The 56,062-nt window shown below is 71.5% G+C and carries 42 protein-coding genes and 1 pseudogene (1 of these 43 running past the window's edge); 27 read left to right on the top strand and 16 right to left on the bottom strand.

The features are described 5' to 3' along the window. Nucleotides 1-443 precede the first annotated feature (443 nt). Complete coding sequence (locus ACIBEA_RS31155) at nucleotides 444-2,009, bottom strand: amidase (RefSeq protein WP_399266532.1); 1,566 nt, start codon at nucleotides 2,007-2,009, stop codon at nucleotides 444-446. Nucleotides 2,010-2,827: 818 nt separating this feature from the next. Here ACIBEA_RS31155 and ACIBEA_RS31150 point away from each other — a divergent pair. From ACIBEA_RS31150 to ACIBEA_RS31100, 11 genes are all read left to right on the top strand, one after another. Beyond that, nucleotides 2,828-3,898 carry a phenazine antibiotic biosynthesis protein gene (locus ACIBEA_RS31150; protein ID WP_399266531.1) on the top strand — a complete coding sequence of 357 codons (1,071 nt, stop codon included), beginning with the start codon at nucleotides 2,828-2,830 and terminating at the stop codon, nucleotides 3,896-3,898. Continuing rightward, entirely contained in the window at nucleotides 3,898-5,268 is a 1,371-nt protein-coding gene (locus ACIBEA_RS31145) for an aldehyde dehydrogenase family protein (protein ID WP_399266530.1), read from the top strand. The genes ACIBEA_RS31150 and ACIBEA_RS31145 overlap by 1 nt, the downstream gene beginning before the upstream one ends. A 62-nt stretch (nucleotides 5,269-5,330) precedes the next feature. Then, nucleotides 5,331-6,308: a UDP-N-acetylglucosamine 4,6-dehydratase (inverting) gene (gene pseB, locus ACIBEA_RS31140; RefSeq protein ID WP_399266529.1), complete on the top strand. Its 978-nt coding sequence runs from the start codon at nucleotides 5,331-5,333 to the stop codon at nucleotides 6,306-6,308. Between the two features lie 115 nt (nucleotides 6,309-6,423). Continuing rightward, entirely contained in the window at nucleotides 6,424-7,458 is a 1,035-nt protein-coding gene (locus ACIBEA_RS31135) for a beta-L-arabinofuranosidase domain-containing protein (protein ID WP_399266528.1), read from the top strand. Next, the gene (locus ACIBEA_RS31130) at nucleotides 7,451-8,416 is read left to right on the top strand and encodes an NAD-dependent epimerase/dehydratase family protein (RefSeq protein ID WP_399266527.1); all 966 of its coding nucleotides are present in this window, start codon (nucleotides 7,451-7,453) and stop codon (nucleotides 8,414-8,416) included. Before ACIBEA_RS31135 ends, ACIBEA_RS31130 begins: the two co-directional genes overlap by 8 nt. Then, the gene (locus tag ACIBEA_RS31125) at nucleotides 8,413-9,483 is read left to right on the top strand and encodes a PseG/SpsG family protein (protein ID WP_399266526.1); all 1,071 of its coding nucleotides are present in this window, start codon (nucleotides 8,413-8,415) and stop codon (nucleotides 9,481-9,483) included. The genes ACIBEA_RS31130 and ACIBEA_RS31125 overlap by 4 nt, the downstream gene beginning before the upstream one ends. Beyond that, the gene (locus ACIBEA_RS31120; protein WP_399266525.1) at nucleotides 9,480-9,950 is read left to right on the top strand and encodes a YybH family protein; all 471 of its coding nucleotides are present in this window, start codon (nucleotides 9,480-9,482) and stop codon (nucleotides 9,948-9,950) included. Before ACIBEA_RS31125 ends, ACIBEA_RS31120 begins: the two co-directional genes overlap by 4 nt. After that, nucleotides 9,950-11,131, top strand: coding sequence for a prephenate dehydrogenase (locus ACIBEA_RS31115; RefSeq protein WP_399266537.1), 1,182 nt, complete (start codon nucleotides 9,950-9,952; stop codon nucleotides 11,129-11,131). The genes ACIBEA_RS31120 and ACIBEA_RS31115 overlap by 1 nt, the downstream gene beginning before the upstream one ends. Further along, entirely contained in the window at nucleotides 11,128-11,988 is an 861-nt protein-coding gene (locus tag ACIBEA_RS31110) for a GNAT family N-acetyltransferase (RefSeq protein WP_399266524.1), read from the top strand. The genes ACIBEA_RS31115 and ACIBEA_RS31110 overlap by 4 nt, the downstream gene beginning before the upstream one ends. Nucleotides 11,989-12,079: 91 nt before the next feature. After that, nucleotides 12,080-13,900 (top strand): fatty acyl-AMP ligase, encoded by a 1,821-nt coding sequence (locus ACIBEA_RS31105; protein ID WP_399266523.1) that lies wholly within the window; start codon nucleotides 12,080-12,082, stop codon nucleotides 13,898-13,900. After that, the gene (locus ACIBEA_RS31100) at nucleotides 13,897-14,904 is read left to right on the top strand and encodes a beta-ketoacyl-ACP synthase III (protein WP_399266522.1); all 1,008 of its coding nucleotides are present in this window, start codon (nucleotides 13,897-13,899) and stop codon (nucleotides 14,902-14,904) included. Before ACIBEA_RS31105 ends, ACIBEA_RS31100 begins: the two co-directional genes overlap by 4 nt. A gap of 86 nt (nucleotides 14,905-14,990) precedes the next feature. Here the strand turns inward: ACIBEA_RS31100 and ACIBEA_RS31095 are convergent, their stop codons facing one another. Then, on the bottom strand, nucleotides 14,991-15,842 hold the full coding sequence (locus ACIBEA_RS31095) for a PRD domain-containing protein (RefSeq protein ID WP_399266521.1): 852 nt from the start codon (nucleotides 15,840-15,842) through the stop codon (nucleotides 14,991-14,993). A gap of 162 nt (nucleotides 15,843-16,004) precedes the next feature. Next, nucleotides 16,005-18,134: a glucose PTS transporter subunit IIA gene (locus tag ACIBEA_RS31090; RefSeq protein WP_399266520.1), complete on the bottom strand. Its 2,130-nt coding sequence runs from the start codon at nucleotides 18,132-18,134 to the stop codon at nucleotides 16,005-16,007. Nucleotides 18,135-18,494: 360 nt separating this feature from the next. Here ACIBEA_RS31090 and ACIBEA_RS31085 point away from each other — a divergent pair, with 360 nt between their 5' ends. Then, nucleotides 18,495-19,061 carry a hypothetical protein gene (locus ACIBEA_RS31085; protein ID WP_399266519.1) on the top strand — a complete coding sequence of 189 codons (567 nt, stop codon included), beginning with the start codon at nucleotides 18,495-18,497 and terminating at the stop codon, nucleotides 19,059-19,061. A gap of 104 nt (nucleotides 19,062-19,165) precedes the next feature. Then, nucleotides 19,166-20,356, top strand: coding sequence for a barstar family protein (locus ACIBEA_RS31080; protein WP_399266518.1), 1,191 nt, complete (start codon nucleotides 19,166-19,168; stop codon nucleotides 20,354-20,356). A gap of 89 nt (nucleotides 20,357-20,445) precedes the next feature. On the opposite strand, the gene ACIBEA_RS31075 is transcribed toward ACIBEA_RS31080, so the two are convergent. After that, nucleotides 20,446-21,075: a class I SAM-dependent methyltransferase gene (locus tag ACIBEA_RS31075; protein ID WP_399266517.1), complete on the bottom strand. Its 630-nt coding sequence runs from the start codon at nucleotides 21,073-21,075 to the stop codon at nucleotides 20,446-20,448. A 41-nt stretch (nucleotides 21,076-21,116) separates the two neighbouring features. After that, entirely contained in the window at nucleotides 21,117-21,776 is a 660-nt protein-coding gene (locus ACIBEA_RS31070; protein WP_399266516.1) for an MSMEG_1061 family FMN-dependent PPOX-type flavoprotein, read from the bottom strand. 358 nt (nucleotides 21,777-22,134) lie between these two features. On the opposite strand from ACIBEA_RS31070, the gene ACIBEA_RS31065 reads away from it, so the two are divergent. After that, a complete protein-coding gene (locus tag ACIBEA_RS31065) occupies nucleotides 22,135-22,665 on the top strand; it encodes a hypothetical protein (protein ID WP_399266515.1) in 531 nt (176 codons plus the stop codon). Nucleotides 22,666-22,687: 22 nt separating this feature from the next. Here ACIBEA_RS31065 and ACIBEA_RS31060 read toward each other — a convergent pair whose 3' ends face one another. Then, nucleotides 22,688-23,719 carry a sulfotransferase gene (locus ACIBEA_RS31060; protein WP_399266514.1) on the bottom strand — a complete coding sequence of 344 codons (1,032 nt, stop codon included), beginning with the start codon at nucleotides 23,717-23,719 and terminating at the stop codon, nucleotides 22,688-22,690. Between the two features lie 51 nt (nucleotides 23,720-23,770). Further along, nucleotides 23,771-24,193: a MarR family winged helix-turn-helix transcriptional regulator gene (locus ACIBEA_RS31055; RefSeq protein ID WP_399266513.1), complete on the bottom strand. Its 423-nt coding sequence runs from the start codon at nucleotides 24,191-24,193 to the stop codon at nucleotides 23,771-23,773. A gap of 175 nt (nucleotides 24,194-24,368) precedes the next feature. Between ACIBEA_RS31055 and eno the strand changes: the two genes are divergently transcribed. Further along, nucleotides 24,369-25,676 (top strand): phosphopyruvate hydratase, encoded by a 1,308-nt coding sequence (gene eno, locus ACIBEA_RS31050; RefSeq protein ID WP_399266512.1) that lies wholly within the window; start codon nucleotides 24,369-24,371, stop codon nucleotides 25,674-25,676. A 119-nt stretch (nucleotides 25,677-25,795) separates the two neighbouring features. Here the strand turns inward: eno and ACIBEA_RS31045 are convergent, their stop codons facing one another. After that, nucleotides 25,796-26,479 (bottom strand): TetR/AcrR family transcriptional regulator C-terminal domain-containing protein, encoded by a 684-nt coding sequence (locus tag ACIBEA_RS31045; RefSeq protein WP_399266511.1) that lies wholly within the window; start codon nucleotides 26,477-26,479, stop codon nucleotides 25,796-25,798. A 118-nt stretch (nucleotides 26,480-26,597) separates the two neighbouring features. On the opposite strand from ACIBEA_RS31045, the gene ACIBEA_RS31040 reads away from it, so the two are divergent. The 3 genes from ACIBEA_RS31040 to ACIBEA_RS31030 all read left to right on the top strand — a co-directional run bounded on the left by ACIBEA_RS31040 (nucleotide 26,598) and on the right by ACIBEA_RS31030 (nucleotide 29,516). After that, the gene (locus tag ACIBEA_RS31040; protein ID WP_399266510.1) at nucleotides 26,598-27,278 is read left to right on the top strand and encodes a DUF4386 domain-containing protein; all 681 of its coding nucleotides are present in this window, start codon (nucleotides 26,598-26,600) and stop codon (nucleotides 27,276-27,278) included. 153 nt (nucleotides 27,279-27,431) lie between these two features. Continuing rightward, on the top strand, nucleotides 27,432-27,956 hold the full coding sequence (locus ACIBEA_RS31035; protein WP_354382079.1) for a SigE family RNA polymerase sigma factor: 525 nt from the start codon (nucleotides 27,432-27,434) through the stop codon (nucleotides 27,954-27,956). Between the two features lie 105 nt (nucleotides 27,957-28,061). Next, nucleotides 28,062-29,516 carry a hypothetical protein gene (locus tag ACIBEA_RS31030; RefSeq protein WP_399266509.1) on the top strand — a complete coding sequence of 485 codons (1,455 nt, stop codon included), beginning with the start codon at nucleotides 28,062-28,064 and terminating at the stop codon, nucleotides 29,514-29,516. A 126-nt stretch (nucleotides 29,517-29,642) separates the two neighbouring features. Here the strand turns inward: ACIBEA_RS31030 and ACIBEA_RS31025 are convergent, their stop codons facing one another. Continuing rightward, the gene (locus ACIBEA_RS31025; RefSeq protein ID WP_399266508.1) at nucleotides 29,643-30,185 is read right to left on the bottom strand and encodes a GNAT family N-acetyltransferase; all 543 of its coding nucleotides are present in this window, start codon (nucleotides 30,183-30,185) and stop codon (nucleotides 29,643-29,645) included. A 101-nt stretch (nucleotides 30,186-30,286) separates the two neighbouring features. Then, nucleotides 30,287-30,907 carry a TetR/AcrR family transcriptional regulator gene (locus tag ACIBEA_RS31020; protein ID WP_399266507.1) on the bottom strand — a complete coding sequence of 207 codons (621 nt, stop codon included), beginning with the start codon at nucleotides 30,905-30,907 and terminating at the stop codon, nucleotides 30,287-30,289. A 163-nt stretch (nucleotides 30,908-31,070) separates the two neighbouring features. Here ACIBEA_RS31020 and ACIBEA_RS31015 point away from each other — a divergent pair, with 163 nt between their 5' ends. From ACIBEA_RS31015 to ACIBEA_RS30995, 5 genes are all read left to right on the top strand, one after another. After that, the gene (locus ACIBEA_RS31015) at nucleotides 31,071-32,051 is read left to right on the top strand and encodes an alpha/beta hydrolase family protein (protein WP_399266506.1); all 981 of its coding nucleotides are present in this window, start codon (nucleotides 31,071-31,073) and stop codon (nucleotides 32,049-32,051) included. A gap of 70 nt (nucleotides 32,052-32,121) precedes the next feature. Beyond that, nucleotides 32,122-32,481 carry a hypothetical protein gene (locus ACIBEA_RS31010; RefSeq protein ID WP_399266505.1) on the top strand — a complete coding sequence of 120 codons (360 nt, stop codon included), beginning with the start codon at nucleotides 32,122-32,124 and terminating at the stop codon, nucleotides 32,479-32,481. A gap of 331 nt (nucleotides 32,482-32,812) precedes the next feature. Further along, nucleotides 32,813-34,264, top strand: a complete 1,452-nt coding sequence (locus ACIBEA_RS31005) for an amidase family protein (protein ID WP_399266536.1) — start codon at nucleotides 32,813-32,815, stop codon at nucleotides 34,262-34,264. 125 nt (nucleotides 34,265-34,389) lie between these two features. Then, nucleotides 34,390-42,930 carry a type I polyketide synthase gene (locus tag ACIBEA_RS31000; protein ID WP_399266504.1) on the top strand — a complete coding sequence of 2,847 codons (8,541 nt, stop codon included), beginning with the start codon at nucleotides 34,390-34,392 and terminating at the stop codon, nucleotides 42,928-42,930. 164 nt (nucleotides 42,931-43,094) lie between these two features. Next, nucleotides 43,095-44,660: an MFS transporter gene (locus ACIBEA_RS30995; protein WP_399266503.1), complete on the top strand. Its 1,566-nt coding sequence runs from the start codon at nucleotides 43,095-43,097 to the stop codon at nucleotides 44,658-44,660. 124 nt (nucleotides 44,661-44,784) lie between these two features. Here the strand turns inward: ACIBEA_RS30995 and ACIBEA_RS30990 are convergent, their stop codons facing one another. Beyond that, entirely contained in the window at nucleotides 44,785-45,834 is a 1,050-nt protein-coding gene (locus ACIBEA_RS30990) for an amidohydrolase family protein (protein WP_399266502.1), read from the bottom strand. A 66-nt stretch (nucleotides 45,835-45,900) separates the two neighbouring features. Then, nucleotides 45,901-47,205: a cytochrome P450 gene (locus ACIBEA_RS30985; RefSeq protein ID WP_399266501.1), complete on the bottom strand. Its 1,305-nt coding sequence runs from the start codon at nucleotides 47,203-47,205 to the stop codon at nucleotides 45,901-45,903. Between the two features lie 540 nt (nucleotides 47,206-47,745). Between ACIBEA_RS30985 and ACIBEA_RS30980 the strand changes: the two genes are divergently transcribed. The 4 genes and pseudogenes from ACIBEA_RS30980 to ACIBEA_RS30965 form a co-directional block, all read left to right on the top strand. Next, nucleotides 47,746-48,105, top strand: coding sequence for a hypothetical protein (locus tag ACIBEA_RS30980; protein ID WP_399266500.1), 360 nt, complete (start codon nucleotides 47,746-47,748; stop codon nucleotides 48,103-48,105). 2 nt (nucleotides 48,106-48,107) lie between these two features. Continuing rightward, on the top strand, nucleotides 48,108-48,269 hold the full coding sequence (locus ACIBEA_RS30975; RefSeq protein ID WP_399266499.1) for a hypothetical protein: 162 nt from the start codon (nucleotides 48,108-48,110) through the stop codon (nucleotides 48,267-48,269). Next, nucleotides 48,259-49,152 (top strand): YihY/virulence factor BrkB family protein, encoded by an 894-nt coding sequence (locus tag ACIBEA_RS30970; RefSeq protein ID WP_399266498.1) that lies wholly within the window; start codon nucleotides 48,259-48,261, stop codon nucleotides 49,150-49,152. The genes ACIBEA_RS30975 and ACIBEA_RS30970 overlap by 11 nt, the downstream gene beginning before the upstream one ends. Before the next feature lie 369 nt (nucleotides 49,153-49,521). Then, nucleotides 49,522-49,737, top strand: a pseudogene (locus ACIBEA_RS30965) (pyridoxamine 5'-phosphate oxidase family protein); the annotation flags it as partial. 208 nt (nucleotides 49,738-49,945) lie between these two features. Here ACIBEA_RS30965 and ACIBEA_RS30960 read toward each other — a convergent pair. The 4 genes from ACIBEA_RS30960 to ACIBEA_RS30945 all read right to left on the bottom strand — a co-directional run. Then, nucleotides 49,946-51,595 carry a bifunctional aspartate transaminase/aspartate 4-decarboxylase gene (locus ACIBEA_RS30960; protein WP_399266497.1) on the bottom strand — a complete coding sequence of 550 codons (1,650 nt, stop codon included), beginning with the start codon at nucleotides 51,593-51,595 and terminating at the stop codon, nucleotides 49,946-49,948. Between the two features lie 77 nt (nucleotides 51,596-51,672). Continuing rightward, nucleotides 51,673-53,376 carry an aspartate-alanine antiporter gene (aspT, locus tag ACIBEA_RS30955; RefSeq protein WP_399266496.1) on the bottom strand — a complete coding sequence of 568 codons (1,704 nt, stop codon included), beginning with the start codon at nucleotides 53,374-53,376 and terminating at the stop codon, nucleotides 51,673-51,675. A gap of 45 nt (nucleotides 53,377-53,421) precedes the next feature. Then, on the bottom strand, nucleotides 53,422-55,104 hold the full coding sequence (gene aspT / locus ACIBEA_RS30950) for an aspartate-alanine antiporter (protein ID WP_399266495.1): 1,683 nt from the start codon (nucleotides 55,102-55,104) through the stop codon (nucleotides 53,422-53,424). Nucleotides 55,105-55,246: 142 nt separating this feature from the next. Further along, nucleotides 55,247-56,062 carry the end of an FUSC family protein gene (locus ACIBEA_RS30945; protein ID WP_399266494.1) on the bottom strand. It continues 1,032 nt past the right edge of the window, so the window shows 816 of its 1,848 coding nt (coding positions 1,033-1,848); its start codon lies beyond the right edge, outside the window — the gene reads right to left on this strand; the stop codon is at nucleotides 55,247-55,249.

Below are 56,062 nucleotides of genomic sequence, written 5' to 3'. Positions count from 1 at the left end.
GCCGTCCTCGTCCTCATGCTCTTCGACGACGACGCACGCCCCCAGCTCCTGTGGTCGGGCGGTGCGGCCCTCGCCGTCCTCCTCGTCGCGGGGGCGCGCGAGCTGCGAGCCGCCCGCTCCTGAGGCGTGGGGAGGCGCCGCATCGGGGCCGCGCCCGACGCGCACGCGCTGTTCAACGGGCCGGTCGACGCCCAGCTGGGAAAGTCGCCGATCCGCCGGCCGGGCGGGACGGAGGGAGCGCCCGTCCGTTGTGCCGCCCGGCCGCGGATGCAGGCGCGTCGTCCGCCCCCGGCCCCTGGAACCGGGTACGGGTGTGTCCGCCTCCCGGTTCGACAAGAGGTCCACGGGTGGCGGGTCCCGACGTCGACGAGCACGGTTGCGTAGATCCGTCCCTTGCGCCGAGCCCACAAGAAGTGGACCGGATCCGGAACTCAGGAACAGAGTCAGCGGGCGGCTTCGAGCTCGCGCGGGTAGCGGACGTACCACGGGCGGAGCCGCTCGAAAACGGCCGCCGCGGCGATGACGCGCTCGTCCGCCCAGCGCGGGCCGACGATCTGCATGCCGACGGGGAGACCGTCGAGGAAGCCGGCCGGGACCGAGGCGACGGGCTCGCCCGAGTAGTTGAAGGGCACGGTCATGGACCAGCCGATCGTCTCTTCCACCGGGACGCCGCCGATCTGTGACGGTCCGACGGTGGTTCCGTCGCCGGCGTTGCGCAGCGCACCCGGTGTGCAGGCGAGCGTGGGGGTGATCAGCAGGTCGTACTCGCGCTCGGTCCAGAGCCGGTAGAACACCTGCATGATCGTGGCCTGGATGGCCTCGATGTTGCGTACGCGTCGTCCGCTGACGGTGTCACCGAGGTCGAGCAGCGCTCGGAATTCGGGCGTCATCTTCTCGCTGTGGCGCATCAGGTCGATACCGTGTCCGGCGAAGTTGTCGACGACGGACCCCACGTACATCACGGCCATCAATTCCCGCCACATGCCCGACAGATCGCCCTGCGTCAGCGGGCGCAGCGATTCGGGGGCGGGGCCGATCATGATGTCGTCCAGGCCGATGGAGACCTCTTCGACCTCCGCCCCGGCTTCGCGGAAGGCGCCCGCGGCGTCGCGGACGAGGTCGGCCACGTCCTGGTCGGTGGGATAGAGGTCCAGGTCGGGGCTGTAGGCGATGCGCAGGCCTCCGACGCCGCGGCGCAGGGATGCGGTCAGGCGGGTCTGCTTGGGGACGCTGGTGGGGTCCCCGATCCAGGGCTGTGCCATCACGTCGCCGAGCAGGGCGGCGTCTTCGACGGTACGGGCGATGGGACCGGTGTGCAGGTAGGGGTTGATGGACACCGGCCCGACATCGGTGGGGATCTGACCGTACGAGAGCTTCAGACCGACCGTCGCGGTCTGGGCGGCGGGGATGCGGAGGGAGCCTCCGGCGTCGGAACCCTCGGCGGCGGCCACCATGAAGCCGGCGGTGGCGGCCGCGGCTCCGCCGGAGGATCCGCCGGCGTTGATGCCGATGCGGAAGGGGGTGGAGGTGTCGCCCCAGGCGGGTGAGGCGGTGATGCCCTTGTGCCCGAACTCGGGGGTGGCGGTCTTCCCCAGGGAGATCACCCCGGCTTCGAGGAGTGTGAGAACGTGCCGGGACGCAGCTTCCGGTACGAAGTCGATGTCCTCGGCGAAGATGCGCGAGCCGAAGGTGTTGCGCACGCCGGGCTCGAAGGAGACCAGGTCCTTCGTGGCGATCGGCAGGCCTTCCAGGGGACGGGCGGTGCCGTCGGCGTAGCGGCGTGCCGCCTCGCTCGCGGCCCGTCGGGCGTGGTCGAACCGGGTGAGGACGAACGCCCCCACGTGCTGGTCCGTCGTCTCGATGCGGGCTATGCAGTCCTCGACCACGTCCACGGGGGAGAGCGTTCCCGCGCGGAACCGCCGCAGGAGCTCGGCCGCCGGGAGGAAGACGCTCTCGCCCACCGCCACATCGCGCTCGACTCGGGAGTCATTGCCGTGCGTACCGGACATGCCAGTTCTCCGATGGGTCGTCGAAAGCCGGATCCGTGCACCGGATGGCGATCTGAGGGGTGAGGTGTGGTGGGAGGTGGGGGCAGGGCCTCCCGGCAGGTACCGATGCCGGGGCCTCGGCCGTACCCACTGGCGCCGTCACAATGCGGCCGCCCCACTGACGGGTGCGGACGCGGGGTCCACGCATCCGCAGTGGCGCCATAACCATACCTTCCGGGGCCGCTCCACTTTCGCCTCCGAGGGGATTTGGTCCTTTCGGTCTCGGGCCCCTAGGGACCTTTCGGCCCTCGGCGGTGTCCATCTGTTCGGAGCTTTGGGTTCTAGGTGATTTGTAGGTTCGGTGGTCTCGAATACTCAGACGTTTGTAGGTTTCGTTCCCCGCTGCTTGGGAGGTCTCTAGTCCTTCCGGTCCGACGATCCATGGGCCTTTCGGGCGAGGGCCCATCGTCCTTTCCGGGGCTTATGGCCCAGGGAAGTTCAGAGCTTCCCACCCCTTTTGCTGAGGTGTATCCGGGCTTCTGCGAGTAGGGCCCTTCACCTACTCCGTCGACGGGACCTTCGACCCTTCCGCGTCCTGTCGGATCCAGTACATTCATTTCGACACCGCCAGTTCGACGTGGCGGCTCGTAGGATTCGTTCCCTGTTCGATATTGAACCATTTCTCCTACGGCATCGCGCCCGGCGCGGCCTTCTGCTCCGCCTTTTCCTGCCCTTTCATCCACTGCTTCCCCGCATAGGCGTCCCACAGTTCTGTCACGCCATGTCGAAGCAAGATCCCAGTCGATTAAGGTCCCATGTCTGCCTCAATCCTCGATGTCGTGACGGACCCGTCCCGGGTCGATCCCGACGAATACGTGCGCGAGCTCATGCAGTGGCACTTCCGTGCGGAGACCGGCTGTCCCTTCTGGTTGCGGCGCGCGGCTCAGCTCGACTTCGATCCACTGACCGATGTGAACGGCGTAGCCGATCTCGCAAGATTTCCCCATGTCATCGACGAGTTCCGCGACACCCCGATCGAGGACTTGATCCCCCGCGGTCTCGGACCGAACCCGAAGATCGCCGGCATCTACGAAACCAGCGGTACCACCGGAGCTCCCAAACGGTTCGTCATGTTCGAGGAGTGGCTGGAGGCCTACCTCTCCTGGGACAGCCGGCTGGACCGCGTCATTTCCGAGACGGGGCCGCTAAACTCACTGGCCGTCGTACCGTCCGGTCCGCACATGTTCGGTGAGGTCACGACCCGCTGGGCCCGTCGTTGCGGGGGAGTGAAGTTCACCGTGGACCTCGATCCCCGGTGGGTGAAGGCCCTCATCGCCCAAGGGCGGACGGACGACGCGGATGCCTACGCGGAGCACATCGTCGATCAGGCCGCGCACATCCTGCGCACCCAGAACGTCGGCTCGTTGGCCACCACCCCCGCCCTGCTGGAGCGCATCGCCCGCCGCCCGGAGCTCGTGGAACTCATCAACAAGTCCGTGCGCGCCATCACTTGGTCCGGTGCCCAGATGGACGCCGATACCAGGGACCTGCTCACCGGCCAGATCTTCCCCGGCATCCCGCTCCTGGGCATCTACGGGAGCACGACCGTCCTCGGCGGTGCGAAGGAGCGCGATGACGAGGAGTTCGAGGGAAACCCCATCAACGATTCCTTCTCGCCGTACATCTCGCTGCGCGTCATCGATCCGGAGACGGGCGAGGAGGTGGGATTCGGGGAGCGCGGCCAGGTCGTGATGAGCCACCTCACCAAGTACGCCCTGCTGCCCAACAACCTGGAGCGCGACATGGCGACCAGGGTCGCACCTCCGGAAGGCGCGATCGGATCGTCGGTGGCCGGCGTGGGCCCGGTGGCCGTGTTCGGGGGCAACCCGGTGATCGAGGGCGTCTACTGATGGCGGAACTGCTGCATGTGGACGCGCTCGGCGCGGAAGGTGCCTACCGCACGCGCCGCCGCACGGACCTGACCGGCGTGTCCGGTGAGAAGATCGGCGAGATCAGCCTCGTCTCCCCGCTGTACGTGCGGCGCACGATCGCGGCCATGCGCGCCGCTCGGGTGCCGAGTGCGGCCGACCGCATCACCATGCTGGACGAGGCCGCCGACCTCTACCTCACCGGCACGGTCGGGGGGCTGGACCCGGACCGGTACGCCCACCTGGTCTCGATCGCCTCCGGGGTGCCGCTGCCCGTCGTCCGGGGATCGATGGCCGGGGTCGCCGACTCCCTACGAGCCCTGCGCCACACCTCCGGGCTCGCGATGCCGACGGGCGCGGTCGCCGACTGGGACGACCCGAGGACGGAGAACGGCTCGGCGGTATGGACCCGCAAGGGCGACGTGTTCGCGGTTCACGCTTCGGGCAACACCCCGGGCGTGCACGGCCTGTGGCCGGAAGCGCTGGCGTTGGGCTACAAGGTGGCGGTGCGGCCCTCGAACCGCGAGCCCTTCACCGCGTTCCGCCTCATCTCGGCCTTGCGCCGGGCGGGGTTCGGCGACGACGTGGTGGCGCTCCTGCCCTGCGACTACGTGACCGCCGACGTGATCATCGCCGAAGCGGACTACTCCATGGTCTACGGGGGCCAGGACGTGGTCGAGAAGTACGCCGCCAATCCGCGGGTGCTGCCCCAGGGACCGGGGCGGTCGAAGGTCCTGGTGACGAAGGACGTCGACTGGCGCGACAAGGTGGACCTGATCGCCGACGCGGTGAGCCATCTCGGCGGCACCGCATGCGTATGCACCACGTCCGTACTGGTCGAGGGCGACCCCGCGCCGCTCGCGGAGGCACTGGCGGCCAGGCTCTCCCGCATACCGAGCCTCGCGGCCGAAGATCCGTCGGCGGTCCTGACCGTGCAGCCGCGCGAACAGGCCGCGAAGGTCGACGAGTACCTGCACAGGGTCGCCGAGGGGACCCGGGCGTGGCTGGGCGGGGACACCGTCGTCGACGAACTGCCCGGCGGCGGAGCCGTTCTACGCCCCGCCGTCCACGAAGTGCGGACCTCCGGCGCCTCTCAACTCAACGTCGAGCTGCCGTTCCCCTGCGTCTGGGTGGGCCCGTGGGCACCCGAAGACGGGATCGCACCACTGAAGGGATCGCTGGTCGTGACGGCGATGACCGAGGACCGCCGACTGATCGGGGAACTGCTGCGGGAGCCGAGCATCACCAACGTGTACCTCGGCGACACCCCGACGACCTTGATGCTGCCCGGCGTCCCCCACGACGGGTACCTCGGCGAATTCCTCATGCGGACCAAGGCGGTGATCCGGTAACCCGCCCAACCACCCTTTCGGTCGCGCCAGTTCAGAACCATCGTTTTCAAGCTGAGGTAAAGATGTCAACGAACGAATTCGCCAATAGCGTCATCCTGATCACCGGAGGGACCGGATCCCTCGGGAAGAAGTTCATCGAACACGCGCTGGAGCATCTGGGGCCGAGCACGATCATCGTGTACTCCCGCGATGAGCTGAAGCAGTTCGAGCTCCGCGAGTACTTCAACCGGGATCCGCGGATCCGCTGGGTCATCGGCGACATCCGTGACCGCGAACGGCTCAGCAGCGCCATGCACGGAGTCGATTTCGTGGTCCACGCCGCGGCGCTCAAGCAGGTCGACACCGCGGAGGTCAACGCGTACGAGTACGTGCGCACCAACGTGACCGGTTCGCAGAACGTGATCGACGCGGCCGTCGCCGCCAAGGTGCGCAAGGTGGTCGCCCTGTCCACGGACAAGGCGTCGAGCCCGGTCAACCTCTACGGCGCCAGCAAGCTCTGCGCGGACAAGCTCTTCACCTCCGCCAACATGGACCCGCACAACCAGCACACCAAATTCAGTGTGGTGCGCTACGGGAACGTCCTGGGCAGCCGCGGGTCGGTGGTTCCGCTCTTCCGCCGGTTGGCGGCCGAAGGCAAGCCGCTGCCGATCACGGACAAGCGCATGACCCGGTTCTGGATCACGTTGGACCAGGCGGTGGACTTCATCGTCAACGCCTTCGTCCACATGCAGGGATCCGAGCTCTTCGTCCCGAGGATCCCCAGCATGCGCGTCGTCGACCTGGTCGAAGCCATCGCGCCCGGCGCGATCACCCACGAAGTCGGCCTGCGGCCCGGTGAAAAGCTGCACGAGGAGATGATCTCCGAGGTCGATGCCGTCCGGACGTACAAGCGCGGCGACCGCTACATCATGCTCCCGCAGTCCGGCCGGCTCGACGAGGACATGCCGATGGTCGGCCGGCTGCCGGACGGATTCAACTACCGCTCCGACACCAACGACCAGTGGCTCTCGGTGGCGGAGATCCAGGAACTCATCGCCTGACCGCGCCCGATCCGACCGCTCTGTCCGGACTGCCCTGTCCGACCCTACCGAACCGCCTGCATCCCCATCCAGGCATCCATCGCGCCGACCACCGGCCGTATGAGGAGACCCACTCATGAACCACCCCGAGATCGACCTTGAGCAGCGCGTCGACACCTACAAGGCCGCTTCCTCCCGCGGAGCCCAGCAGCTCGCGTCGAGTCAGCGCCCCGACGGCAGCCTGCCCTCCTCCCACGACGTGATCGAGTCCTCCTACAAGGGGATCTGGGCACTCCAGTGCGCGGGCAGGACGGTGGAGGCGGCTCGCCTCGCCTCCTACGTACGGGCCCACCTGGGCGCCGACGGCAGCGTCCCGTCGCCGCGCGAGGAGGCGTACTTCCTCGACGTCCACTACCTGTACGCCAACGGATACCTCGCCATCGGCACCCACCTGCTCGGCCAGTTCGACCTCTCCGACCGGCTGATGTCCTTCATCGCCTCCATGCAGAACCCGCAGCACGGCGGCTTCCGCTCGACGGGCCCGCTGCCCGGCGACGGCCGTTGCGACACCGTCTCCACCAGCATCAGCGGCATCGCGGCGCTGTTCCACGGGCGTCAGGACGTGGCCCTGCGCGCAGCCGGATTCCTGGCCGCCGTGTGGAAGGCCCAGCCCGAGCGCGCCTCGGTGTTCTTCAGCACGACGTCGGCCGACGGCGAACTCCGCACCGGCGCCGGCGTGCACCAGCTGAAGGTCCAGGAGCCCGGGCAGGACTGGTGGTTCCTCGGCGCCCCGGCCGTCTTCCTGACCGCGCTCCACGAGAAGACCGGCGACGCCCAGCACCTGGAGTTGGCACGCGAGCTGATGGACTACATGGCGCAGTCCTGCCACCGGGACGTCGCCCTGCACCCCTCCTGCGGCAAGCTCGGAGTGAGCGCCGCGATGTTGTACCGCCTCACGGGCGAGCGGCAGTACGCGGACCTCGCTGTCCGGATCGCCGACCTCATCGTGGGCAACCAGGACCCCAAGGGGGTGTGGACCCGGGACATGTGGTTCCACGACACCGCATGGGACGGCACGGCCGACCTGCTGTGGTCCGACCTGGATATGTCGCTCGAATACGTGCTGTGGCTCGACCTCATCGCCCGTGAGCTGACGAGCGCCGGTGCGTGACGGCCACATGAAGGTCGTGGTGACCGGGGCAACCGGCTATCTGGGCCTTGGCGTCGTCAAGGCGCTGGCGTCCGCGGGACACGAGGTCGTGGCGCTGGCCAGGACCGGCCGAAGTGACTGGCCGGTCGGCGTGCACGCCCGGAAGATGGACCTGGCCGACGGCGACGGACTCCGGAGCGCGCTGCGGGGGGCGGACGCGGTGTGCCACCTGGCCGCCCTCATGAGGGTGCGCACGCCGCACGCCGTGGGCGACTACTACCGGACGAACGTCACGGGCACCGTCGACCTGCTCGACGCGATGGTCGCGGAGCGTGCCGGCACCGGCCGTCCGATGCGGATCGTGTTCCTGTCCAGTGCCGCCGTCTACGGCCCCGGACAGGGGCGGCCGCTCCGCGAATCCGATGCGACCCGGCCCACCGGCGTGTACGGGCGCACCAAGCTGGCCGCGGAGCACGCGATCACGAGCTACGCCGAGGTCGGCGCCGTCGACGCCGTCACGCTGCGTCTGTTCAACGCTGCCGGAGTCACCCCCGCGGGCAGGGCTCCGGACGGCGGTTCGCTGATCGCCCGGGCACTGGACTGCGCCGCTCACGCGGGCACCGTACGCGTCCACGGCGACGGCAGCGCGATCCGGGACTTCGTCCACGTCGCCGACGTCGTCGACGCGGTCGGCCTCGCCTTGGGCGCGGTGGCCGAAGGGCCGGTGCGGACGTACAACATCGGCGCCGTCCCGGCCAGCGTCACGGAGATCATCGACACCGCTCAGCGGGTCTCCGGACGCACCATCGCGGTCGATCACCACCCGGCGCACCCGAACGAGACGCCGTACTCCGTCGCGGACACGACGGCGGCGCGCGAGCGGCTGGGCTGGGCTCCCCGGTACACGGAGCTGGAGCCCATGATCGGTGATCACTGGCGGAGGGTTCATGCCGAGCGGACCACGGAGGCCGGAGCATGACGGCCGAACGCGTACTGGTGCTCCGGGCCGACGCCACGGCGAGCATGGGGACGGGGCACGTCGTACGCTGCGTCGCCCTGGCCGAGGAGGCCGCCGCGCGCGGAATGCGTCCGGTCCTGCTCGGAACGTGCGAAGTGCCGTGGCTGTCGGAGATCCTGGCCGCCGCACCCCTCACGGTGGCGCGGGCCCCGGACACCGCCGAGGGCTTGCGCGAGCGCCTGCGCGAGCTGGCACCGGAAGCCGTCGTCATCGACGCCTACCACCTGCCGCGGGCGCACTACCACGCGGCCGCTGCGATCGCCCCGGTCCTGGCGGCCTACGACGGACGGCCGCACCACGCCCGCGGCGACGTGCTGTACGACCAGAACATCGGCGCGGACCGAACGGGTCCACCGGCAGCCGACGGGGCACTGCTGCTGCGAGGGCCCTCCTTCGCCGTCGTCCGTGACGACATCAAGGGGCGGCGCCCCGTCGACCCGGCGCTGCGGGTGCGCACGCGCGCGGCGGCCGCGACGCCACCGAAGGTGCTGCTGGTCCTCGGCGGCACCGACGCGCTGGGCGGCACCCTGGAGCTGACCAAGGCCCTGCTGTCCCAGGTCCCGGAGCTGCACCTGCATGTGGTGACCGCGGACGCGGCGGGCGTGCGGGCCTTGCCGTCCGGCCCCCGGCAACGCGTGCAGGTCGTCACCCCCACACCCGAGTTGCCGGCCCTGATGACCGAGATGGACCTGGTGGTGAGCGCGGCCGGGACCACCACGATCGAGCTGTGCTGCCTGGGCGTGCCCGCGGCGCTGATCCAGGTCGTCGACAACCAAGTACCCGTCTACGAAGGCGCCGTCTCCCACGGATGCGCGGAAGGGCTCGGAACCCTGGCCCACGTGGTCGCCGAACCGGCCGCGATGGCGCGGCGGATCCGAGCCCTGCTCGCCGAACCGGACAGGCGCGCCCAACTCGCCGAGCGCGCCTGGCAGACCGTGGACGGCCGTGGCCGACAGCGGATCCTCGACGCCGTGGGCGCGGTCGTCGTCGGCCGCCGGAACCCATTTACAGGAGATTCGATCCAGTGACCACCCGTTCTTCCTCCTCTCCTTCCTCCGGTCCGACCGGTCGCGCGACAACACCGATCACCGATCCGCAGGTGATCGGCCGCAGCTTCAACGAGCGGTGCAACGCCGGCGACCTCGACGGGCTGCTCGCCTTGTACGAACCCGATGCGGTCATGGTCGACGAGACCGGCCGCCCGCACCGCGGCACCACTGAACTCCGCTCGTTCTTCACCGCGATGCTGTCGGTGGAGCCCACCGTGCGCACCGTCGCCGCCACCGTCGTCGTCCACGAGGACGTCGCTCAGGGCAGCACCCACTGGCAGCTGGACGTCACCGCGCCCGACGGCACGGTCAGCCGGACGGAAGGACACGCGGCGGAACTGCTGCGCAGGCAACCCGACGGGACGTGGCTCGTCGCGATCGACAACCCGTGGGGCGCACGCCGTGCTCGCCAGGACGCCCACCCCGACACCGCCGGATCCCGATGATCCGCTCAGCGGCCGTGGTGGGGACCGGCATGATGGGCACCTCGGTCGCGCTCTCCCTGGCCCGGCGCGGGGTCGCGGTCCATTTGATCGACGAGAACGAATCGGCGGCCCGCACCGCCGCATCACTGGGCGCCGGCGTCGTCGGCCGCCCCGGGGGCCCCGTCGATCTGGCCGTGCTGGCAGTCCCGCCGACGCAGGTCGGAGCGGTGCTCGCGGCCCAGCAGGCCCAGGGCCTGGCCCGCGCGTACACCGACGTGGCGAGCGTCAAGACCGGGCCGGAGCTCTCCGTGTCCGCGCACGGCGGGGACGCCGGCACCTTCATCGGCGGCCACCCGATGGCCGGTCGGGAACGCTCCGGCCCGCTGGCAGCCTGTGCCACCCTCTTCGAAGGACGCACCTGGGTGCTCACGCCCACCGGGGCCACCAGCCGCGACACCCTGAACACGGGGTTGATGCTCATCTCGATGTGCGGTGCGGTGCCCGTCGTGATGGACAGCCGTGCACACGACCTGGCGGTGGCCCGCGTCTCTCACACCCCGCACGTGCTCTCCTCGCTGCTGGCCGCCCGCCTGGAGCACCTCCAAGGCGACGCCGCCCGGCTGGCGGGGCAAGGGCTGCGCGACATGACGCGGATCGCCGGTGGTGACCCGCGGCTGTGGAGCGACATCCTGGAGTCCAACGCCACAGCGGTCGCCGACGTCCTGACCGAACTCTCCGAGGACCTGGCGGTCGCGGTCGCCGCGCTGCGCGGACTGACCGCCGACGACGCCGACGAGCGGGCGCAAGGCACCACGCTGCTGGCCGACCTGCTCGGTCGGGGCCGCACGGGCCGTGAACGGATCCCCGTCAAGTACGGGCACTCCGTGCCGTCCTGTAAGGCCGTCCGCATCCTCATCGGAGACCAGCCCGGTGAACTCTCACGGCTCCTCCAGAACGTCGCCGAACTGGACGTGAACGTCGAGGACATGACCATCGACCACTCGCCCGGCGAGCAGAGCGGCCTGGTCGAACTGCTGGTCCCCAGGAGCAGCGTTCCCACCATGGACGCGCGGCTGCGGGGAGCCGGCTGGCGCGTCCAGAGCCTCGTCCCCGAAGGGACGGCACGCAGGCAGGCGTCCGTACCGGATCCCGACACGTTTTTGAGCGTTCCACCCATGAGAAGTGAGAAGAGGGAACCGTGAATCTCGTACTGCGCCCCGGGGATTCCCGCGATGTCGCGGAATGCGCCCGGATATGTTTCGAGGCATTCTCGAAGATCGCCCACGAACACAACTTCCCCTCGGACGTACCCCATGAGGCGGCGGCCGTCGGGGCCTTCGAGGTGCTGCTGAACCACCCCGCGATCCACAGCGTCGTCGCCGAGCTCGACGGCCGGATCGTGGGCAGCAACTTCCTCGACGAACGATCCCCCGTCGTGGCCCCCGGACCACTGAGCGTGGACCCGGCCCTCCAGGCCGGCGGGGTCGGGCGCGCCCTCATGCGGGACGTCCTGGCGCGGGCAGCCGCGCACGACGGTCCGGGCATGAGGCTGGTCCAGAACGCCTACCACGCACGCACCTTCGAGATTTACGCGGGTCATCTCGGCTTCGAGTTCCGCGAGGCGCTGGCGTGCCTGCAAGGACCGCCGATCGGCGGGGCCGTACCGGGCTACGAGGTGCGGCCCGCGACGGAATCGGACCTGGCCGCCTGCGACGACGTGTGCAGGAAGGTCCACGGGGTGCACCGATCCGGTGAGGTCGTCGATGCGCTCAAGGCCGGTACCGTCCGCGTGAGCGAGCACCACGGGCGGATCACCGGGTACGCCACGGACCTCTCCTTCTTCGGCCACGCGGTCGGCGAGACAACGGAGGACATCAAGGCCCTCATCATGGCAGCCCCGGAATTCGGCGGCCCCGGCATCCTCGTCCCCGCGAGTGACAGCGCCCTGCTCCAGTGGTGTCTGCGCAGCGGTCTCAAGGTGAACCAGCTGATGAACCTGATGAGCACGGGGCTCTACAACCAGCCGGCGGGCGCCTACCTCCCGTCGATCCTCTACTAGGGATCCCCCCATCGCCGGCCGGCCACTCGCACCTCTTACGCAACACGTGGACCGAAAGACACCACGTCTTCCCGACAGGGAGTACTGACTCGTGAACACCATCGACCGCGCCCCGACAATGGCTGGGATCCGGACCCTGCCGGAGGCACTGCTCCTGCGCAGCGAGCAGCAGCCCGACCGGACGGCCTTCGTATTCCTGCGCAACGGCGAGGACCCCGAGGAAACCGTCACCTACCGAGAACTGGACGAGGCGTCGCGGCTGCGGGCCGCCGCGTTCGTGGGAGCCGGCCTGGCGGGAAGGAACGTCGTCCTCCTCTTCCCGTCCGGAATCGAGTTCATCCGCACCCTCATCGGCTGCATGTACGCGGGAGTGGCCGGAGCCCCCGTCCAGGTACCCCGCCGTCGACAGGGGGTCGAGCGCCTGCGCCGAATAGCGGACGACGCCGCCACGACCGTCGTCCTGACCACGGGCGAAGTGAAGCGCGACCTCGAAGAGCGCTTCGGTGACTCCCCGGAACTCGCCGGTCTCACCTTGATCGATACGGAGACGTTGGCGCGACCGCCGGTCGCCGACGGCGCCGCGTACAGGAGCCTCTCCCCGCACCCCGAGGGCACCGCCCTGCTCCAGTACACCTCGGGTTCCACCGGAGACCCCAAGGGGGTGATCATCACCCACTCCAACTTCCTCAGCAACGTCATCGAGACGGACGAACTCTGGCCCAGCGGCGCCGACGGGACCGTGGTGTCGTGGCTGCCGCTCTTCCACGACATGGGAATGCTGTTCGGCATCGTGCTCCCCCTCTGGACGGGGGTGCCGTCCTACCTGATGCCCCCGGACGCCTTCATCCGCAGGCCCGCCCGCTGGCTGGAGGCGATCTCCCGGTTCGGGGGCACCCACGCGGCGGCCCCGAGCTTCGCCTACGAACTCTGCGTGCGCGCCGCCGAGGAGGGCAGGACGGCCGACGTCGGTTCCCTCGCCAGCTGGCGGGTGGCCGTCAACGGCGCCGAGCCGGTCCGCTGGAGCACCCTCTCCTCGTTCACCGAGGCGTTCGCACCGTACGGTTTCGACCCCCGGGCCATGGCCCCGGGCTACGGGCTGGCCGAGAACACGCTCAAGGCCACCGGCAGCCCCCAGGACCGCGCGCCCGCCCCGCTGTGGCTGTCCGCCCGAGCCCTGGGCGAAGGACGGGTCGAAGCGGTCGACCCCCGCGCGACCGGCGCCACCCCCGTCGTCAGCAGCGGCGTACCCGTGTTGGGAACGCGCGTGAGCATCGTCGACCCGACCTCGCACGCGCTCTGCCCGCCCGCCCGGGTCGGCGAGATCTGGATCAGCGGTCCGTGCGTCTCGCCGGGGTACCTGGGCCGCCCTCAGCTGAGCGAGGAGACGTTCCGCGCCCGGATCCACTCCCCGGGCGACGCCGGCTCGGGCACGCACCTGCGGACGGGGGACCTCGGCTTCCTGCACGACGGAGAGCTGTACGTCACCGGACGCATCAAGGACGTGCTGATCCGCAAGGGCCGCAACTTCTACCCGCAGGACATCGAGCTGTCCGCCGAGTCCGCGGTACCCGGACTGCACCCCAATTGCGCGGCGGCCTTCTCCATCGACGACGGAGCCGAAGAACAGCTCGTGGTGGTCGTCGAGGCCGACGGCAGGGTGCTGAGGAGTGCCGGGGCGCCGGTGCTGCGCGACCGGGTGCGCGAGGCGATCCGTGAGAACCACCGGTTGGAGACGGACCGCGTCCTCGTCGTGCGCCGCGGCGCGCTCTCCAAGACCTCCAGCGGCAAGGTGCAGCGCAGGGCGTGCCGGCGGCGGTACGAGAGCGGCGAGCTGGACGCCGTCGCGGTCGCCGTCAGCACTGCGGATGCCGTCGCCGTAACGCCGTCCGGATCCGTGGAGGCGTCACGATGACGGCGAAGGCACTGCTCACCCAAGGGGGTGGCGGCGCTGCCGCGCGCATCGTCGGCATCGGTGCCTACCGGCCGTCGCGGCGGGTGGACAACGACGAGATCAGCGCCCGTATCGATTCGAGCGACGCATGGATACGCCAGCGGTCGGGCATCGCCAGCCGGCGGTTCGCCACGGACGACGACACGGTCGTCACCATGGCCGCGGCGGCAGCGGCGCGGGCCATGGACCACGCCGGGGTCGACCCGGCGGACATCGGCATGGTCCTCCTCGCGTCGATGTCCCAGCTGGAGCAGTCGCCCGCGGCCGCTCCCCGCGTCGCCCACCTGATCGGTGCGCACGCCGCGGCGGCCACCGACATCGGCGCCGCCTGCGCCGGATTCTGCTACGCGCTGGCCCTCGCCGACTCGCTCGTGCGCTCCGGCTCCGCCGGCCACGTGCTGGTCATCGGTGCGGAGAAGATGAGCGACATCATCGACCACACGGACCGCGGCACGGCCTTCCTCTTCGGCGATGGAGCGGGCGCGGTCGTCGTGGGACCGGCCCGGGCGCCGGGAATCGGCCCCGTCGTGTGGGGGGCCGACGGAGAGCGGCACCGACTGATCGCCCATGACCGGAGCTGGCTCGAGTCACGGGAGCAGCAGGACCCCTGGCCCGTCCTGCGCATGTCCGGACCCGAGGTGTTCCGCTGGGCGACCCGGAAGGTGCCGGAGGTTTCGCGGAAGGCGCTGGACGCGGCCGGCATCGAGGCCGGCGATCTCGCCGCGTTCATTCCGCACCAGGCCAATGCGCGGATCGTGGACTCCGCGGCCAAGGCGCTGCGTCTACCTCCGCACGTGGTCGTGGCCAAGGACATCGTGGATTCCGGCAACACCTCGGCGGCGTCGATCCCGCTCGCCATGGAGAGCCTGTTGTCCCGGGGTGCCGTCGCCTCCGGGGGACGTGCACTCCTGGTGGGCTTCGGCGCGGGCCTGGTGCATGCGGCGCAGGTGGTGACGCTGCCATGACGGGGTGACCAACGGCCCGCGCCCTCAAGGGGTGCGGGCCGTTCGTCGTGCGTGCCGTCCGGCGGGTCGGCAACCGGCTCCGCGCGTCACGCGGTGTCGGTGTCGGTCTCCGCGGTCATGCGGGCCACGTGGAGCGCGAGGTAGGAGACCTCGTCCTCGCTCAGCTGCTGCCCCAGGCGCAGCTCGACGATCGTCGCCAGCTGCTGCGCGGTGTGGGTCGCCTCCGGGTAGTGCTGGCGGATGCCCTTGCCGATCGTGGACTCGTGCCCCTTCAGCTGCCGGTGCTGCTGGACGCGGACGAAGAGGTAGCGCACGTGGGTGATGAACCGCGCCGCGCTCATGGATTCCTGGGGGACCTCCAGCCCGTACCGCTCCCGTACGACGGCGAGCATCTGCTGGATGACCCCGGTCATCGTGTACGTGAAGGACAGGTCGCCCGAGGCGAAACCGGCGTTGACCAGGTGCAACGTGAGCGCGGTCGCCTCGGAGGGGGCCAGCTGCGGGTCCACGCGCTCGTTGATGGCCGCCAGCAGGCGCTGCGCCTGGGCGTACTCGGCGGCGTACAGGGTCTGGGCCTCGGCCTGCAGCGGGTACTCGACGACGATGCCCCGCGCGGCCCGGTCCAGCGCGCCGGCGACGTGGTCGGCGACGGCGATCGCGAGGGTGGGGCGGGTGGACTCGCGCCCCTCGATGCCGACCTCGCTGAGGGCGATCACGACGGCCCGCAGGACCTCCTCGCCGATCAGCGTGAGGACCTCGGCCAGGTGGTCCGGGTCACGGCCGTCGGCCGGCACGAAGACGCGCACGATCAGCGCCGGGTCGACGATCTGGCCCTGGCGGCAGTTGAAGCCGATGCCGCGCCCGGTGAGGATGACCTCCTGGCCCTGCTCGTCGCGGGCCAAGACCACGTTGTTGTTGAGGACACGCAGCGCCTTCACCGCCTGCTCGCCTTCCTGTCCCGAGTCCGATGTCTGCCCATGATCTCGCACTGTCCGACGCCTCCGCCCCACCCGGCCCGGTCGTGCCCGGCCGTACCCGGCTCTGCCCGGCCCCGTGCGGGCCGGGCAGGAGCGGATCGGGCGAGGAGCGGAGGGAGTGGATCAGCGCTGTACGGTCACCACGGGGGCGCCGGCGGCGACGTCCTTGCCGGTGTGCGGCTCGACCGAGGCGAGCTCCGCGGTGTTGGTGACCGTCATCAGCGTGACGGTCGGGTGCTCGGCGGCGCGCACCGCGTCGAGGTCGACCTCGACGAGGAGGTCGCCGGCGGACACCTGCTGGCCGGACTCGACGCGCACGTCGAAGCCCTCCCCGTTCATCTGCACCGTGTCGATGCCGACGTGGACGAGCACCTCGATGCCGTCCGCGGTACGGATGCCGAAGGCGTGGCCGGTCTTCACGACCGTGACCAGTTCACCGTCGACCGGGGCGACGACCCGGCCGTCGGTCGGCTCGATGCCCACGCCTTCGCCGAGCGCCCGGGAGGCGAAGACCGGGTCCCCGACCTCGTCGAGGCTGACCACGCGACCCGCGACCGGGGCCGCGAGTTCGACGCCCTTGCCCGCGGAGGAGCCGGCGGACGTAACGGCGCCGCCCGCGGACGCGGGGGCCGTGGTGGCCGCAGCGGTCGCGACGGAGGTGGCACCGGCAGAGGTCGCACCGACGGTGACGAGCTCGCGGTCGTCCGCCGCTTCGGCGCCACCACGGGCAGCGGCCTCGGCGGCCTCGGCCACGTCCCGCTCGGCGTTGGCCGCGGCGCGCTCCTCCGGGGTGCGGAAGTCGGAGAAGTACACGAGGGCCATCGAGACGAAGAAGGAGGCCGTGATCGCGATGACGTAGGTGGCCATCGGGGAGAAGACCGGGATGGTCAACAGGGAGGTGAAGGCGAAGGCCTTGGTGTCCACGCCGCCCAGGACGCCCACGATCACGCCGCCGACGAGGCAGCCGATGAGCATGCGCGGGTAGATCCGCTTGAAGCGCAGGTGGATGCCGTACAGCGAGGGCTCGGAGATGCCGCCGAACAGGCCCGCGGCCAGTGCGCCGGTCGCGGTCTGGCGCATTTCCTTCTCACGGTGGCGCAGCGAGAGCAGCAGCACACCGGCGGTCGCGCCGAAGCAGGCGAAGTTCCATGCGCCCATCGGGCCCTGGATGAAGTCGAAGCCGATGGTGTTGATGTTCTGCAGCATGAGCGCGTTCAGCGGCCAGTGCAGGCCCAGCGGCACCAGGAACGGGTACAGCAGCGGAATGATGATCGCGAAGACGATCGGGGCGTTGCCGTTCAGCCAGGACAGGCCCGAGCCGAGACCGTTACCGGCCCAGATGCCCAGGGGGCCGATGAGGAAGGCGGTCACCGGGATCATGATCAGCATGCTGAAGAACGGTACGAAGACGAGGTGCACGGCTTCGGGGAAGAGGCGCTGCAGACCCTTGTAGACGAGGGCGAGGACGGCGACCATCAGCAGCGGCACGAAGACCTGGCCGCCGTAGTCGTTCAGCTGCATCGGCAGTCCGAAGACGTGCGCGACGCACTCCTGCGTACCGAGCGTCGCATTGGTGGTGCAGCTGATGCCGGGGATCCCGGACTTCTCGTTCAGCATGCCGGTGAAGTTCGGGGTCATCACCGCGGCCATGACCGCGGCGCCCACCCAGGGGTCGATCTTCAGCTTCTTCGCCGCGTTGTAGGCGACCATGATCGGCAGGAAGTACAGCACCGAACGCCACATCGCGTCGACGAAGACCCAGCTGGCGGACTTGTCCGCGGCCCGGAAGTCCACCAGACCCAGGGCGTCGAGGACGGAGGCGATCGCGATGATCAGCGAGGAGCCCAGGAGCACGCCCATCAGCGGGCGGAACGAGTCGGAGAGGTACTCGAAGAAGTTGTCGACCCAGGCGTAGCGGCCACGGCCCTTGGACCGGATGGCGGCCTTGACGTCCGCGTCGGACTGCGGGCGGGGAGTGCCGCCACCGCTCATGGACGGCAGGTTCATGAGCTTCGAGTAGACGTTCGCGACGGCCCCGCCGATCACGATCTGGAAGCGGTCACCGGACTGCGCCACCGTGCCCATCACCCCGTCGAGGGCGTCGAGAGCGGCCTTGTCGACCTTCGACCCGTCGTGGAGCTGGAAACGGAGCCGGGTCGCGCAGTGCGTGAGGCTCTCGATGTTCCCCGCCCCGCCGACGCCGCGAAGGATCCTCTCCGCCAGCTCACCGGGCCCTGCTGTGGGTGTGTTCATGATGCGTCCTTGCATCTCTGGGCTCTCGCCGTCCTGCCATCGGTCCGCGACCTCTCCCACCCGGGTCAGGGCAACAAAAAAGGCCCGGGTCGCGCCAAAGGCGCTACCCAGGCCTTGCCTCCCAGCGAACGGATCACCGCCGTGGCATCGCACTGGGCGATGACGGTGACGCGTTCGGGGAGTAACAACCCTGTGATCGAGATCGATCTAACGGAACCTTAACACCGACCGCGGTGACCAGCGGTTCCTCGGGTCGAATGACCGGGGGAGACCTCCGTCACGGCCACCCCTCACCCCCTTCGCCCCGCACCCCTTCGCCCCTCACCCACCCCCTCGCCCCGCACCCCTTACCTTGGTCGCATGGGGGAGAAGAGCACAGGGGACCGGGCCGCCGTGACGCATGAGGACCGGTCGGCCGAGGATTACTGCGGCCGCGAGCGGTGCCTTCCGCAGCCGTGGATGTGCAACGTCTTCCACATCGACGGCAGCCTGCGGGACATCCGGGTCCTCGACGTGACGGGCGACGAGTGGATCGCGGTCCTCGAACGCCTGCGCGTCGCGGCCGACGAGGTCGAGATCGATCACCCCTACCCCCAGCTCGATCCGACGCACCCGGCCACCGCCGACCTCTTCCGCACGTGGGCGGACGAGCCGGAGGGCCGGGGCACGACCTTCGCCTTCCGGGCCCGCTTCGACGACGTGTGGTTCTTCGCCCTGCCCCTCGACGACGAGGAGATCGAGTTCTCCCTCTGGCCCGACGGCGTCGTCGACGGTACGGGCGTGGCCGCCGTACGACGGTTCCTGACCGAGGTCGCGACGGCCAGCGGACGCCTGTCCGTACTGACCGCCGAATGCGTCACCTACGCCCCGGGAATGCCGACACTGATGTCCCACGACCCCGCCACCGGCCTCGACTTCCACATCTGAACGGTGCGGTGACGTTCGCGCGCACCGGCGACGTGTCGTCGGCGAGGCGTACCGTGGGCCGGGTGCGGAGCGTGGATCACGTGGGATGGGGCCGGGATCTTCCGGTGAAATACCTGCTGGTGCAGGAGGACGAGGAAGGCGTTGAGCAGCTCTGGGGGAGGTGCGCGGGAGTCGAAGGGCTGTTCGTCGAACCGGTGCCGCTGCCGCGGGAGGTCCTCACCCTCCGCGGATGCAGCCCCGACGGAGCGCTGAGCGACATCCTCGCCGCGCCGGGCGCGGAGGTCGCCGGCTCGCCCCGAGGGCTGGGCGACGTGTGCGTCGAGGTCTGGGACGGCGAGGACCCGGTGCAGTGGTGGACCCTCGTCGACGCGGTCGTGTTGGCCCAGCATGTTCATCAGCCCGATCAGCCTCATCAGCCCGTTCCCGCGGACCCGGCCGACCCGGCCGACCCGGCGCGGTACGACGTCGTGCTGGGCGCCGGTGTCAGGGTGGACGAGCTGCTGCGCGCGCGGCTGACGGCGCCCCGCTTCGAGCTCTTCGAGGCAACGGCGGGCGCGCGGAGCGTCGGCAGGTGCACCGATGTCGAGGGATTGGCGGGACCGCGCGAGGACCCCGCCCCCGTCCCCCTCCAGCTGATCGGCTGCGAGGCGGCGGAACCGTTGCTCCAGGGGACGCAGCGACCGCGCCGCTGGGCCCGGAGCGGAGCCGATCTCCTGGTGCTGGACCGGCACGGTGCGGTGATGGCCTCCCACGCGGTCGGTCTGGACGTCTCCGCCGTGCGCCCCTCCGTGCTCGGCGGCGATCTGGAGGACATCACCCTCACGGACGGCGGTGACGACAGGCCGCTGCCGGCAGTCCGGCGGGTCTGGGAAACGTGGTACCAGGGCCCGCCGACCGAGCCCAACAGGTGGGCGCCGTACGACGGGCAGGGCCGGGCAGCGTGGCTCGGCCTCACCACGCGGGCCTGGCGCGTGCGCGCAGCGCAGCCGGACCGGACCGGCGACGAGCACCACCTCGACGGTCGGTTCGTCACCGACGTGCCCGGGCTGCACTGTGCGATGGCCGAGGCCCTGATCGGCCCGGGCCGCTACTTCGGCCGGGAGTGGGACACCTTCAAGGACTGCCTGTTCGGGGGATTCGGGCTGGTCCCGCCCTTCACCCTGATCTGGCACGACTCCGAGATCGCACGCCGAGCATTGGCGGCCGTGACCGACGGACCGGACGGTCGGCTCTCCTACTTCGAGGAGATCGTCCAGCTCCTCGAAGCGCGAGGCGTCACGGTCGTGCTCCGGTGAGCGGCACCCCGGCACCCCGGCCTTCGGGCCGTGGGCGGTCACTCGTACCGGAAGCCGGAGGCCCAGCGGGACATTCCCCTGCCCGCGCCCTAGCGCACGCGAGCCAGCAAGTGGGCGTCGAGGAAGCCCCGTTCGGAGCGCGGGTCGTGGAGCAGCCGGGCGAACACATCGAGTCCGGCCCGGTCCAGTAGCTCGGCGAACCGGTCCGCCGGCCAGCTGTAGGCGGGCGTCACCTTGTGGTCGAAGCGGACGGGATCGGGCCCGTCGGTCGCGAAGAACGAGACGAGGAGCAGGCCCCCCGGTGCCAGGACGCGCACCAGCTCGGCGAGCAGCCCCGGTAGTTCCGCGGGAGGGGTGTGGATCATCGAGTAGTGGGCCAGCACCCCGCCCAGCACGCCGTCCTCGACGGGGAGGGCCTCCATCCGGGCCTCGTCGAACCGCAGCGCCGGATGGGCCCGCCGGGCGTAATCGACCATGCCCGGGGAGAGATCGAGCCCGAAGGCCTCCAGTCCCAGGTCGTGCAGCATGGCCGTGAGATGGCCGGGCCCGCAGCCGACATCGGCTGCCCGCAGGTTCCCCGTCCCGCGCACCAGCTCGGCGAAGGTGCCGATCATGCTCCGCGAGAACGGCTGCGCCTCGAGCCGGCCGGCGAACATCGACGCGTACAGCTCGACGACGCCGTCGTAGGCCGTCCTGGTCTCCTCCTGGTGCCCCGCCATGGGAGAGAAGTCAACCACCCGCCCGTCGCGGCCGTTGCCCGTCACTCGTACCGGTACGTCAGCGAGTCCGCCTCCGCCTGCTCGATGGCGGCGATGGTCAGCCCCGGCATCCGCAGCTGGGCCAGCGTCACCTCGGCCGAGGCCGGCTGGGCGTCCGCCGCCAGCCACTCCTGTGGTTTCCAGGCCGAGCTGCGCAGCAGCGACTTGGGGCAGTGGGGGTAGACCTCCTCGATCCCCACCACCAGCGCACTGGCCGGCGGCTTGCCCACGGCGGTCAGCTGCGACAGCAGCTCCGGGCGGGTGGAGACGCAGGCCCGGCCGTTCACCCTGAGCGTCGTGGTACGCCCCGGGACGATGAACAGCAGCCCGGCCCGTCCGGTGGCGATGACGTTCTGCAGGGTGTCCAGCCGCTTGTTGCCGGTCGCGTCCGGTATCGCCACCGTCCGAGAGTCCAGGACGGCGACGAATCCGGCGGGGCCGCCGCGCGGAGAGACGTCGCAGTTGCCCTCGGCGTCCGCGCTGGCCACCAGGACCAGGGATGAGCAACCGATCAACCGTGCCGTCTGCGGGGTGAGTTCGGTCATCTGCTTGCGTACGGCCGCCTCGCCCGGGAGTTCATAGGTGCGACGCAGTGCCTCCTGGTCGGGTACGGCGTCGAGACGGAGCGAGTCGAAGGCACTGCTGGCCAGGGGTGTCGTCATGCCTCCGAGCCTAAGGGGCCGATGCGATCGATCTTGTCCTCCTGGATCACCCGCCGCGCGACTACAGCGAATACGACATGTCAACCTCCAGCGCTGGAGCCGCCCGGACGCCTCGGGGAAGCCGGAGCACCACCCCATCGACGAAGCGCTGAAGACGCTGTACGGGCAGGCGTTGTGCGGTGACGCAAGGGCGCGGGTCGCGCCCGTGAGCACGTGAGGTCGGGGGCTCGCCCGGACGTGGGGGCTGATCGTGTTAAAGGAGCGGGTCGTTCCTCTGGGCGACCGGGATGGCGCCGCCTACGCTGCCGTCGAGCGTTGCTCAAGGAGTTCCGACGGGCGAAGCAGAGGGGTGGAGATCATGCGTGTTTCGCGAGGAGCGGTGGTGGCCGCGGTGGTGGTCCTCTCGACGATGGGGCTGGCCGGATCGGCGGAGGCCGTCCCCGTGCGGGCCGCCCCGGCACAGGGCGCCACGTCGGCGGACAACTGCGACTGGCTGTCGGACAACGACGTGGTGGGTGACTCCGGGCACGCGACGTCCGGCGACCGCCAGGTCACGATCTACACCGCCAAGGCCACCGACGCGTACGCCAAGGCCGCGATCGAGGGCTACGTGGCGCGGTACGACAAGGTCTGGATCGACCGGAGCGTCAACCTGTTCACCATGGGCTCCAGCCCCGGGCACCCCTCCACCTCGACGGTTCAGTCCAACGGGGGTTGGAAGCAGTGCGGGCCGTTCGAGGCCACTTGGTGGAACGCCTCGTGGAACTACCTCGAAACCCCCACCGTCCGGTTGCAGCAGTCCGGCAGGTCGTACGCCGTACGCGCCTGCATGTTGCCCAAGGACTCCAGCACCGTCACCTGCACGGCATGGTTCGTCGATCACACGTAGTCGTACCGGAGTCCGTGGCCGTTCAGGCCGTACCGCCGGCCAGGGCGCGCGTGCCGGGAGCGCAGTGCTCCCGCAGCGTGGCGAGTTCGGCCGTCGGCAGCCGCAGCGAGGCGCCCCGGCGGCTGCCGTCGAGCTGAGCGCTGCCGGCGTCGAGCCATCGCGGGAACGGCTCGACGCCGATGAAGCGGGCCAGCCGCGTCAGCTCCTCGCGGGGCGCGTCGAGCAGGTCCTCGTAGGCGAGCGTGGTCCGCAGGAGTGGGGGTACCGCGCCGAGATGGCGCACGCCCCGCTCGACGAGCTCGGACCACAGCGCGCCGAATCGGGTCAATCGCAGATCGCTGTCCAGCACGAGCGCCGGGTCGAACCGGTCGGCCAGCAGTGCCGAGAGCTCGGGTGGCAGCGATCGGATCTGGTCCGGGGTGAGGTCACCGGGCCGTTCGGCACCGGTCCGCTCGAGGACCTCCCGTACGAGGAGGATCAGCCGGTAGCCCGTGTGCCGGCTCATCGACAGGGCGCAGTCGGGCCCGTCCCTGAACAGGTGGACGAAACGGGCCTGGGGGAAGACCCTGCGCAGGAGCGGTACCCGGTCCGACGAATAGCCGGACCGCTCGACGACCGAGGTGCGCCCGAACCGCACGCACAGCAGGTCGAACAGGGCTTCGTAGTGCCCCGCCGCCGTACGCTCCGGCCAGCGGCGCACCTGTTCCCGGAGCTCGTCGAACAGCCCGTCGGGGTCGTCGGTGAGGTGGGGGAGCACCATCAGGGAGAGGGCGGGGATTCCGGTGGTCCCGGTCGCGAACCGGCCCGGGCGGCGGGTGTAGACGAACTCCGGCATCGGTACGCCGCTGCGGATCATGGACTCGAAGGTGGCATTGGGTTCGGCGAGCAGTCGCCAGAACTCACCGCCACCGAGAGGTCCCTCGGGGAAGCCGCGGCTCTGCACCGACGACACCAGCTCATTGAGACTGAGCACGTCCGGATGCGCGTTGACGATGCCGGACAACGCGGTCGACCCGCTGCGGCCCGTGCCGACGATGAACGTCAGGGTGCGCATGCGGCCACTCTCCTTCGATCCGACACGTGGTCCTCGCGAACAGGTACAGCACTATCGGGTCGCGATGCGCTCCAGCAAGGCGGCGCTCCGCGCCAACAACAGCTGCTCCTCGGCCGTGAGTTCGGCCTCGATGGCCTGCGCGAGCCAACCGGCCCTGCGGCCGCGCTCCGCTTCGAGCGCTGCCCGGCCCGCGTCGGACAGTTCGACGAGCGATTTGCGGCCGTCCGTGGGGTGGGAGCGCCGTGTGATCAGGTCCTGCTCCATGAGCAGTCCCACCGCGCGGGCCATCGACTGCGGGCGCACCCGCTGATCGGCGGCGAGGTCGCTGGTGGTCATGGGGCCGTTGCGGTCGAGCGCGCCGAGCACGGCGGCCTGGCCCAGCGGGATGTGGTCCTCGTGTTTGACGCGTCGGGTCAGCTTGCCCATCGCAGTGCGCAGTTCGGTGGCGATGGCGGCGGCTTCCGGGGTGGGCATGAGGCACCTTACCGCGCTGGTCAGCCGTGCTGCACGCCTCATCTGTAGAGCAAAACTGCACAGCAGAACTGTGCAGCCTAACTAAACAGCATTGCTGTAGTGTTTGTGTTGTCGGGCCCAGCGCCAGCGCTGTCGCAGCCGGGGCCCCGGCACATGACAACGGGGAGGAACCACCATGTCCGCGAAGGAAGTCGGGACCGTCGACGCCGCCATCGAGACCGTCACCGCCCGCCGGATCATCGACAGCCGGGGCAACCCCACGGTCGAGGTCGACATCGTCCTGACGGACGGGTCCCTGGGGCGCGCGGCCGTCCCCTCCGGCGCGTCCACCGGCGCCCGGGAGGCGGTCGAGCTGCGCGACGGAGACGCCACCCGCTGGCACGGCAAGGGCGTCGACCGCGCGGTGGCACACGTCAACGGAGAGATCGCGACGTCCGTACGGGGCCGGGACGCGGCGGACCAGGCGGGTCTCGACGCGGCACTGGTCGCCCTCGACGGCACCGCCACGAAGTCCCGCCTCGGCGCCAACGCGATCCTCGGCGTCTCCCTCGCCGCGGCCAAGGCCGCCGCGGCGGCCCACCGCCAGCCCCTGTACCGCTACCTCGGCGGCGCCGAGGCCCACCTCCTGCCACTGCCGATGATGAACATCGTCAACGGAGGCGCCCACGCCGACAATCCCCTGGATTTCCAGGAGTTCATGATCGCGCCCGTGGGTGCGGACACCTTCGCCGAAGCCGTCCGCATGGGCAGCGAGGTCTTCCACACCCTGCGCCGCGACCTGCTGGCCGCCGGGCACTCCACGGGCGTCGGTGACGAGGGCGGCTTCGCGCCCGCGCTGCGCACCGCCGAGGAGGCGCTCGATTTCGTGACGGCCGCCATCGAGCGCAGCGGCTACCGCCCCGGAGTCGACATCGGCCTGATCATGGACCCGGCGTCCTCGGAGTTCTTCCGCGAAGGCGCGTACGACTACCAGGGCGAGGGCGTGCGCCGCACCCCGTCCGAGAACGTCGACTACCTGGTCGAGCTCATCGACGCATACCCGATCCTCGCCATCGAGGACCCGATGGCGGAGAACGACTGGGACGGCTGGCGCGAGCTGACCACCCGCGTCGGCGACCGCTGCCAGCTCACCGGCGACGACCTGTTCTGCACCGACGAGACGCTCCTGCGCGAGGGAATCCGTACCGGCGCCGGCAACTCGATCCTGATCAAGGTGAACCAGATCGGGACCCTGACCGAGGCGCTGACCGCGGTGGCCACCGCCCACCAGGCGGGCTGGACGGCCGTCATGTCGCACCGCTCGGGCGAGACGGAGGACACCACCATCGCGGACCTCGCGGTGGCGACGGGCTGCGGTCAGATCAAGACCGGCTCGCTCTCCCGCTCCGACCGCACGGCGAAGTACAACCAACTCATCCGCATCGAGGAGGAGCTGGGCGCCTCGGCGCGCTACGCGGGCCGCTCCGCACTGCGCCGGGCGTGACGAGCGGGCGGAGACAGCGACCGGGCGGAGACAGCGACCGGGCGGAGACAGGGACCGGGCGGAGAGAGCGACCAGGCGGGCCCCCCGATCACGATCGGGGGGCCCGCACCCGTATGGCGCTACGGCCTCCGGGTGGAGGTCCAGCCCTCGCGGCGGAGGGTTTCGAAGCCGTTCAGGAGGAGGTCCAGGGCGAATTCGAACTCGAACTGGTCGTCGCAGCCGCCGCTGACCGTGGAGCCCCCGTCGTGCGCGGCCGTCGACGCCAGTTCCGCGATGTGGGGGTAGGCCGCGGCCAGGGCGGGGTCCGGAGGTCCGGAGGAAGCCGAGGTGTCGAACAGCTCCTGGGCGAAGCCGAGCAGGCGGCTGCCCATCGCGTGCATGACGTGGTGCGTGAGGTCGGCGGAGAGGCCGCCGCCCCGGAAGCTCCCGGCCATCGAGTCCAGGTACGCCAGCACGGCCGGGGTGGGGCCGGTCCGTGACTCGATGACCCGGGCCGCCCAGGGGTGACGCAGCAGGACCCGGCGGGCCGAGAGGATCCGGTCGCGCACGACGCGCTGCCAGTCGGGGCCAACGGCCGGCGGGTCGACCTCGCCGACGACCGCGTCGGCCATGCCGTCGAGCAGCTCCTCCTTGTTCGCCACGTGCTTGTAGAGGGCCATCGGCACGACGTCCAGCTCCTGCGCGAGCCTGCGCATGCTGAGCGCCTCGATGCCGATGGTGTCGGCGAGCGCGACGGCGGCGCGCAGGACGCGGTCCCGGTTCAGTGGGATCCGTTGCGTGCGCGTGGCTTCCGGTCGGGTCACTTCGGCTGGGCCCCTTCCCTCTCGACGGCTTCTTCTCCTTGACGAGTGTACGGCGTACACCTATGGTCGCTGAAAGGTGTACGGCGTACACCATCATCGAGCGAGGGGTAGCGAGAAGATGAGTCCGGACCGGAGAACCGCGGTGGCCGCCGGGTCGCTGTTCCTTCTGACGGAGGTCGCCGCCATCGCAGGGGCGGTTCTGTACCGCCCCCTGCTGGGCGCGGCGGACGGCCGCCTCCCTCAGGGCGCCGACACCCGGGCACTGCTCGGGGTGCTCTGCGAGGTGGTGCTGGTGGTGGCGGTGGCGGGCACCGGGGCGGCGCTGTTCCCCGTACTGCGGCGCCACGGCGAGGGCCTCGCGCTCGGGTACGCCTTCGGGCGGCTGTTGGAGGCGGCCGTCATCGCCCTCGGGATCGTCTCCGTCCTGGCCCTCGTCACCCTGCGGCGGGACGCGGGGGCGCCGGACGGTGCGGCCGGCGCCGACGCCGCTCTGGTGGCCGTGCACGACTGGACGTTCCTGCTCGGACCCAACATCGCGCTCGGCCTGAACACCGTCCTCCTCGCGTACCTGGCCTACCGCGCACGTCTCGTGCCGCGCTTCATCGCCGTGCTCGGGCTGGTCGGCGGTCCGCTGATCTGTGCCTCGGCCGTCGCCGTGATGTTCGGCGCCTACGCGCAGCTCTCCGTGGCGGGGTCGATGGCCGCGCTCCCGGTGTTCGCCTGGGAGTTGGGGCTGGCCGGACGGCTGATCGTCAAGGGGTTCGGGCCCGGCCCGGGAGCCGTGCAGGTCGGGAGATAGCCCCGGCGCCGCACCAGCGGGCGGGTTCCGGACCACCCCGCCGGGTGTCCCGCCGCTGGACGCCTGAGTTCCGTTAAATACCTTCCCACGAGGTGAAACATTCCCCTCCTCCCGACGCGTCTATGGGGTGAGTCGGAAGTGAGGGGGACGGGGATGCGGCAAGTGCGCAGGGAGGGGTTCCGCGAGTTCGCGGAAGGCCGGGCGGGGAGTCTGTACCGGTCGGCCTGTCTGCTGGCGAGTGGGGACACCCATCTCGCCGAGGACCTCGTGCAGGAAACCCTGGGTCGGATGTACCTGATCTGGGGGAGGACCTCCAGTATCGACAATCCGGCGGCGTACGCGCAGACGGTGCTGGTGCGGGAGTTCCTCAAACACAAGCGCCGGCGCTCCGCCGGGGAGCGGCCCTTCGCCGTTCCGACCGACTCGGGCGGGGCGACGCCGCTCCCGGTCGCCGGGGCCGATCCGGCCCTGCGGCTGACCTTGCTGGAGGCCCTGGGCCACCTGGCACCCAAGGACCGGGCGGTGCTCGTGCTGCGGTACTGGGAGGACCGCAGCGTCGAGGAGACCGCCGAGGCCATGAACGTCACCTCGGCGGCGGTGCGCACGCGCAGCTCCCGCGCGCTCGCCCGTCTCCGGGCGGAACTGGGCGGCAGCCTCAGTGTGTTCGTGGCCACCTGAGCGCGGGGGACCCACCTGCGCGACGTCCCACCCGTCGTCCCCGTCACGTCCGTTGCCGGACCACACCGGCGCGTTTGCCCACTACCACCCGGAAGGTGATTCGGCATGCCCTTTGAAGATGAGCTCGGTGCGGCCCTGCGGAGTGCCGGAGACGGATTCGTCCCCGGTCGCCCGGACTTGGTGGCCGCCGGCGAGCGGCGCGGCCGCCGACTGCTGGCGCGTCGCCGGGCTTCCGTCGTCGGCGGTTCGGCGCTGGCCCTGGCCGTCGTCGGATCCGTCGGCGCCTACGGGAGCGGCCTGATCGCCGTCGGCACCGCGAGCGACAACAGGGCGAACGTCGCCACCGCTCCCCTCCCCAACACCCAGACGGCCTCTGCCTCCTCCCCGACCGCCGGGCAGCAGGGCGGCGGGGTGACCGCGGCCCGACTGATCGAGATCTACCGGCAGTTGCTGACGGACGGGCGGGTGAGCGACACCGCGGCGACCGTGCCGAGCGGCGCCGACCAGTCGCCGAACGCGGCGGTGGCCGGCGTGTACGACGACGGCAAGGGGCGCGCGGCCATCGCCGTCGGCCTCTCCCGCACCGACCCGCACGGGCAGCCGGCCGAGGACATGCTCAAGTGCCCCGACCGCAAGGTGGTCCCGTACGACGCCTGCACCGTCGAGACGCTGCCGGACGGCGGCAAGCTGAACATCTTCCAGGGCTACGAATACCCGGACAAGCGCGAGCCCACCAAGCTCTGGCGGGCGATCCTGGTCACCCGCGAGGGCTACCAGGTCGACGTGTCCGAGTGGAACGCCCCCGCGGAGAAGGGGCAGCCCGTCTCCCGGACCAACCCGCCGCTGACCAAGGCCCAGTTGAAGGCCTTCACCACCTCGGCCCTGTGGCGCCAGGTCGCGAGCCGGCTGCCTGCGCCCCAGCAGGCGCCGTCGGGAACGGCATCCGCCGCCGACACGGGAACCGCGGCGGCCGCGGGCGCCCCCGCGGGCACGAGCACCGGCACCACCCCGGGCGCGACCCCCGACCGGGCCAAGGGCGCGGGCGGCTCCACCGCCGGCGACCCGCAGCAGTCCGGCGGAACGGCCCAGACGCCCGACCCGGGCGACGCCGGCCGGGGCGACTCGGACGCGGAGAGCGCCCACTACGGCCCCACGGTCGCGGTCCTGGAATCCCTGGTGCCGAAGTCCGGCGTCAAGGTCCTGCGCAGGGCCGGACAGCCCGGCTTCGGCTCGCTCGTCCTCGATGACGGCAAGGGCGCCTCGCTGGTCCAGGTCAATGTCCAGGAGGACATGGGCGAAGCCCTCAAGGATCGGTTCAACGGCGCGGGCGTCATCGTCCTGCCCGACGGCACCCGGGTGCTGGCGGAGCAGAAGTCGGGCGAGAAGGGTGGCAAGGGCGTGCTCTGGTGGAGCGTCGACACGCTGCGCACGGACGGGCGCCGCGTGGTCGTGTCGGCCTTCAACACCGGCGACCAGGCGAAGGCGGCCACCCGCGCCCAGCCCATCCTGACGATGGCGCAGATCAAGGCCATAGCCCTCGACCCGAAGTGGTTCGCCTGATCCCACCGGTAGTTCCGCCCGGTAGCTCCGCCCGGTAGTTCCGCCCGGTTCGGGATCTGCCCGCAGCAGATCCCGAACCGGGCGGGTGCCGCCGCTCCTGGTGGTCGCGGGCCCACCAGCGCGGCCTCAGATGTCGCCCTCGATCAGGGCGTGGAGATGTTCGTCGTGCCACCCGTCGGCGTGCAGCAACGCACTGCGCAGGGTGCCTTCGAGGGAGTACCCGGCCCTGTCCGCCACGCGGCAGGAAGCCGTGTTGGCCACCGCGTGGCACAACCGCAGCCGATGCAGACCGAGATCGTCGAGCGCCCACCGGCTGACGCGTTCCGTCGCCTCCACGGCGATCCCCGCGCCGCGCGCCGCGGGCAGCAACCAGTAGACGATCTCGGCACTGCCGCCCCGCAGGTCGATGTCGCCCCACCCGATCAGCCCCGCCGCCCCGCCGCCGGGCCGGGCGACGGCCCAGATCGCGCTGAGCTCGGCCCGCCACCGCTGCCGCATGCGCTCGATCCTCGTGCCCGCCTCTTCCGTGGAGCCGACCAGCAGGCGGTTCCACTGGCGGATCGCCACGTCCTGACTGGCCGCCACCAGCGCATCGGCATCGCTGAGCCGCCAGGGACGCAGCTGCCAGCCACTGGCCAGCGCGAGTACGGGCTGCTCCATGTCAGCCATACGGCCTGCTGGAACGACGTGCGGCACGGCCGATGAAGAGATCATCGCGGCATCCTGCCACAGCACCCACCTCGCGACCGGCTCGTCGGGTGCCGCTGTCGTCAGGCGCCGGCGCCCGTCGGCCGCCGCAGCCCCCGCAGGAGCAGCTCGATCAGTCGACGGGGCGCGTATCGCGGATCGCCGTCCTGCCCGATGCACAGGTTCCCGATGCCGCGCATGAGTTCGTACGGCTGGATGCCGGGCTCGATCTCGCCGGCGTCGGCCGCAGCGTCGAGCAGGTGGCCGCAGACGGGCATCAAGCGGTCGAGGAAGAGCGTGTGCAGAGCGGTGAAGCGGTCGCTGTCGGACTGGAGGGCGTCTGCGAGTCCGTGCTTGGTGACCAGGAAGTCGACGAAGAGGTCGATCCACCGGCTCAGCGCCTCGAACGGGGACGCGACCTCGCCCAGGAGGCGCGGGCCCGCCTCGGCGCACGCCTCGATCTGGTGGCGGTACACGGCGGTGACGAGGTCCGCCCGGGTCGGGAAGTGGCGGTAGAGCGTGCCCAGCCCGACGCCCGCCCGGGCCGCGATCTGCCGGATCGGCGCATCGATCCCCGAGGTCACGAACACCTCCGCGGCGGCATCGAGCAGCGTCTGCTGGTTGCGCACCGCATCCGCCCTCTTACTGCGAGCGGACGCCCCTTTGGGCTGCTCCGACTGATCCGACTGATCCGCAGTCGCCATCACACACTCCGTTCAACGGTCCTTGACGAAACGGAACAGCGATCCGTATCGTAAGTGGAACAACGATCCGTTTTCAGCTTAGCTGAGGGCGGGCGCTCCGCCCTACCCATCGCCGGTCAGTACGACGGCCGGCGGTAGGGGTCCACCGAAAGGCACCCTCGCCATGAGTACTCCCGCAGCTCCCGGCCGCACGACCGACGCCCTCGGCTCGGCCGTGGCCGCGCCCGCACCCGTGCTCTCGGTCAGCCCGGTGGTGCTGCCGGCCCCCGGCCGCGCCGTCGACCTCCAGGTCCGCGTCTCCGCCCCGATGACCGGGAGCGAACTGCCGGTCATCCTCCTCTCGCACGGGCTCGGCCACTCGAACAACCTCTCCTCCCTGAACGGCTACGCCCCGCTCGCGCACTTCTGGGCGGCGCACGGCTTCGTCGTGATCCAGCCGACGCACCTGGACTCCCGGACGCTGACCCCCGATCCCGGCGCGCCCGTGCCCGTGGCGCACTGGCGCACCCGGGCCGAGGACATGCAGCGCATCCTGGACGGACTCGACGCGATCGAGGCCGCCGTCCCGCAGCTGCTCGGGCGGCTCGACCGGAGCCGGATCGCCGTGGCCGGGCACTCGATGGGCGGTCACACCGCGAGCCTGCTGCTGGGCGCCCGGCTCACCGACCCGCACGACGGAACCGAGGTGGACCTGGCCGATCCGCGGATCAAGGCGGGCGTGCTGCTCGCCGCACCCGGTCGAGGTGGGGACGCCCTCACCGAGTTCACCGTCGAGAACTACTCCTTCTTCCTCACCACGGACTTCTCCAGGATGACGACGCCCGCGCTCGTGGTCGCCGGCGACCAGGACGCCTCCGCCTTCCTCACGGTCGCCGGCGCCGCCTGGCACACCGATCCGTACGAGCTCTCCCCGGGCCCCGCCTCGCTGCTCACCCTGTTCGGCGCGGAGCACGGGCTCGGCGGGATCTCCGGATACGACGTCGCCGAGACCACGGACGAGAACCCCGAACGGGTCGCCGCGGTCGCGCGGCTCACCTGGGCCTACCTGCGCAGCACGCTCTACCCCGGGGAACGCGCCTGGCAGACCGCGCAGGACGAGTTGACCGCCGGTGCGGAGCCGCTCGGGCAGGTCGCCTCGAAGTAGGCGGGGGAGCGGAGAGGTACACGTCGCACGGGACTCGACTACGGCTACGAGACTCGCCGCATGCGGACGGGTGCAGATCGGGTACGTCCACCTCACCGTCCGGTTCGCGCCCGCGCTGCACCCCCACCACGCCTCGCTCGAGTTCAGCGCGGCCACATCGAGGATGAGCCGGCTGTTCGAGCACTCCGTGAGCATCAGAGCGGCGTTCGCCGGCCTCACCGCCGCGAGCGGCGGAGTGTGCTGCCTGCTCGACACCGAGAGACACACCTTCCGGATGTGCTGGCTCCACGGGGAGGCGATCGACGAAACGGTCCCCGGCCCCCGTTTCGCGGACTTCCGCGACCTCGTGGCCACTTGGCCCGACCCGGGCCGGGAGATCCGCCCCACCCGCGCCCCTCACGCCGTGGGCCGAGCCGCCCAGGATCGCTAGCGGCTGGAGCATCCGCAACGCGCAGGGCGGTCTTGTGCGGCGGGGCCGTCTGTAGTCGGCTGTGCGGATGAAGCCCCCGCAGGCACCCATGTCCTTACGGACCTCGCACACCACCTCACCCCGCCGTCGGAGGGCGGGCGGCCGCGGCGGCGCGGCCGTGCTGGTGGCCGCCGCGCTCGCCGGTTCCCTCTGGGCCGGAGCCCCCACCCAGGCCGCGCGTGCGGCCACCGCAGAAGGCACCGGCGCCACCGGGACCACGGGTGCGGCGGCACGACGGGACACCGCCCGACTCGACCTCGACACCGTCACCATCGTGCAGCTCCAGGCCCGGATGGCCGCCGGATCGTTGACGTCGTCGGAGTTGACCCGTGCCTACCTGGAGCGGATCAAGAGGATCGATCCCACGATCCACGCCGTGCTCCGTACCGATCCCACCGCCCTCGCCCGGGCCGCCGCCAGCGACGCACGGCACCGCAACGGCACGACCCTCGGCCCGCTCGACGGGATTCCGGTGCTGATCAAGGACAACGCGGAGACCAAGGGCCAGTCCTCGACGGCGGGCTCGCTCGCCCTCGCGGGGAGTCCTCCGGCCTCGGACGCCGTTCTCGTGACCCGCCTGCTGCGGGCGGGCGCCGTGATCCTGGGCAAGACCAACCTGTCCGAATGGGCCAACTTCCGCGCGCAGAAACCCACCTCGGGATGGTCGGCGGTGGGCGGGCAGACCCGCAACCCCTACGTGCTGGACCGCAACCCCTGCGGCTCGTCCGCGGGATCGGGCGCCGCGCTCGCCGCGTCGCTGGCCCAGGTGGCGATCGGTACCGAGACCGACGGCTCGATCGTCTGCCCGGCGGGCATGAACGGCGTGGTCGGCCTCAAACCGACCCTCGGCCTGGTCAGCGGTCAGGGGGTGGTGCCCATTTCGGCCGAACAGGACACGGCCGGTCCCATGGCGCGCAACGTCGTCGACGTCGCGCTCACCCTGGCGGCGATGTCCGAACGTGCGCCGCGTGAGGACGGCAGCCCCGCGGCCGGCGGATCCGCAGAGCAGGACGCCGGGCGGCTGAGCGGCCTGGTCGGCGGTGGCGACCTGCGGGGCAAGCGGATCGGACTCTGGCGGCTGCCCGTGCTGGGCGAGGAGGTGGACGCGGTCATGACCCGTACGGCCCGGCGACTGCGGGACGCGGGCGCCCACGTCGTGGAGGTGACCCCGCCCTACCAGGAACGGCTCGCGGCCTTGGAGTTCCCGGCGCTGCTCAGCGAGTTCCACCGCGACATCGACGCCTACCTCGCGACCCGCAACGGGCCGCACGACCTCGCCCAGCTCATCGCGTTCAACCGCGGCAACCCGGCGGAACAGAGCTGTTTCGCCGGCCAGGAACTCTTCGAGCAGGCCCTCTCGGCCCCGCCGACCACCGACCCGGGATACCTCGCCGGGCGGGCGGAGCTGCGTGACCTGTCGCGACGTTCGATCGACGAGACGATGGCCGCGCACCATCTGGACGCGATCGCCGCACCGACCAACCCGCCTGCCTGGACGACCGATTGCGCGCGCGGTGACAATGACGTGATCCCCTCGTCCACACCGGCGGCCGTCGCGGGCTACCCCTCGCTCAGCATCCCCGCCGGTTCCGTGGGCGAACTCCCCGTCGGCGTCCTCCTGATGGCCGGCGCCCACCAGGACGCGGCGCTCCTCTCCTTGGGGGCGGCGGTCGAGCGCCGGCTCCACGCCTGGCGGGCACCGCGCTACCTGACGACGACCGGCCCCGGAGCCGCCGGACGCTGACGCGGCTGCTGCTCCGGTTGCTGCTCCGGCGGACATTGCGCCGGAGCGGCAGGCAACCCCTCGGGCCGTGACCGCATCCTCAACCACGAGTCCACTGCGGGGGTTTCGAGCAGGTGAAGGGTCACGTGGCTACGACGGGTACGACGGGTGCAGCGGGTACGACAGGTGCGGCGGGAACGGGTGCGGACATCGTCAGGCCGATCCCGGTGCTGCTGCGCGAGCACGCGCGGAGCATGGGGGAGAAGGTCGCCTTCGAGGACCCCCGTACCCGGCTGACCTACCGTGATCTGGAACGGAGGACCGGGCGCCTGGCGGGTCATCTGGTCGGACTCGGCCTGGCGCGCGGAGAGCGGGCGGCGATCCTGCTCGGCAACCGGGTCGAGGCGGTCGAGAGCCTGCTGGCCATCACCCGGGCCGGCGCGGTCGGCGTGCCGCTGGACCCCGCCGGCTCCGTGCCGGAGCTGACCCACCTGCTGGACGACAGCGGCGCCCGCGTGATCATCACCGATGGCGCCCTGCTCACCCGGCTGCTTCCGCTGCTGGCGTCGCGCCCCGGTCTGACCGTGCTCGTCGCCGACCCACCGGACGACGAGGCCGTCGTTCCGGAGCGGGGCCACCCGGACCACGTCGAGCTGCGCTACGAAGACCTGGTGGGAACCGATCCGGCGACTCCGGCACCGGATGACCTCGGCCTGGACGAGGTGGCGTGGCTGCTCTACACCTCCGGCTCCTCCGGGGCCCCCAAGGGCGTCCTGCTCACCCAGCGCAACCGGCTCGCCCCGGTGGCCGCCGGACTCGTCGGCGTCCTCGGCATGTCCCCGCAGGACCGGCTGCTGTGGCCGCTGCCGCTGCACCACGCCATGAGCCACGTGGTCTGCGTGGTGGGAGTGACCGCGATCGGGGCGAGCGCCATGATCCAGCCCCGGTTCGCGGTCGCGGCGGTACTCGCCGAACTGCGCCGTACGGACGCCCCGTACACCCTCCTCGGCGGGGTGCCGACCACGTACTCCGCCCTGCTCGACGAGGTGCGCGGCGGCGCCGCCCCAGGCACGAGCGCCGAGGACACGAGCGCCGAGGCCACGAGCCCCCTGGGCACGAGCTCCCTGCGCGGGTGCATCAGCGGCGGGGCCTCGGCGGGGGCCGCGTTCCGCCGCTCGTTCGAGGAGATCTGCGGCGTCCCCTACCTGGAGCACTACGGCAGTACGGAGGCGGGCCCGGTCACCATGGCGGCGCCGGGCGACCCCGTGTCGGCCGAGTCGTGCGGCCGGATCCTGCCCGGAACCCGGGTCCGGGTCGGTGGTGACGCGGACGGACAGCACGTGGGCGAGGGCGAGTTGTGGGTGTGCGGGCCCGGGGTGATGGCCGGGTACCACGGCAGGCCGGGCGCCACCGCCGAGGTGCTGCGCGACGGGTGGTTCCGTACCGGCGACCTCGCCCGGGTCGATGCCCGCGGGGAACTCGTGATCACCGGTCGGGCCGGCGACCTGATCATCCGGGGTGGGGTGAACGTCCACCCCTCGGAGGTGGAGGCGGTCCTGCGGCGACTGCCCGGGGTCGCGGACGCCGCCGTCGTCGGTCGCCCGCACCCCGCCTTCGGCGAGGTACCGGTCGGCTACGTCGTCCGCGAGCCGGGCCTGCGGCCCGGCGACGGGTTCGATCGCGCCGCCATCCTGGCCGCGTGCCGCCGGGAGCTGTCCGCCTTCAAGGTCCCCGCCGAGTTGTACGAGGTGGAGGAGGTCCCCCGTACCGCTTCCGGGAAGGTACGCAGGAACGCGCTCGCCGACCTGACCGCGCGACTCCTGGACGGAGCGCCGACCGAACGCACGGCCGGGGCAAGGGAGTCGGACGCCACGGACACACGGGGAGCGCTGTACACGCCGGACGTACTGGCCCTGGTGGTGCGCGCGGCGGCCGATGTCCTGGGCTGCGCGCCCGAGGCCGTGGAGCCGGTGACGGCGCTGCGGGACCTGGGCATGGACTCGTTGACCGCGACAGTGCTGAGGGAGCGACTGGCCGCGGCCACCGGGCTCAGGCTCTCGGCGGCCGTCGCCTTCGACTTCCCGACGGCCGCCGCACTCGCCGCCCACCTCGGATCGCTCGTCGACGCCGAGCGGGCCGCCACGGCACCGGCGCCGTGCCCACGTCCGGGCCCGGGACGCCCCGGGAACGTCGGCGCCGACGGGCGCGACGAGCGCGACGATCCGGTCGTCATCGTGGGCATGGCCTGCCGCTACCCCGGTGGGGTGAGCACCCCTGAGGAGCTGTGGCGGCTGGTGGCCGACGGCACGGACGCCATCGGCCCGTTCCCCGTCGACCGGGGCTGGGACACCGACGGGCTCTACGATCCCGATCCCGGCCGCCCCGGGCGCACGTACGTGCGCGAGGGCGGTTTCCTCGCGGGCGCCGGCCGCTTCGACCCCGGATTCTTCGGCATCTCGCCCCGCGAGGCGCTGGCGATGGACCCGCAGCACCGGCTGCTGCTGGAAGTGGCCTGGGAAGCCGTCGAACGTGCCGGGGTGGACCCCAAGGCCCTGCACGGATCGGCGACCGGGGTGTACGCCGGGCTGATGTACAGCGACTACGCGGGACGTTTCGCGGTGACGCCCCCGCAGGTGGAGGGCTACCTCGGCATCGGCAACGCCGGCAGCGTCGCCTCCGGCCGCATCGCGTACACCCTCGGCCTGGAAGGGCCGGCCATCAGCGTGGACACCGCCTGCTCCTCGTCCTTGGTCGCCCTGCACCTGGCGGCCCGGGCACTGGGCCGGGGCGAATGCGACCTCGCCCTGGTCGGCGGGGTGACGGTCATGTCCACACCCGCGTCCTTCGTGGAGTTCAGCCGGCAGCGGGCGCTCTCCCCGGACGGCCGCTGCAAGGCCTTCGGGGCGGCCGCCGACGGTACCGGCTGGGGCGAGGGCGCCGGGATGCTCCTGCTCAGCCGCCTGTCCGAGGCACGCCGTAGGGGGCTCACGGCCTTGGCCGTGGTCCGCGGCTCGGCGGTGAACCAGGACGGCGCGAGCAACGGGCTGACCGCTCCGCACGGCCCGGCCCAGCAACGCGTGATCCGCCAGGCCCTGGCCGACGCCGGGCTGACACCCGCGGACGTCGACGCGGTCGAGGCGCACGGCACCGGTACCCGGCTCGGCGACGTCATCGAGGCGGAGGCGTTCCTGGCCGTCTACGGACGGGAGCCGCGGCAACGCCCGCTCTGGCTCGGCTCGGTGAAGTCGAACATCGGCCACACCCAGGCCGCCGCCGGAGTGGCCGGCGTGATCAAGACGGTGCAGGCGATGGCGCACGGCGTGCTGCCGCGCACCCTGCACGCCGACGAGCCGAACCCCGCCGTGGACTGGCCGTCGGGGCGGGTGGCCCTGCTGACGACGGCAGTGCCGTGGCCCGCGGCGGACCGCCCGCGCCGGGCCGGCGTCTCCTCCTTCGGCATCAGCGGGACCAACGCGCACGTCGTCCTCGAAGAGGCCCCGCCCGAGGACCGTCCGCGGAACGAACCCCCCGTACCCGAACCCGCTCCCGCCACCTCTCCCGCCCCCGCCCCGACCGGAGCGTCGCCAGCGCCCCTGCCGTTCGTACTGTCGGCCAGGAACGTGCCGGGGCTGCGCGACCAGGCCGGGCGTCTGCTCGACCACCTGGAAGCCTCCCCGGACGCGGCGCAGGCCGACGTCGGGTATTCCCTCGCCACCACCCGTTCGACCTTCGAGCACCGGGCCGTGGTGGTGGCACAGGACCGGGCGGAGCTGCTCGCCTCGCTGCGGGCGCTGGCCGAGGGCAGGAGCCGACCGGGCGTGCACACCAGCGCCACCCGCACGCGGGGCTCCCTGGCCGTCCTCTTCGCCGGACAGGGCAGCCAGCGCCTCGGGATGGGAAGGGAGCTGTACGAACGCCGGTCGACGCACCCCGCCTTCGCGCGGTCCTTCGACGAGTGCTGTGCGCTGTTCGACCCGCTGCTGCCGACCCCCCTGCGCGACGTGGTGTTCGCCGCCGCCGGGACCCCGTCCCGCAGGAGCGACGGCGACCTCCTGCGGACGACCCGGTTCGCCCAACCGGCGCTCTTCGCCCTGGAGACGGCCCTGTTCCGGCTGCTGGAATCCTGGGGCGTGCGCCCCGACCTGGTGGCCGGGCACTCGATCGGCGAGGTGGCCGCGGCACACGCCGCCGGTGTGCTGTCCCTCGCCGACGCCTGTGCCCTGGTGGCGGCCCGGGGCCGGCTGATGGACGCGCTGCCGGGCGGCGCCATGGCCGCCGTGGCGGCCGGTGAGAAGGAGGTCGCCGATCATCTGGCCCAGATGGCGGGGGCAGTGGAGATCGCCGCCGTGAACGGGCCCGCCTCGGTGGTCGTTTCCGGGGACGCGGACGCGGTGGGCGAGACCGTCGCCCGATTCCGCGCCCTCGGCCGGTCCGCGACGCCGCTGCGCGTGAGCCATGCCTTCCACTCGGCCCATATGACGCCCATGCTGGCGGAGTTCGCCGAGGTAGTGGGTCGACTGTCCTTCGCCGCCCCCGAACTCCCCCTGGTGAGCGCGGTATCGGGTCGCGCAGCCACCGACGAGGAGCTGCGCACACCGGAGTTCTGGGTGAACCACGTGCGCCGACCTGTCCGCTTCGCCGACTCCCTGGCACACCTCCGCGAGCGCGGGGCGTCCCGGTTCGTGGAGCTCGGCCCGGACGGCGTACTCAGCGCCCTGGCGCGCACCGGCCTCACCGCACCGCAGCCCGATCCGGAGCCCGATCCGCAGCAGACCCCGCAAACGCCCCGAACCCCGGCTCCGCTTGTCCTCCCCACACTGCGCGGCAACCGACCGGAAGCGGGCGCACTGCTCGATACCGTGGCCGCGCTCCACGCGGACGGCGTTCCGGTCGACTGGCGAGCCGCCTTCACCGGGCGCGGCGCACGACGCACCGTGCTGCCCACGTACGCGTTCCAGCGCCGCCGGTTCTGGCTGGACGCCGATCCGCCGCACCGCCCGGCCCCCGAGCAGGCCGGCCCGGCCAGGTCGTTCCTCCGCTCCCTGACGGCCACGGCGGAAGACGACGGCCTGCTGCTGGAAGGGCTCATCTCCCTCCGCGACCACCCCTGGCTGGCCGACCACGTGGTGGCCGGCGCCGTCCTGCTGCCCGGGGCCGCCTTCGTGGAGATGGCCCTGTACGCGGGCACGCGGGCCGGCGCGGCGGTCCTCGACGAACTCACCCTGACCGCGCCCCTGCCGCTGCCCGCGGACGGCGGCGTCGAGCTCCAGGTGAAGGTGGCGGGCGCGGACGCCGCGGGCCGACGGGCCGTCACCGTCCACGCCCGCCCCCACGGCGCCACGGCGGCCACGGGCCCCTGGTGCCGGCACGCCACGGGGACGCTCGTACCGCGAGGGGACCCGGACCCGAACCCGGCCCCGGCAGGGTCCAGCACGCCAGCGGGGGACCGTCCCTGGCCTCCGCCGGGCGCGGTCCCGATCGACCTCGACGGCGCTTCGGGGACGCGGCCGGCCGCAGGGGTGTACGCGCGACTGTCCCGCTCCGGACTCCACTACGGGCCCGCCTTCCAGGGGCTGCGCGCCGCGTGGAGGATCGGTGCGCAGGTGTACGCGGAAGTGGCCCTGCCCGAGACCGCCGACGTCCCCGCGTCGGGCGCGTCCGCGGCCGCGACGGAATTCGCGCTGCATCCCGCACTGCTCGACGCCGCGCTGCACACCGTCGCGCTCGCCGCCCTCCTCCCGGCGCAGGACCGGGCACCGGGGGAGGGCGAGGAGCCTCCCCGACACGAAGCGCGCGCGGAAACGATCGCCTTGCCGTTCTCCTTCACCGGGGTGCGCCTGCACGCCACGGGTGCCCGGCGGCTGCGGGTGCGCCTCGTGTCGCCCGCAGCACCGGGCCCGGCCCGACCCGAAGGGGCGGCGGCGGACGGTCGGATCGGGCTGGAGCTGACCGACGATTCGGGAGCGCCCGTCGCGACGATCCACCGACTCGACCTGCGGCCCTCGTCCCTCTCGTCCCCGTCGCCCACCGATCCCGCCACGGTCGAACCGCCTGCCGCCGCGCTCTTCCGGACGAGCTGGGCACCTGGGCCGCCTCCGGCGGACGCTCCGGTGCCCACGTGGGGCCTGCTGACCGACTCCGGGCCGGGGCGCGCCCTGGCTCCCGCGGGCTCCGGCGTCCCCGTGTACCCCGACCTGGCGGCGGCGGTCGCGGACGCACCGACGGTCGTCGTCGCCCCCTGCCCCGCGCCCGGCGCCGCCACCCACGGGGACGGTGACCCCGGCCCGGCCGGGCAGGTGCACCGAACGGCCCGATGGGCCCTGGCGCTGGTGCGGGCCTGGCTGATGGAGCCCCGCCTGGCCGACGCCCGCCTGGTCCTCGTCACCACCGGCGCCGTCGACCCGCGCACCACGGAGCCGGAATCGGACACCGGCACCGAAGCGGGCGCGCGAGGCCTCGCCCAGGCCGCGGTGTGGGGACTGGTCCGCTCGGCGCAACGCGAGAACCCCGGCCGTTTCGCCCTGATCGACCTGGACGACGACCCACGCTCCGCGGCCGCGCTGCCCGCACTGTTGTCGGGCGCGGAGCCCGAGACCGTCGTGCGTCGGGGGGTGCCCCACCTCCCGCGACTCGTCCGCGCGCCCGCGGCGGCGGCCGAAGCGGAACCCGGACGGCGCCTCGACCCGCAGGGCACCGTCCTGGTCACCGGCGCGAGCGGCTCGCTCGGGATGTTGACGGCGCGTCACCTGGTCGCCGCGCACGGCGTCCGCCATCTGCTGCTCGCCGCCCGGCGCGGCTCCGAGGCACCTGGGATGGCGGAGCTGTGTGACGAACTGACCGCCCGGGGCGCTCGGGTGACGGTGCGGGCGTGTGACGTCGCCGACCGGCGGGCGCTGGCCGCCCTGCTCGACGAGGTACCGGCGGCGCACCCGTTGACCGGGGTGGTGCACACCGCGGGCGTCCTGGACGACGGCATCGTCGTGGCGTTCGACGGCGAACGGCTCGACCGCGTGCTGCGGCCCAAAGCGGACGCCGCCCTCGCGCTGCACGAGTTGACCGCGGACTGCGATCTCGCGCTGTTCGTCCTCTTCTCCTCGGTGGCCGGCGCCCTCGGTTCCGCCGGGCAGGCCGGCTACGCGGCGGCCAACTGCGTCCTGGACGCCCTGGCCCGGCACCGGAGCGGGCTCGCCCTGGCGGGCACCTCGATCGCCTGGGGCCCCTGGCGGCAGAGCGGCGGCATGATGGCGCACCTGACGGAACGGGACCTGTCGCGGATGGCCCGTGCCGGATTCGCCCCGCTCGCACCGCAGGAGGGCCTCGCCCTCTTCGACCAGGCCGTTCGCGGCGCCGACCCGGCTCCGGTGGCGGCCCGCCTCGATCCGGGACGCGTGGCCGCCGCCCGCCCGGGCACGCCCGATACCCCACGCACCCCCCACCCCCTGCCCACCCCACCCACCGGCACGGCCGTCCGGAACGGTCAGGTCGACGGGTCCACCGCGCCACCCTCCGCCCTGATCCGCCGTCTCGCCGACGCGCCGCCGCAGCAGCGCGTCGCCCTGTTGCTCGGCGAGGTCCAGGCCCTGGCGGCCGAGGTGCTCGGCCACACGGAGGAGGACGGGGCGATCGACCCGGACGACCTGTTGGCGGACCGGGGGCTCGATTCCCTGGCCGCGGTCGAGCTGCGCAATCGCCTCGCCACCGCGACCGGGACCTCGCTCCCGGCCACGCTGCTGTTCGACTTCCCGAGCCCCCGGGCGGTCGCCACCCACCTGGCGCAGCGATACGCCCCACCGCCCCCCGAGCAGACCCGGACCACGGATCCGCACGCCGCCGCTGCCCCCGCGGGCGGCGGGCCGGCGTCCGAGGAGCAGCTCCCGGATTCCCTGGGCGGCCTCTTCCGCGCCGCCTGCGCACGGGGACGGACCATGGACGCGATGGGGTTGCTGACGATCACCGCGCGTCTGCGCCCGGCCTTCGACCGCGCCGAGGCGCCGACGGCCGCGCCGCCGGCCGATCCGCTCGCCCTCGGCGGAACGGGACTGCCGGTGCTCTGCTTCCCGGCGCTGAGCGCGCTCTCCGGACCGCAGGAGTACGCCCGGCTCGCCCGGGGCCTGCACGGACTGCGACCGGTCACGGCCCTGCCGCATCCCGGTTTCCGGCGACCGGAGCGACTGCCGGCCACACTGGACGCCTTCGTCACGGCCCAGGCCGCGGCCGTCCGGGCCGCCGCGGACGGCGAGCCGTTCGCCCTCCTCGGACGATCCGCGGGTGGCTGGGCAGCCCAGGCGGTGGCGGAACGGTTGGCGACGGAGGGGGAGGCCCCGGCCGCCGTCGTCCTGCTGGACACCTATCCCGCCGCTCGCGCCGACGCCGACGAAGCCCTCTCCGCGATGACGTCCGACATGCTCCGCCGGGCCGCCGAGTTCGCCTCCACCGACCCCGACCGCCTCACGGCCATGGCCGCGTACTTCGCCCTGTTCTCCGGCTGGCGCCCCTCGCGGCCAGCGGCCCCGACCCTCTTCGTCCGTGCCGGGGAAGCACTCCCCGGCACGGCACCGGCCCCCGCATGGACGCTGCCCCACACCGAAGCCACCGTCCCGGGCGACCACTTCACGCTCCTGGAGAGCCACGCGCGCTCCACCGCCCGCACCGTCCACCAATGGCTGGCCGCCCTACCCCACCGATGACCACGACCCACCGCCGCTTCCGGGGCCGCGCGGCCCCTCCCGGGACCATCACCCGGTTGCCCGCCCACCCGTGACGGCGGTCGTGCACAGGGGCAGGGATCTCATGGATTTCGTACTCGATCCGAATCCGAATCCGAATCCGTCCCCTGCCCCTGAGGACCCCCATGTCGAACGCTCCGCCCGAACTCAGGACCGAACCCCCACCGCCCACGCGCGGAGCCGCGTGGACGGGGATGGTCCTGCTGATCGCCTGTTCGGCCCAGTTCATGGTCGTGCTGGACGTCGCGATCGTGAACATGGCACTCCCCGACATGAAGGCGTCCCTCGGCCTGAGCGCGGCCGGGCAACAGTGGATCGTCAACGCCTACACCCTGGCCTTCGCCGGGCTGCTGCTCCTGGGCGGCCGCGCCGCCGACCTGGTCGGCGCCCGCCGTACCTTCCTGGCGGGCCTCTCCACCTTCACCGCCGCGTCGCTCGCCTGCGGGCTGGCCGACAACGGTGCGACGCTGATCGCGGCCCGAGCGGTCCAGGGCATCGGGGGCGCGGTCCTCGCCCCCGCCACCCTGACGCTGATCATGACCACCTTCACCGAACCCCGTGCCCGCGCCCGCGCGATGGGCGCCTGGAGCTCGGTCAACGGCGTCGGCGGCGCCGCCGGTTCGGTGATCGGCGGGCTCCTGACCGAGTACAGCAGCTGGCGCTGGGTCTTCTACGTCAACATTCCCATCGGGATCGCGATCCTGACCGCGGCGCTCCTCCACGCGCCCGCCGTGCCTGCCGCATCCGCCACGGCCTCCGCATCCGGCGCATCCGCCGGACCCGCCGGACCCGCCGGACCCGCAGCGCCCGCCGGGCACGGAGGCCGTGGCGGCCTGGGCCGCTTGGACCTGCCCGGCGCGCTGTCGGTCACGGTCGGTCTGACCGCCCTGGTCTACGGGATCATCTCCACGGCGAGCTCGTCCTGGACCTCCCCCCACGTCTGGGCCGCCCTCGCCGTCGGTATCGCGCTCCTGGCCGTGTTCGTGGTCGTCGAGTCGAAGGTCGCCGCCCCGCTGGTCCCCCTCGCCGTGCTGCGCCGTCGTACCTTGGCCATCGCCAACCTGGTCATGATCGGTCTGGGCTCCGCGATGTTCGCGATGTGGTTCCTGCTCTCCCTCTACATGCAGCAGGTGCTCGGCTGTAGCGCCCTGAGGACGGGCCTGTACTTCCTGCCCAGCTGTCTCGCGGTCGTGATCGGCGCCCGCATCTCCACCCACCTCGTCCGGCGCACCGGCCCGCGGCCCTTGCTGGTCACCGGCATGGGCCTGAGCACTTTCGGCTTCCTGTGGCTGTCGGGCATCACCGTGGGCGGCTCCTTCGCCACCGGCGTGGCCGCGCCCTTCGTGCTCTGCGCCCTCGGTCTGGGACTGGCGATGCTGCCGGTCACCGCCGCGGCCACCGCCGGCGTGGACCGGCGCGAAGCCGGACTGGCCTCCGGGCTGGTCAACACGTCCCGCCAGGTCGGCGGCGCGCTCGGCCTCGCGATCCTCGCCACCATCGCCTCACGCACCGCGGGGGGCAGCTCCAGCCCGGGGGCGCAGGCCCTCACTGCCGGCTACGGGCACGCCTTCCTCGTCGCGGCCCTTTTCACCGCTTGCGCGGCCCTCGGCTCCCTTCTCCTCCCCGGCCGCCCCGATCAGGCGGGCCCCGGCCCGGCCGGCCCCGGTCCCACGCCGGGCGGGCCGCGCTGACCGGTCCGTGGACGCCGCCCGTACATGCCGAACCCCGCGCCCGTTCGAGGCGCGGGGTTCGGTTCGCAACGCGGCCCGGGACCTGGTCCGGGGCCTGCCGGTCGGCACGCCGACCGGCAGCCGGTCAGACCGTTGCCAACTGCGGCATCAAACGCAGGGCGTTCTCGCGGTAGATCCCGCCCAACTGCTCGGGAGTGAAGGCCGGGTCCGCCTCCAGAGCGGGGAGCGCCAGGTCCATGACCGTGTCCTCCGGCGCGGCCGGCCAGTCGGTGCCGAAGAGGATGTGGTCGGCGGGCACATGGGCGAGGAGGGTCGCGGCCGGAGCCATGGGCCCCGCCGTGTCGTAGTAGAAGCGGCGCAGGTGATGGCGCACGGATGCCGGGTCGACCGGGGGATCGCAGAACCGTCCGAGCGCCTCCAGTCGAGGGGCGATGTACGGGAGGAACCCGCCGGCGTGCGGCAGGATCACGGAGAGGTCGGGGAAGCGGTCCAGGGTCTTCTTGCTGATCATGTTGACGGCGGCGCGCGTGGTGTCGAGAAGGAAGTCGCACAGGAAGTCGGGGATGCCCGGAACCGTCATCCGGCCGGGCCGGCCGCCCGGCAGATGGTGCGGATGGGTGTCCACCACCGCCGAGAACTCGTTCAGCTCGGCGAAGATCGGGTCGTAGGCGGGATCACCGAGGTACACGCCCCCGTAGTTGGCCGTCACGTTCACGCCGACGGCGCCGAGTTGGCCGAGTCCGCGGCGTACGGCCCACGAGGAGGCTTCGAGGTCGTCCAGGAACAGCGGGACGTAGAAGGCGAACCTGGCGGGGTGCGCCCGCACCACCTCCATCACCGAACGCAAGGTGATGGTGATGGCCTCGCGCAATTGCGCCGACGAACGGTAGCGCGCCGGCAGCATGGGCTTGAGCACGGCCGTCCCGATCCCCGCGCGGTCCATGAAGTCGATCGCGTCCTCGGCACCGAGGTACGCCCATCGGGGCAGCTGCCCCGGTGCGATCAGCTCGTGCTGTTCGGCCCACTCGCGCCATTCCGGCGCGCAGAAGTGGTGGTGCATGTCGATCTTCGGCTGGATCCCGTGTTCCCGCACCGGGCCGTGGGGCGCCGCGCCCACGGCTGCGCGCACCTGCGCACCGGTGCCCTCGACGGGCATCCCCGGGTGGTCCTTCATGTGCGGCCCCGATGGGTTCCCGCTCTCGTGCATGGCAGTCCAACGCCCTTCGGGTCTCGGGTTCGGCTACTTGGCGGTGGCCGTCGGCGCCATCGCGAGATCTCCGGCCGGCCGCTCCGGCTCCAGGACGACCTGGAGCCGTTCGAGCCCCCGGAACGCCGCGACGGGGCCCTTGAGCCACGCGCCCCCGCTCTCCTCACCCTCCGCCAGCTCCATCTCCGGGAACTCCCGGAGCAGGCAGGCGAGCGCGATTTCGAGTTCGAGTCGCGCCAAGGGGGCTCCCAGGCAGTAGTGCGTTCCGTGCCCGAAACCGAGCTGCGTTCCCCGGATCCCCACGCGCGTCACGTCCAGGACGTCGGCCGACTCGAACCTCTCGTGGTCGCGGTTGGCCGAGTTCAGGGCGATCTGGACGAGGGCTCCCCGGGGGATCACGGTTCCCGCGATGTCCGCGTCCTCGGTGGCGTACCGGAAGGTCGAGGTCTCCACCGATCCGTCGAACCGTACGAGCTCCTCGACGGCGTCGGGGATCAGCGACGGATCCCGGCGGAGCAGGTCCAGCTGATCCGGGTGGGCCAGCAGGCCGAGGATGGAGTTGCCGATCTGGAACGCCGTGGTCTTGTGACCCGCGAAGAACAGGACCCACATCGACGCGACCAGTTCCGCGTCGTCGAGCCCGTCCTCCGCGGTGATGAGGTCGCTGAGGAAGCCGTCGGACGGATGGAGCCGCGCGTGGGACACGAGCTCGCCCAAGCGCCTTTGCAGCCACTCCTCGGCTGCCTTCAGCTCTGCCTTCAACGCGGGGTTGAACCGGGACCGCGTCACCACACCGAACTGTTCCAGGATGTCCGGACGGTCGGCTTCCCGGATGCCCATCAGCTCGCACAGCACCGCGACGGGAAGGGGGAACGCCAGGGCGGACATGAGGTCCACCCGGTTGCTCTTGCGGCATTCCCGCAGGAGCTCCTCGGTGATCTCCGTGATCCTCGGCCGCATGGCCTCCACCCGCCCGGGGGTGAAGGCGCGCCGCAGGACGCGGCGCAGCCGCGTGTGCTCCGGCGGGTCCGCGAAGAGGATGTTGTCGTCCAGCGCGTCGAAGAAGCTGCCGAACACCGCGTGGTAGGTGTCGATGGCCCCCCTCATGTTCTTGCTGAAGCGGGGGTCCGACAGGGCGTCACGAGCATCGTCGTAACGGGTGATGAGATAGGTCTCCACCCCGTGCGCGGGCGTCAGCCGGCACACCGGGTCCTGCGCGCGCAGAGCGGCGTAGACCGGATACGGGCACTCGCGGAATTCCGGAGCTCCCTTGGACACGGCCGACACGAGGTCCTGCAACGCTCGATCACCGTTCGGTACGACATTCCCCTGCGTCATCTTCCGCGTCCTCCGTGGCAGCGCATAGGTGTCCTGTGGACTGGGGCGTCCTGTGGACCGGGTTGACTGGGTACACCGGTTCCCCGCGCGCACTGTTCGCGAAACGGTCCTTGGTTCGTTCGTGGCAGGGCCGGCGGCCGGCTCCGCGTCCCGGACGGCCGCGATCGGGCACCACGACCCCGTGTCACCGAAGCCTTTCGGGGAAGGCGCGTCACAGAAGGCGTTCGTCCGTGTCCATCCCTGTGTACGCACATCGCCCTGAGAGAAGAGCCGTTTCCATGACCATCCAGCAGTTGGTTCCCTCGGCGACGCTTCCCGTGTCCCCGAAGGGGCCCGGGAGATTCCGTTCAACGACGTCCATCCACCTCCCCGAGGACGAGGACGTCGAGGCATCCGCCGAGTCCCGCGTGGCGTAGGCCGTCTCTTTCGGATCCTGCCGGAGCGACGGACCGGCCCGCACCATCGGAGGAATGCGAGGAAGGATGAGATGAGCAGAGCCTTCATCGGGAGGGCCCGAGCGCATGAGGGCCTCCCACACCCTTGCGTCGGTCACCGGCCGACTCCCCGCCGGATGGCCGGCGCCGACCCACCGGCGCCCCCTTCCTGGACCGGGCCGCCCTGGCGGACCTGCGCGCCCACACCTGGTGGCCCCCCGCCGTCATCGCGGTCGGAGTCCTGTCCACCCCGCTGCTCGTGGTCCTGGCCCTGACCCTGACCCTGACCCTGCCCCGGATCGACGGGCGCCGCAGCCCCCGCCTGTCCCTGGCCGCCGCCGGAGTGGTGCTGCGCACGCGCGCGCGCTGGAAGAGGCGCTCACCGACCGGGCCACCGCCATCGCCGTCATCGACCGCTGCCGCACCCGCACCCGCATCCACGCACGACGGCGGCGTCGGCGCCTAAGCTTGCACCTGCACGTGTGGCTTGATCCGCACACCGCCCCCGACATCGTCATCGCGCCGCTCACGGCCCTCGCGGCCGAGGCGGAAGCAGCGACCGCCCCGTACGAGATCGAGACCCGAGTGCACATGAGCCACCGCAGCCACCGGATACCGCGTGTCCGCTGACGCCGGCCCCCTCACCCCCGACCGCGCCGCCACCGCTGCTCCCAGCACCACCCGGACCTGGTGGGCAGCCCTGCGCCGTACCCCGCTCACCATGTGGCGCGACGACATCAGCGACTACGCGGCAGCCCTCACCTACTACGCCATCCTGGCGATCCTGCCGACCCTGCTCGTCACCGTTCTCGCCTTCGGCCTCATCGACCCCGGGACCGCGGAACAACTGATCGCGCGCGTCACCCACTACGCCCCCGGACAGTCCGGGACCGAACTGCACGACCTCCTCACCCGCACGCTCGACGGGCGATCGGCCGCGTGGACCCTGCTCGTCGGTGGGGCAGTCAGTGCGGTCTGGTCCTCCTGCAGCTATCTGGCCGTCTTCCGCCGCGCGCTGCACCACATGCACCGCGTTCCGGACCGCCGTTCACCCTGGCGCAAGGCCCACCGCATCGTCGCCACCGCGCTGTCCCTGCTCCTGCTGCTCGGCGTGTGCGCCCTCATCCTGATCGTCAGCGGTCCCGTCGCCAAAGCCCTGGGCCACCTGCTCCACCTCGACGGCAGCGTTCCGTTCGTCTGGGGCCTCGCCCGCTGGCCCCTCCTGCTGACCCTGGTCACCCTCTTGGTGCTCGTCGTCTTCCACACCGGGCCGCCGTCGTCCCGCACCCGCCACCACAGCCTGCCCGGCGGGGCGTTGGCCGCGACCCTGTGGCTGGTCGTCTCCGCTGGTTTCGCCCTCTACACCTCCCTGGTCTCCACCTACAACCACCTGTACGGATCCCTGGCCGGGATCGTCGTCTTCCTGATCTGGCTCTGGCTGTCCAACCTCGCCCTCCTGGCCGGTGCCCAGTTCACCGCCCAACTCCACCAGGACTCCGGCGAGCACGTCTGAAGGACCGTCCGGGGCCGTGCTTCCGCGGGTGCCTGCCGGACGGGCTTCGGCGGTTTCGGGTGGGTCCGGTCCTGGTGCTCGCTACGGTGGACGGCATGACGATTTCGGCCCGTCGGCCGCCGGCCCGTCCTGCGTCGTCGCCTCCACCGGGGCGTCCTCCGAGCAGCCCCGCACCGGACAAGAACCCGCCGTTCCCGCCGAACCCGCCGCGGCGGTGCCGTGTCGGGGGCCGAAGGCGAGGGCCCTTCCCCCGCAGAGTCCGCAACACCCGCAAGCGCGGCTGACGCCCGACGCCCGACGTGGACGGGGCTGGGGAACTGGCAGCGTTTCGCCGTAAATGCCATAAAAAGCGCCCTTACAGTGACCGCCATGGCACCCACCTCACGCACGACGGCGCAGCGGTACCCGGAGCGGGTCACCTACGACCGGGACGACGCCTACGCGATCCTGGACGAGGCCCTCTACGTCCACATCGGTTTCACCACGGACGAGGGCCCGGTCGTCATCCCGACCTTGCACACGCGCGTCGACGACCAACTGCTGCTCCACGGTTCGGCCCACGGCCGGTACATCAGGACCACCTCCTCCGGCGCCCCGGTCTGCGTCACCGCCACGATCATCGACGGGGTCATCCTGGGCCGCGCCTCCTCCCGGACGCGATCACCGAGGAGCGCTTCGCGGCTCCTCGCTACGACACGGCCATCCACCGCTTCCGCCAGGACTCCTGACCACCTGGCCGCCTGCCGCGGGGACCGGCCGGGTCGGCGCTGGTGCGCCTGCCCGGCCGGTCGCTTCAGGCCTTGGTCTGGTGCCATTCCTCCGCGTACTGCTCGAAGATCGCGCGCAGGTGATGGCCGATCTTCAGGTAGTCGAGGTCGTCGAGGTTGGCGAGGGAGACGCGCACGGACCACTGGGGACCGTCGAAACCGCCTCCGTTCAGGAGGACCACCGAGGTCTGTTCGGCCAGCCGGAACAGGGCGTCGACCGGTTCGTAGTTCTTCTCCAGGAAGTCCGCGAAGTCCTTGCCGTGGACGCGTTCGGCCTCGGCCAGGAGGTCGAGTTCGATGTAGTAACCGGCCCGCTTGTCGTCATCCGAGATCTTCATCTGGGCGCCTTCGAGGAGGAGATCGAGGCGCCGGTGGACGATCTGGCGGATCTTCTCCTTGTAGGCCTGCCCCTCCTCCTGCATGTCGAAGAGCGAGAACAGGCCCATCATCACCTGCTGCGGCAGGGAGAGGCCGGCGGTGTGGTTGAGCGCCACGGAGCGGGAGTCGGCGACCAGCCGGTCGATGAAGCGGATCTCCTCCGGATGCAGGCTCAGGGTGCCGTACCGCTTGGCGAGCCGGTCCTTCTGCTCGGCCGGGAAGTTCGCGATCATCTCGTCGATGACGTTGTCGTCGTGCAGGCCGATGACACCGAGCCGCCAGCCCGTGCAGCCGTAGTGCTTGGAGTACGAGTACACGAGCAGGGTGTTGCGGGGGAGCTCGGCGGCGATCGAGCGGAAGCCCGGCACGAAGGTGCCGTACACGTCGTCCGTGACGATCAGCAGGTTCGGGTTGGAGGTGGCGACGATGTCCTTGATCTGGTTCGCGACCCGGTCGCTCAGCGCCAGGGAGGGCGGGTTGGACGGATTGACCAGGCACACCATCTTCACCGAGGGGTCGGCGAGCTTGGCGATCTCCTGCTCGGGGTAGCGCCATTCGCGCACCCCGGTCTCCGCGAAGTTGCTCGCCTGGACGTTGACGACGTCGAACTCGAAGGTGTCGAGTTCGGGGATCTCGATGTACGGGGTGAAGACGGGGGTCATCAGGGCGATCCTGTCGCCCTTGTGGAGGATTCCGTTCTTCATCAGGGAGTCGAAGATGTAGCACATGGCCGCGGTGCCGCCCTCGGTCGCGAAGAGCGAGTAGCCGCCGGCCGGGGGGTTCTTGTCGAACATCTCGTCGGCGATGTAGCCGTGGACGACCTGCTCGATGTGGACGAGCATCCGGTCCGGCACGGGGTAGTTGTCACCGGTGATGGCGTCGGTCAGCTCGTGGACGAAGCCGTCGCGGTCGAAGCCGAACCGGTCGACGGCGTAGTTGACGCACTTTTCCAGCAGCTCGACACCGGGGAGTTCGGGGTGGCGCCGGGCCCAGGAGTCGAAGCGGACGGCGATGTCCTTCTTCTCCGGCATGCCACCGAGGTTGTCGGCCGTCCACACGCGGCGGGACTCCTCCAGGGCGAAGTAGCCGAGCGCGTAGAAGGCCTCGCGCGGTCCGGTGGCGATCCAGTTCGGGTTGCCGCGGCCCGCGTTGAGCATCGCACGGGCGGTGGTGTCCTTCTGGCCGGGTTCGTCGGCCTGAACGGCGGTGGCGATCTGGATGAACTTGTCCTTCAGCTCGAAGGGCGAGAGCTGGGCGAAGGACTGGATCTCCTCGCGGGTGAAGCTGGTCTTCGGCACGGAAGGACCTCTCGGGCTGGGGACCACGGGCAGGTGGCCCCGGTGTGGTGGACATCGCCCCGGGCGGGGCGGCAGCCTCAGTGGTGCAGCAGGACGATGACCGCACCCCAGATGGTGAGGAGGACGTTGGCCATGGCGTAGGGGATGGTGTAGCCGAGGGTGGGCACCTGGGAGCGGGCTTCCTCGTTGATCGCGCCGATCGCGGCGGTGGTGGTCTGCCCGCCCGCGAGGACGCCGAGGAGGATGGGGAAGCGGATCCTCTGGATGTGGTGCCCGACGAGGAAGCCGACGATCAGCGGGATCAGGGTGGCGACGGCGCCCCACAGCAACAGGCCCCAACCGGCGCTGGCGAGACCGGAGGTGAAGGTCGGACCGGCGTTCAGACCGACGATCGCGACGAACATGCACAGGCCCAGGGTGTCCATGAACCACTGGGCGCCGGGCGGCACGTTGCCGAAGGTGGGGTACTTGCCGCGGATCCACCCGAAGACCAGACCCATGATCAGCGCGCCACCGGAGGTGGACAAGGAGATCGGGACGCCGCCGGCCTTCAGGGCGGGGATGCCGATGCAGCCGCCGAGGAAGATGCCGAGGCCGACCCAGATCATGTCGGTGGCGAACGAGGACGGCACCGGCTTGCCGATCTCCTTGCCCGCGGGCCCCACGAGCCTCTTCGGGCCGGTCAGGACGAGCGTGTCACCGCGCTCGACGGGGGTGCTGAGCCGGTAGGGGAACTCCGCACCGGAGCGGTAGATCTTGTCGATGTACACGCCGACCATGAACGGTTCGGCGCGCAGTTCGGCGACGCTCCTGCCGAGCTGTGCCTTCTCGGAGGCGATGACGTGCAGGCTCTCGGTCTGGTAGCCGAGGAGTTCGGCGTCGTCGGCCTCGCCGCCGACGTGGGTGCGGGCGTCGTAGTCGACCAGGTCGCCGCGGAGCGCGCTGACCGCGACCACGTCGCCCTGCAGAAGGACCTGCTGCTGGTCGTGCTCCAGGACCCGGCCGTCCCGGCGGATCCCGGTGATGTAGACCCGCCGGCCCTGCGCCTTCTGTTGGTTCTCGAAGTCCTCGACCGTACGGCCCACGATGTCGGGCCGCTCGACGCGGTAGGCGCGGAGCACGATCTCGTAGTAGCCCTTGCCGAGGTCGGGATTGTCGGCGGGCACGTCCATCTCCGCGGCGAGCTGCGCGGATTCCGCCGCGAGGTCACGCCGGTAGAGCTTGGGCAGCACATTGGCAAGGAGGAGCGCGCACAGGATGGTGCCCAGCGGGTAGCAGACCGCGTAGCCGACGGCGACGAGGTTCTGCTCGTTCTTGATCTGGTCCGCCGAGAGGCCGGGCAGGTTGCCGATCGCGTCCTGGGCGACACCGATCACCGCGGACTGGGTGAGGGCCCCGCCCAGGAACCCGGCGGAGAGCCCGGGCCCGTAGCCGAGCAGGGACACGAAGCCCCACGAGACGAGGAGGCCGGTGACGCAGACGACGACGGCGTTGATGACCTGGGGCAGGCCGTCCTTCCTCAGGCCGCGGAAGAACTGCGGTCCGACCCGGTAGCCGAGGGCGAACAGGAACATGGTGAAGAAGAGGTTCTTGACCGTGCCCTCGATGGTCACCTTGAACTGGGCGCCGAGGAGCAGCCCGACGATCAGGCAGCCGGTGACGGCGCCGAGCGCGAGGGCCTTGTAGCGGAGCTTCCCGAACAGGAAGCCGATCGCCACGGTGATGAAGACCAGCAGCTCCGGATGGGGCTGGAAGATGTTCCGGTTGAGGAAATCGATCATGTGAGCACCTGTGGGCCGGGGGAGGAGGGCGCAGCAGTCGGGGGGTCAGCCGCCGAGGATTCCGACGAGGATCGGGCCGGTGAGGGGGAGGAGGAAGTTGGAGAGGGCGTAGGTGATCGTGTAGCCGAGCATCGGGACCGAACTCTGCGCGCTCTGGGTGATCGCCGTGATGGCCGGAGTGGAGCACTGCTGGCCCGCGATCGCGCCGAGCAGCAGGGGCTTCTCGATCCGCAGGAGCTTGTGCCCGACGATCAGGGAGAGGGAGGCGGGGACCAGCACCATGGCGATGCCGGCGAGGGGGAGCAGGGCCCCGTACTGCTTGAGCAGGGGCCAGGCCTGCGGGCCGGAGACCAGACCCGTGCAGGCGATGAACACCGCGAGGCCCATGTCCTTGATCGTGGTCGCCGCCTGCGGCGGGAAGGCACCGAAGGTCTGACTGCGGGAGCGGAACCAGCCGAACAGCAGCCCGGAGACCAGACAGCCGCCACCGGTGCCCAGCGACAGCGGTGCGCCGCCGATCCGGACGGAGAGCTGGCCGATGAGGGACCCCAGCGCGATGCCGATGCCGAGGTAGACGAAGTCGGTGGCGTCGTTCCTGGCCACCGTCCCGATCCGGGCGACGACCTTCGCCAACCCCGACCGTGCGCCGACGAGGGTGAGGACGTCACCGCGGGCGAGGACGGTGTCGGAGGTGGCGGGCAGATGGAGGTCACCGCGTACGACTTCGGTGACGTACACCCCGTTGTCCATGAACATCGGGTGCGCGCCCTGGACATCGCCGATGCTGCGGCCGACGACGTCGGACCGGGTCACCGCGATCTCGGCCGAGGCCAACGGCGTGTCCACACCGGGGATCCCGGCCGTCTCGGGGCCGATCACACGGCCGGCCCCGATCATGTTCCGCCTGCGGCCGACGACCAGCACCAGGTCCGACAGGAGCAACTCCAGATCCGGTGCGGGGCGCACGTCACGGGAGCCCCGCCGGACGGCCTCCACGGTGATCCGTTCGTCGAACGAGGCCTCCAGCTCCCCGATGCTGCGCCCGTCGGCGTGGGTCACGAGGTAGGTGCGGCCCACCAGTCCGGGCAGTGCCTCGCGCTCGTCCTCGCCCAGCCCGCCGCCGTCCGCACCGCGCATGCGCTCCCACAGCGCGCGGGACGCGTCGCGCAGGTCGATGCGCAGCAGCATCGGCATGATCTGGCTGGTGTAGAGCACGACGGTGATCAGACCGAAGAGGTAGCAGACGGTGTACGCGGTGGCCACGTGACCCTGGTAGTCGGCGATCTGGTCCGCGGTCAGGCCGGGCAGCTTGCCGATCGCCTCCGTGGCGGTACCGACGACGGCCGATTCGGTGGCCGCCCCCGCCAGGATTCCGGCGGCCGTGCCGACATCGAGGTCGAAGGCACGGGCGAGGCCGATCGCGATCGCCAGAACACAGACCAACTCGATGGCGCACAGGGCGAAGAAGCGCAGGCTGCGCCGATTGAGATGGGCGAAGAACTGCGGGCCGGCCATGTAGCCGAGCGAGAAGATGAAGAGGGCGAAGAAGACCGTCTTCACATCCGCGTCGATCTCGACGCCGGTCCACGCCCCCAGCAGCAGGGACACGATCAGCGTGCCGCAGATCCCGCCGAGGGTGATGGGCCCCACCCGCAGTTTGCCGACCAGGTAGCCCAGGGCCAGGCAGAGGAACAGCACGAGCTCGGGATGGTCCCGGATGACGCCCATCGAAGAGGCCCCCCATTCCGGTCGACGGATGGTGTGAGAGCTTCTGTCGACACCCGTTCATCGGACCGCGGACACCTTCCCGCTGCCACTCGGATGCGCCCGAATGCGTCACTCGCGCGGCCGTGCTGCGACACGCCCGCGGTCAGCGTTGCCGGAGGAGGTGGGCGCGTTCGCGCAGCTGGGTGGCGAGCGCCGTGGTGTCGTCGGTGGGACGGCCGGTGCCGGAACCGGCGTCGGGATCGGGACCGGTCGCGGCATCGGCGGCGAGGTCTTCCGCGATGCCGTGGGCGTGGTCCAGGACGTGCTGCCAGTCCTGCAGGGCGTGGGCGTGGCGCGGGTCGGTACGCAGTCGGTCCAGTTCGGCGCGTGTGGCGGCGAGGTCACGGTGGATGCGGCGGCGCAGTTCGTGGCCGGAGGTCTCGCGGGGCGCTTCGGCGGCGGTGTGTTCGGCGTAGGCGGCGAGGTCGTCGTAGACCCGCGCGAGGCGGTGCGGGACGCGGCCCCGGACGTCCTCGGGCCACAGGAGGTACCCCAGGGCGAAGGCGGTCGCGCAGCCGAGGAGGGTGGCCCACAGACGGGCTTCGGGTACGCCGGTGCCGCTGAGGCCGAGCGGGTCGGCGAGCAGGACCATGATCGGGGTCAGGAGCAGGGTCTGGATCGCGTAGGAGCGGCGTGCGTACGCCTGGAGCAGTGCGGTGAGCACGACGAGTACGGCGACGCGCCCCCACCCGTTCGGTACCCCTACCAGGACGCCGAGCCCGACGAGTACGCCTGCGACGGTGCCGCCCCCGCGCAGGACGAGGCGTGCGGGGACGGTGCCGAGGTCGGGCCGGATGACGAGGGCCACGGTGAGGACCGACCATCCGGCGTGCGGCAGGTCGGTGAGCGAAGCCACGGCCTGGGCGGCGCCCATGCACACGGCAAGTCGTGCTGCGAAGACGAGGGCCCGGTCATCGCG

It is taken from the genome of Streptomyces sp. NPDC051555, assembly GCF_044454405.1.
Classification (GTDB): domain Bacteria; phylum Actinomycetota; class Actinomycetes; order Streptomycetales; family Streptomycetaceae; genus Streptomyces.
The sequence above is the reverse complement of the archived record's forward strand: the minus strand, read 5'-3'. Positions and strand labels throughout refer to the sequence as shown.

What these genes read in the sequence shown, in the direction of transcription:
- ACIBEA_RS31040 (WP_399266510.1), top strand. Translation starts at nt 26,598, where the DNA reads ATGAGTCCGGACCGGAGAACCGCGGTGGCCGCCGGGTCGCTGTTCCTT.
- ACIBEA_RS31070 (WP_399266516.1), bottom strand. Translation starts at nt 21,776, where the DNA reads ATGACGACACCCCTGGCCAGCAGTGCCTTCGACTCGCTCCGTCTCGAC.
- ACIBEA_RS31005 (WP_399266536.1), top strand. Translation starts at nt 32,813, where the DNA reads ATGGCCGCCGGATCGTTGACGTCGTCGGAGTTGACCCGTGCCTACCTG.
- ACIBEA_RS30995 (WP_399266503.1), top strand. Translation starts at nt 43,095, where the DNA reads ATGTCGAACGCTCCGCCCGAACTCAGGACCGAACCCCCACCGCCCACG.
- ACIBEA_RS30990 (WP_399266502.1), bottom strand. Translation starts at nt 45,834, where the DNA reads ATGAAGGACCACCCGGGGATGCCCGTCGAGGGCACCGGTGCGCAGGTG.
- ACIBEA_RS31100 (WP_399266522.1), top strand. Translation starts at nt 13,897, where the DNA reads ATGACGGCGAAGGCACTGCTCACCCAAGGGGGTGGCGGCGCTGCCGCG.
- ACIBEA_RS31060 (WP_399266514.1), bottom strand. Translation starts at nt 23,719, where the DNA reads ATGCGCACCCTGACGTTCATCGTCGGCACGGGCCGCAGCGGGTCGACC.
- ACIBEA_RS31030 (WP_399266509.1), top strand. Translation starts at nt 28,062, where the DNA reads ATGCCCTTTGAAGATGAGCTCGGTGCGGCCCTGCGGAGTGCCGGAGAC.
- ACIBEA_RS31075 (WP_399266517.1), bottom strand. Translation starts at nt 21,075, where the DNA reads ATGGCGGGGCACCAGGAGGAGACCAGGACGGCCTACGACGGCGTCGTC.
- ACIBEA_RS31065 (WP_399266515.1), top strand. Translation starts at nt 22,135, where the DNA reads ATGCGTGTTTCGCGAGGAGCGGTGGTGGCCGCGGTGGTGGTCCTCTCG.
- ACIBEA_RS31085 (WP_399266519.1), top strand. Translation starts at nt 18,495, where the DNA reads ATGGGGGAGAAGAGCACAGGGGACCGGGCCGCCGTGACGCATGAGGAC.
- eno (WP_399266512.1), top strand. Translation starts at nt 24,369, where the DNA reads ATGTCCGCGAAGGAAGTCGGGACCGTCGACGCCGCCATCGAGACCGTC.
- ACIBEA_RS31135 (WP_399266528.1), top strand. Translation starts at nt 6,424, where the DNA reads ATGAACCACCCCGAGATCGACCTTGAGCAGCGCGTCGACACCTACAAG.
- ACIBEA_RS31125 (WP_399266526.1), top strand. Translation starts at nt 8,413, where the DNA reads ATGACGGCCGAACGCGTACTGGTGCTCCGGGCCGACGCCACGGCGAGC.
- aspT (WP_399266496.1), bottom strand. Translation starts at nt 53,376, where the DNA reads ATGATCGATTTCCTCAACCGGAACATCTTCCAGCCCCATCCGGAGCTG.
- ACIBEA_RS31145 (WP_399266530.1), top strand. Translation starts at nt 3,898, where the DNA reads ATGGCGGAACTGCTGCATGTGGACGCGCTCGGCGCGGAAGGTGCCTAC.
- ACIBEA_RS31155 (WP_399266532.1), bottom strand. Translation starts at nt 2,009, where the DNA reads ATGTCCGGTACGCACGGCAATGACTCCCGAGTCGAGCGCGATGTGGCG.
- aspT (WP_399266495.1), bottom strand. Translation starts at nt 55,104, where the DNA reads ATGGGCGTCATCCGGGACCATCCCGAGCTCGTGCTGTTCCTCTGCCTG.
- pseB (WP_399266529.1), top strand. Translation starts at nt 5,331, where the DNA reads ATGTCAACGAACGAATTCGCCAATAGCGTCATCCTGATCACCGGAGGG.
- ACIBEA_RS31025 (WP_399266508.1), bottom strand. Translation starts at nt 30,185, where the DNA reads ATGGCTGACATGGAGCAGCCCGTACTCGCGCTGGCCAGTGGCTGGCAG.
- ACIBEA_RS31020 (WP_399266507.1), bottom strand. Translation starts at nt 30,907, where the DNA reads ATGGCGACTGCGGATCAGTCGGATCAGTCGGAGCAGCCCAAAGGGGCG.
- ACIBEA_RS30985 (WP_399266501.1), bottom strand. Translation starts at nt 47,205, where the DNA reads ATGACGCAGGGGAATGTCGTACCGAACGGTGATCGAGCGTTGCAGGAC.
- ACIBEA_RS31015 (WP_399266506.1), top strand. Translation starts at nt 31,071, where the DNA reads ATGAGTACTCCCGCAGCTCCCGGCCGCACGACCGACGCCCTCGGCTCG.
- ACIBEA_RS31035 (WP_354382079.1), top strand. Translation starts at nt 27,432, where the DNA reads ATGCGGCAAGTGCGCAGGGAGGGGTTCCGCGAGTTCGCGGAAGGCCGG.
- ACIBEA_RS31090 (WP_399266520.1), bottom strand. Translation starts at nt 18,134, where the DNA reads ATGAACACACCCACAGCAGGGCCCGGTGAGCTGGCGGAGAGGATCCTT.
- ACIBEA_RS31055 (WP_399266513.1), bottom strand. Translation starts at nt 24,193, where the DNA reads ATGCCCACCCCGGAAGCCGCCGCCATCGCCACCGAACTGCGCACTGCG.